Genomic DNA, 57,044 nt, shown 5'->3' with positions numbered 1-57,044 from the left:
GCCGACATCGAGGTCGTGGCCGTCAACGACCTGGGCGACACCGCGACCACGGCCCACCTGCTGAAGTACGACACCATCCTGGGTCGCCTCAAGGCCGAGGTCTCCCACACCGCGGACACCATCACCGTCGACGGCCACACCATCAAGGTGCTGTCCGAGCGCGACCCCGCCGACATCCCGTGGGGGGAGCTGGGCGTCGACGTCGTCATCGAGTCCACCGGCATCTTCACCAAGCGCGAGGACGCGGCCAAGCACCTCGCCGGCGGCGCCAAGAAGGTCCTCATCTCGGCTCCGGCCAAGGACGAGGACATCACCGTCGTCATGGGTGTCAACCAGGACGCGTACGACCCGGCGAACCACCACGTCATCTCCAACGCGTCCTGCACCACCAACTGCGTCGCCCCGATGGCCAAGGTCCTCGACGAGAACTTCGGCATCGTCCGTGGTCTGATGACCACGGTCCACGCCTACACCAACGACCAGCGCATCCTGGACTTCCCGCACAAGGACCTGCGCCGCGCCCGCGCCGCCGCGGAGAACATCATCCCGACCACGACCGGTGCCGCCAAGGCCACCGCCCTGGTCCTCCCGCAGCTCAAGGGCAAGCTGGACGGCATCGCCATGCGCGTCCCCGTCCCCACCGGCTCCGCCACCGACCTGGTCGTCACCCTCGACCGCGAGGTCACCCGGGACGAGATCAACGCGGCGTTCAAGAAGGCCGCCGAGGACGGCCCGCTCAAGGGCGTCCTCTTCTACACCGAGGACCCGATCGTCTCCTCGGACATCGTCAGCGACCCGGCGTCCTGCACCTTCGACGCCTCCCTGACCATGGTCCAGGAGGGCAACAACGTCAAGGTCCTCGGCTGGTACGACAACGAGTGGGGCTACTCCAACCGTCTCGTCGACCTCACCACCTTCGTCGGCGGACGGCTCTGAGGTACTAGGGTTCAGCAGGGCAGGCTTTCGATGTGAGCAGGGCTCGGGCAGCGCGACGGAGCGCTGCGCGGGCCCTGTCTCGTGTGCTCCACCGCGTACCAAGGAGTCAGTGAACAGATGAAGACGATCGACGAGCTTCTCGGCGAGGGCGTCGAGGGCAAGCGGGTGTTCGTCCGCGCCGATCTCAACGTGCCGCTCGACGGCACCACCATCACCGACGACGGCCGCATCCGCGCCGTCGTCCCCACGGTCAAGGCGCTCGCCGACGCGGGCGCCCGGGTCGTGGTCGCCTCCCACCTGGGCCGCCCCAAGGGCGCCCCGGACCCGGCGTTCTCCCTCGCCCCGGCCGCCGCGCGGCTCGGCGAACTGCTCGGCACCGAGGTGGCCTTCGCCACCGACACCGTCGGCGAGTCCGCGCGGGCGACCGTCGCGGGCCTCGCCGACGGCGGCGTGGCCGTCATCGAGAACCTGCGCTTCAACGCCGGCGAGACCTCGAAGGACGACGCCGAGCGCGAGGCCTTCGCGGAGCAGCTGGCCGCCCTCGCCGACCTCTACGTCGGCGACGGCTTCGGCGCCGTCCACCGCAAGCACGCCTCGGTCTACGACCTGCCGGGCAAGCTCCCGCACGCCGCCGGCTACCTCATCGCCACCGAGGTCGGCGTCCTCAAGAAGCTGACGGAGGACGTCCGGCGGCCGTACGCGGTCGTCCTCGGCGGCGCCAAGGTCTCCGACAAGCTCGGCGTGATCGACCACCTCCTGGAGAAGGCCGACCGCATCCTCGTCGGCGGCGGCATGGCCTACACCTTCCTCAAGGCCCAGGGCCACGAGGTCGGCATCTCCCTCCTCCAGGAGGACCAGATCCCGGCCGTCCAGGAGTACCTGAAGCGCGCCAAGGACCGCGGCGTGGAGTTCGTCCTCCCCGTCGACGTCCTGGTCTCCCCGGAGTTCCCGGACCTCAGGACCAAGGCCCCGGCCAATCCCACCGCCGTCGCCGCGGACGCCATCCCGGCCGACCAGGAGGGCCTGGACATCGGTCCGGAGACCCGCAAGCTGTACGCCTCGAAGCTCGCCGACGCGGCCACCGTCTTCTGGAACGGTCCGATGGGCGTCTTCGAGCACCCCGACTACGCCGAGGGCACCAGGGCCGTCGCCCAGGCGCTCGTCGACTCCCCGGCCTTCACCGTGGTCGGCGGCGGCGACTCCGCCGCGGCCGTCCGGCTGCTGGGCTTCGACGAGAACGCTTTCGGCCACATCTCGACCGGTGGCGGTGCCTCCCTCGAATACCTCGAGGGCAAGCAGCTCCCCGGCCTCGTCGCACTGGAGGACTGATCCCCTGATGAGCACCCGCACCCCGCTGATGGCGGGCAACTGGAAGATGAACCTCAACCACCTGGAGGCCATCGCCCACGTCCAGAAGCTCGCCTTCACCCTCACCGACAAGGACTACGACGCCGTCGAGGTCGCCGTCCTCGTCCCCTTCACCGACCTGCGCTCCGTGCAGACCCTGATCGAGGGCGACAAGCTCAAGATCAAGTACGGCGCCCAGGACCTGTCGGCCCACGAGTCCGGCGCGTACACCGGTGAGATCTCCGGCGCCATGCTCGCCAAGCTGAACACCGGCTTCGTCGCCGTCGGCCACTCCGAGCGCCGCCAGTACCACGCCGAGACCGACGAGCTCTGCAACGCCAAGGTGAAGGCCGCCTTCGCCCACGGCATCACCCCGATCCTCTGCGTCGGCGAGGAACTGGACGTGCGCGAGGCCGGCAACGCCGTCCCGCACACCCTCGCCCAGGTCGAGGGCGGCCTGAAGGACGTCCCGGCCGAGCAGGCCGAGACGATCGTGATCGCGTACGAGCCGGTCTGGGCCATCGGCACCGGCAAGGTCTGCGGCGCCGGCGACGCCCAGGAGGTCTGCGGGGCGATCCGCGGCAAGCTCGCCGAGCTGTACTCGCAGGACGTCGCCGACAAGATCCGCATCCAGTACGGTGGCTCCGTCAAGAGCGGCAACGTCGCCGAGATCATGGCGCAGCCCGACATCGACGGCGCCCTGGTCGGCGGCGCCTCGCTGGACGCGGACGAGTTCGTCAAGATCGTGCGCTTCCGCGACCAGTGACGATGTAGAGCGGCGGAGGGATCCGTCGTACCCTTGCGGGGGTCGGGCAGGCGCCCGGCCCCCGTCCCTTATCAAGCTCCGAGGAAGTTGGTCCAGCCGTGGTTATGGGGTTCTCGATCGCCCTGATCGTCTTCAGCGCGCTGCTGATGCTGCTGGTGCTGATGCACAAGGGCAAGGGCGGCGGTCTCTCCGACATGTTCGGTGGCGGCATGCAGTCCTCCGTCGGCGGCTCCTCGGTCGCCGAGCGCAACCTGGACCGGATCACCGTCGTGGTCGGCCTGCTGTGGTTCGCGTGCATTGTCGTACTTGGTCTGCTCATGAAGCTGGACGGGTAACTCCGCACACTGGACGCGCGTTGGGCCTTCCGTAGACTGGGGCATCTTCGAGCACCATCACGCAGGGAGTTACGACCGTGGCAAGTGGCAACGCGATCCGGGGAAGCCGGGTCGGAGCGGGGCCGATGGGGGAGGCCGAGCGAGGCGAGTCGGCGCCGCGCCTCCGCATCTCCTTCTGGTGCTCGAACGGGCACGAGACCCAGCCGAGTTTCGCGAGCGACGCGCAGGTCCCGGACACCTGGGACTGCCCCCGCTGCGGATTCCCGGCCGGACAGGACCGGGACAACCCGCCGGACCCGCCGCGCACCGAGCCGTACAAGACGCACCTCGCCTATGTGCGCGAGCGCCGCAGCGACGCCGACGGCGAGGCGATCCTCGCCGAGGCGCTCGCCAAGCTCCGGGGCGAGATCTGAACAGCCGCTGAACGCCCGACGAAGGGCCTTGCCCGCGAACCCGGTTCGCGGGCAAGGCCCTTCGTCGTGTTCGGCTCCGGTGGCGCGGATCGTCCCGCCCGATCAATTAGGTTTGAGGGGCAGCGGGGCAGAAACGTACGAGAAGAAGTGGGCGATGTCCGAAATGACCACTGAAGGACGCATCAGGCTCAACCGGCTGCCCGAGTGGGCCGCTCTCGGCAAGCACCAGGAGCAGCTGTCCGGCACCCATCTGCGCGAGCTGTTCGCGGCCGACCCGGAGCGCGGCACCCGCTACACCCTGCGGGTCGGCGACCTCCACCTGGACTACTCCAAGCAGCTCGTCACCGACGAGACCCTGACGCTGCTGCGCGAGCTGGCCGCCGCCACCGACGTGGCCGGGCTGCGCGACGCCATGTTCCGCGGCGAGAAGATCAACACCACCGAGGACCGGGCCGTCCTCCACACCGCGCTGCGCGCCCCCCGCGGGGCCGTGATCGAGGTCGACGGCGAGAACGTCGTCCCCAAGGTCCACGCCGTCCTCGACAAGATGGCCGGCTTCGCCGACCGGATCCGCTCCGGCGAGTGGACCGGCCACACCGGCAAGCCCGTCAAGAACATCGTCAACATCGGCATCGGCGGCTCCGACCTCGGCCCCGCCATGGCCTACGAGGTCCTGCGCTCCTACACCCGGCGCGACCTGACGTTCCGTTTCGTCTCCAACGTCGACGGCGCCGACCTCCACGAGGCCGTCCGCGACCTCGACCCGGCCGAGACCCTCTTCATCGTCGCCTCGAAGACCTTCACCACCATCGAGACGGTCACCAACGCGACCTCCGCCCGCGACTGGCTCCTCGGCGGCCTCGGTACCGGCCAGGAGGCCGTCGCCAAGCACTTCGTGGCGCTCTCCACCAACGCCGAGCGGGTCGAGGAGTTCGGCATCGACACCGCCAACATGTTCGAGTTCTGGGACTGGGTCGGCGGCCGCTACTCGTACGACTCCGCCATCGGCCTCTCCCTGATGATCGCCATCGGCCCGGACCGCTTCCGCGAGATGCTCGACGGCTTCCACCTCGTCGACGAGCACTTCCGCACCGCCCCGCCGGAGGAGAACGCGCCGCTGCTCCTCGGCCTCCTCGGCGTCTGGTACGGCGGCTTCTTCGACGCCCAGTCGCACGCCGTCCTGCCGTACTCCCACTACCTGTCCAAGTTCACCGCCTACCTCCAGCAGCTCGACATGGAGTCCAACGGCAAGTCCGTGGACCGCCAGGGCGAGCCGGTCGACTGGCAGACGGGACCGGTCGTCTGGGGCACCCCCGGCACCAACGGGCAGCACGCCTACTACCAGTTGATCCACCAGGGCACCAAGCTCATCCCCGCCGACTTCATCGGCTTCGCCCGCCCGGTCGACGACCTGCCGCCCGGCCTGGTCGCCCAGCACGACCTCCTGATGGCCAACTTCTTCGCCCAGACCCAGGCCCTCGCCTTCGGCAAGACGCCCGAGGAGGTACGGGCCGAGGGCGTGCCGGAGGAGCTCGTCCCGCACAAGACCTTCCGGGGCAACCACCCCACCACCACCGTCCTCGCCGACGCCCTCACCCCCTCGGTCCTCGGCCAGCTGGTGGCGCTCTACGAGCACAAGGTCTTCGTCCAGGGCGCCGTCTGGAACATCGACTCCTTCGACCAGTGGGGCGTCGAGCTCGGCAAGGTCCTCGCCAAGAAGATCGAGCCCGTCCTCACCGGTGACGGGGCCGCCGAGGGCCTCGACAGCTCCACCGCGGCCCTCGTCTCCGCCTACCGCGCCCTGCGCGGCCGGAGCTGAGCGATGGCGGGGGAGACCGCGGTACGGCTCCGGCCGCCGAGGAACGCCGTGGACCGCCGGGCGGTCGGCTGGTGGCGCACCCAGTGCCTCCTCGCCGGAGCCGTCCCGGTCGCCGTCCTCGCCGTGCTCGGCGCCCTGATCGACCCGGCCAGGACCTGGCTGCTCACCGCCGCCGCCGTCCTGGCCGCGCTCGCCCTGGCCGGCGCCGCGTTCTTCCCCGCCTGGTGGTTCCGGGTGCACCGCTGGGAGGTCACCGACGAGGCCGTGTACGTGCGCACGGGCGCCCTGTGGCAGGAGTGGCGGATCGCCCCCATGTCCCGGATCCAGACCGTGGACACCGTACGCGGCCCGCTGGAGCAGCTTTTCGGGCTCGCCACCGTCACCGTCACCACCGCCTCCGCCAAGGGCGCGCTCCGCGTCGAGGGGCTCGACCACGAGCTCGCCGCGGAGCTCGCCGAACGGCTCACCGCGATCACCCGGGCGACCCCCGGGGACGCCACGTGAGCCCCGGCGGCGAGAGCGAGAACGAGGGGGAGTGGCGGCGGCTCGACCGGCGCACCCCCCTCGTCACCGCCGCCGTCCTCTGCGGCATCGCCACCGGCGCCGGGCTGCCGATCGCCGCCGGACTCGCCGGCTCCCGGCCCCTCTGGCAGGCCGTCGCCTGGGTCCTCGCCGGCGCCGCCCTCCTCGTCGGCGGCGGCACCACCGCCGACATCGTGCGCCGACGCCGCACCCGCTACCGGATCGGCCCCGACCGGGTGGCCCTCCACACCGGGCTGCTCCTCCTCAAGCGCCGCTCCCTGGCCCGCGACCGGATCCGCAGCGTCGACCTCACCGCCAACCCGCTCCAGCGCGTCCTCGGCCTCGTCAAGGTCCGCATCGGCACCGGCGAGTCCACCGGCGGCGGCGAGTCCACCCTCGAACTCGAACTCGTCACCCGGGCCGAGGGCGAACGGCTCCGCCGCGTCCTCCTCACCCGCCCCGCCGCCCCCGGTGCCGGCCCCGCCCACGACGGCACCCTCGCCGTCCTCGACCTCCGCTGGCTCCGCTACGCCCCCGTCTCCTTCGTCGCCCCCGCCCTCGGCGGCGCCGCGGCCGGGGCGGTCATGCAGGTCAGCGAGTGGTTCGGTGCCCAGGCCGAGGTCATCGACTGGATAGGGGACCGCTTCGAGTCCGTCTCGCTGCCCTGGATGATCGTCGACCTGGTCCTCCTCGCCACCCTCGCCGGAGCCGTCGGCGCCCTCGGCCTCTGGGTCGAGATGTGGTGGAACTTCCGGCTCGAACGCGAACCCGGCGGCACCCTCCGGGTCCGCCGCGGCCTGTTCACCGCCCGCTCGGTCACCCTGGAGGAGCGGAGGCTGCGCGGTGTCGAACTCGTCGAGCCCCTCGGCGTCCGGCTCTTCGGCGCCGCCCGCGTCGACGCCGTCGCCACCGGCCTCACCGAGGACGACGACAAGCACACCGAGCTCAAGTCCCTGCTGCCGGCCGCGCCCCGGGCCGTCGCCGACCGGGTCGCCGCCCAGGTGCTGCGCGAGCCGGCACCGCCCACCGCCGTCCCGCTCGCCGCCCACCCCCGCGCCGCCCGCACCCGCAGGCTGCGCTGGGCCCTCGGCGCCGTCCTGCTGCCCGCCGCCGTCCTCGCCCTCCTCGGGGCGCTGCTCACCCCGGTGCTGCTGTACGTGGCGGCCGGCTGGACCGTGGTGCTCGCGCCGCTCGCCGTGCTCCTGGCCCGGGACGCGTACCGCTCCCTCGGACACACCGTCAGCGGCGGCTATCTGGTGACCCGTTCGGGCACGGTACGCCGGGCCACCGTCGCCCTCCAGCGGAGCGGGATCATCGGCTGGACGGTCAAGCAGTCGTACGTCCAGCGCCGGGCCGGGATCCTCACCCTCACCGCCACCACGGCCGCCGGAGAGGGCGCCTACGACGTCCTGGACGCGGGGGAGTCCCAGGGCCTCGCCCTCGCCGACCAGGCCGTACCGGGGCTGCTCGCGCCCTTCCTCGTACCCGCGGAAACGCCGGAGGCCCGGTCCGCCGAGGGGTGAACCGGGCCTCCTGGGGCCGTGCGTGAGGCTCCGTCAGTACAGGCCCCGCGGCAGCTCCGAGGCCGCCGCCGTGTCCATCAGCCACAGCGTGCGCTCGCGGCCGTAGGCACCGGCCGCCGGGGTCCGCACCTCGTCCGCGTCGCCGGAGAGCGCGAGGGCCGCGGCCTTCGCCTTGTCCTCGCCGGCCGCCAGCAGCCAGACCTCCTCGGCCGCCCGGATCGCCGGGAGCGTCAGGGAGATCCGGGTCGGCGGCGGCTTGGGCGCGTCGTACACCCCCACCACCGTCCGCCCGGTCTCGCGGACCGCCGGGAGCTCCGGGAAGAGCGAGGCCACGTGGGTGTCCGGGCCGACGCCGAGCATCAGCACGTCGAAGGCCGGCACCCGGCCGCCGGGGCCCGCCGCGGCGGCCAGTTCGGCCGCGTAGGCCGCCGCGGCGGCGTCGGCGTCGTCCCCGTGCGGGCCGTCCGAGGCCGGCATGGCGTGCACCCGGGCGGGGTCCAGCGGGACCCGGTCGAGCAGCGCCTCGCGGGCCTGGGTGACGTTCCGCTCCGGGTCGCCCTCGGGCAGGAACCGCTCGTCGCCCCACCACAGGTCGAGCCGCGACCAGTCGACCGCGTCCCGGGCGGGCGCCGCCGCGAGCGCGGCGAGCAGCCCGTTGCCGTTGCGGCCGCCGGTCAGCACGACCGAGGCGGTGCCCCGGGCGGACTGGGCGTCCACGATCCGCGTGATCAGCCGGGCCGCGGCGGCCTCGGCCATCAGCTCCTTGTCCCGGTGGACCACCAGCTGGGGAGTGCTCACTTCGCCGCCGCCTTCTTCGCCGGGGTCTTCTTGACGGGGGCCTTCTTCACCGGCTCGGCGGCCACCGGCTCCGCCGTGACGTCCACCGGCTCCTCGGGCGCGGGGGCGGTGACGGCCGCCTCCTCGTCGAGCCGCTCCAGGCCGTACTTCAGGGCCGCCGCGTAGGTGTCGTCCGGGTCGAGCCGGCGCAGCTCCTCCGCGATCAGCTCGGCCGTCTCGCGCCGCTTGAGCGCCACCGCGCGGTCCGGCTGGCCGTCTATGGAGAGGGTGGCGAGCGAACCGTCGGGCCGGTCGAGCACGATCGGGCCCGCGCTGGTCTGCAGCCGTACGGAGGTGAGGCCGGGGCCCGTCGACTTCGAGCGCCGCACCGGCACCTTCAGCCGCTCGGCCAGCCACATCGCGAGCAGTTCCACGCTCGGGTTGAACTCCTCGCCCTCCACGTCGGCCGAGGTCACCTCGCAGCGGACCTGGTCGAGCGCGGCGGCCAGCATCGAACGCCACGGCGTGATCCGGGTCCACGACAGGTCGGTGTCGCCGGGGGTGTAGGCGTCCGCGCGCGCGGTCAGCTCCTCGATGGGCTGCTCGGCGGCGTACGTGTCGGTCACCCGCCGCTGGGCGAGGGCGCCCAGCGGGTCGTTCGCCGGGTCGGTCGGCGCGCTCACCGGCCACCAGACGACGACGGGGGCGTCCGGGAGGAGCAGCGGCAGCACCACCGACTGGGCGTGGTCGGTGACCTCGCCGTACAGCCGGAGGATCACCGTCTCCCCGGAACCGGCGTCGGCGCCGAGGCGGACCTCGGCGTCGAGCCGGGTCTTGGCCCGGTCCCGCGGCGTGCGCGAGACCCGCTTGATCACCACGAGGGTCCGCGAGGGGTGCTCGCGGGACGCCTCGTTGGCCGCCTTCAGCGCGTCGTAGGCGTTCTCCTCGTCGGTGACGATCACGAGGGTGAGCACCATGCCGACGGCCGGGGTGCCGATCGCCCGCCGCCCGAGCACCAGCGCCTTGTTGATCTTGGAGGACGTGGTGTCCGTCAGGTCGGTCTTCATGGCCGCCGCCAGCTCCTGCCGTCTCGTGCGAGCATCTCGTCCGCCTCGACCGGACCCCAGGTCCCGGACTCGTACTGGGCGGGCTTGCCGTGCGTGTCCCAGTACTTCTCGATCGGGTCGAGGATCTTCCAGGACAGCTCGACCTCCTCCACGCGCGGGAAGAGGTTGGAGTCGCCGAGCAGGACGTCGAGGATGAGCCGCTCGTACGCCTCGGGGCTGGACTCGGTGAAGGACTCGCCGTAGGCGAAGTCCATCGACACGTCCCGGATCTCCATCTGGGTGCCCGGCACCTTGGAGCCGAAGCGGACGGTGACGCCCTCGTCCGGCTGGACCCGGATGACGATGGCGTTGCGGCCCAGCTCCTCCGTCGCCGTGTGGTCGAAGGGGGAGTGCGGGGCGCGCTGGAAGACCACCGCGATCTCGGTGACCCGGCGGCCGAGCCGCTTGCCGGTGCGCAGGTAGAAGGGGACGCCCGCCCAGCGGCGGTTGTCGATCCCCAGCTTGATCGCCGCGTAGGTGTCGGTCTTCGACTGGGGGTCGATGCCCTCTTCCTGGAGGTAGCCGACGGCCTTCGCGCCACCCTGCCAGCCGGCCGCGTACTGTCCGCGGACGGTGGAGGTCGCCAGGTCCTTGGGCAGCCGGACGGCGCCGAGGACCTTGGTCTTCTCCGCGGCGAGCGCGTCGGCGTCGAAGGAGGCGGGCTCCTCCATCGCGGTCAGCGCGAGCAACTGGAGCAGGTGGTTCTGGATGACGTCACGGGCGGCGCCGATGCCGTCGTAGTAGCCGGCGCGGCCGCCGATGCCGATGTCCTCGGCCATGGTGATCTGCACGTGGTCGACGTACGACCGGTTCCAGATCGGCTCGAAGAGGGTGTTGGCGAAGCGGAGCGCCAGGATGTTCTGGACGGTCTCCTTGCCGAGGTAGTGGTCGATGCGGAAGACCGCCTCGGGCGGGAAGACCTCGTGGACGACCTCGTTGAGCTCCTTGGCGGAGGCCAGGTCGTGGCCGAAGGGCTTCTCGATGACGGCGCGGCGCCAGGAGCCGTTCTTCTGGTCGGCCAGGCCGTGCTTCTTCAGCTGCCGGACGACGAGCGGGAAGAACTTCGGCGGCACGGACAGGTAGAAGGCGAAGTTGCCCCCGGTGCCCTGCGCCTTGTCCAGCTCCTCGATGGTGTCCTTGAGCTGCTCGAAGGCCTCGTCGCTGTCGAAGTCGCCCTGGACGAAGCGCATGCCCTGGATCAGCTGCTGCCAGACCTCCTCGCGGAAGGGGGTGCGGGCGTGCTGCTTGACGGCGTCGTGGACCTCCTGCGCGAAGTCCTCGTCCTGCCACTCGCGGCGGGCGAAGCCGATGAGCGAGAAGCCCGGCGGCAGCAGGCCGCGGTTGGCCAGGTCGTAGACGGCGGGCATCAGCTTCTTACGGGACAAATCGCCCGTGACGCCGAAGATGACCAGGCCCGACGGCCCCGCGATGCGCGGGAGCCGTCGGTCTGCGGCGTCACGGAGCGGGTTGGCTCCGTGGACGGTGCTCACTGTGGTCAGCCCTCCGAAGGGGCGAGGCGCTTGAGCTCCGCCTCGGTCGAGCCGAGCAGGTCGTTCCAGGACGCCTCGAACTTCTCGACGCCCTCGTCCTCCAGGAGCTGGACCACGTCGTCGTAGCTGATGCCCAGCTTGGCGACGGCCTCCAGGACCTCGCGGGAGGCGTCGTACGTGCCGCGCACGGTGTCGCCGGCGACCTCGCCGTGGTCGGCGGTGGCCTCCAGGGTCGCCTCCGGCATGGTGTTGACCGTGCCCGGGGCGACCAGGTCCACCACGTACAGCGTGTCCTTGTACGCCGGGTCCTTCACGCCGGTCGAGGCCCACAGCGGACGCTGCTTGTTGGCCTGCGCCTTGTCCAGGGCCGCCCAGCGCTCCGAGGAGTCCGAGAAGACCTCCTCGTACGCCTCGTAGGCCAGGCGCGCGTTGGCCAGGGCCGCCTTGCCCTTGAGCGCCTTGGCCTCGTCGGTGCCGATGCCGTCCAGGCGCTTGTCGATCTCCGTGTCCACGCGGGAGACGAAGAAGGACGCCACCGAGTGGATCTTCGACAGGTCGAGGCCGCGCTCGCGGGCCTTCTCCAGGCCCGCCAGGTAGGCGTCCATGACCGCGCGGTAGCGCTCCAGGGAGAAGATCAGCGTCACGTTCACGCTGATGCCGAGACCGATGACCTCGGTGATCGCCGGCAGACCCGCCTGGGTGGCCGGGATCTTGATGAGCGTGTTCGGGCGGTCCACCAGCCACGCCAGCTGCTTCGCCTCGGCGATCGTGGCGGCCGTCTCGTGGGCGAGGCGCGGGTCGACCTCGATGGAGACCCGGCCGTCCTGGCCGTCCGTCGAGTCGAAGACCGGGCGCAGGATGTCGGCGGCGTCACGGACGTCCGCCGTCGTGATCATGCGGATGGCCTCGTCCACGGTGACCTTGCGGGAGGCGAGGTCGGCCAGCTGCTGGTCGTAGCCGTGCCCCTCGGAGATCGCCTTCTGGAAGATCGACGGGTTGGTCGTCACGCCGACCACGTGGGACTGGTCGATGAGCTCGGCCAGGTTGCCGGACGTGATCCGCTGACGCGAGAGGTCGTCCAGCCAGATCGCGACGCCTTCGTCGGAGAGGCGCTTGAGAGCGTCTGTCATGAGAGTTGCATCTCCAATAAGTCGTACGTATCCGCGTCAGCGCGCGGCGGCGTCGATCGATTCCCGGGCGGCGGCCACGACGGCCTCCGGCGTGAAACCGAACTCACGGAAGAGGACCTTGGCGTCGGCCGAGGCGCCGAAGTGCTCCAGGGAGACGATCCGGCCCGCGTCACCGACGTACTTGTGCCACGTCAGACCGACACCGGCCTCGACCGCCACCCGCGCCTTCACCGAGGCCGGCAGGACGGAGTCCTTGTACGCCTGGTCCTGCTCCTCGAACCACTCCACCGACGGCATCGAGACCACCCGGGTCGGGACGCCGGACGCCTGGAGCCGCTCGCGGGCCTCGACGGCCAGGTGCACCTCGGAACCGGTCGCGATGAGGACGACCTCGGGCGTGCCGCCCTCGGCCTCGAACATCACGTAGCCGCCCTTGGCCGCGTCCTCGTTCGGCGCGTAGGTCGGCACACCCTGGCGGGTGAGCGCCAGACCGTGCGGCGCGCCCTTCAGGTACTCGCGCGTGTGCCGCTTCATGATCTCGCGCCAGGCGATCGCCGTCTCGTTGGCGTCGGCCGGGCGGACCACGTTCAGGCCCGGGATCGCGCGCAGCGAGGCCAGGTGCTCCACCGGCTGGTGGGTCGGGCCGTCCTCGCCGAGACCGATCGAGTCGTGCGTCCACACGTAGGTCACCGGCAGGTGCATCAGGGCCGACAGGCGCACCGCGTTGCGCATGTAGTCCGAGAAGACCAGGAAGGTGCCGCCGTAGATCCGGGTGTTGCCGTGCAGCGCGATGCCGTTCATCTCCGCGGCCATGGCGTGCTCGCGGATGCCGAAGTGGATCGTGCGGCCGTACGGGTCGGCCTCCGGCAGCGGGTTGCCCTCGGGGAGGAAGGAGGACGTCTTGTCGATCGTCGTGTTGTTCGAGCCCGCGAGGTCGGCCGAGCCGCCCCACAGCTCGGGGACGACCTCGCCGAGCGCCTGGAGGACCTTGCCCGAGGCGGCGCGGGTGGCGACGCTCTTGCCCGCCTCGAAGACCGGGAGCTTCTCCTCCCAGCCGGCCGGCAGCTCGTTGGCCTGGATCCGGTCGAACTCGGCGGCCCGCTCCGGGTTGGCCGTACGCCACTCGGAGAGCTGCTTCTCCCACGCGGCGCGGGCCTCGCGGCCCCGGTCGCCGAGGGCGCGGGTGTGGGCGATGACCTCGTCGGAGACCTCGAAGCTCTGCTCCGGGTCGAAGCCCAGGACGCGCTTGGTGGCCGCGACCTCCTCGTCGCCGAGCGCCGAGCCGTGCGCGGCCTCGGTGTTCTGCGCGCTCGGCGCCGGCCAGGCGATGATCGAGCGCATCGCGATGAACGACGGACGCTCGGTCTCGGCCTCGGCCGCCCGGATCGCCGCGTACAGCGCGGCCGGGTCCAGGTCGCCGTTCTGCTGCGGCTCCACGCGCTGCACGTGCCAGCCGTACGCCTCGTACCGCTTCATCGTGTCCTCGGACACGGCGGTCTCGGTGTCGCCCTCGATCGAGATGTGGTTGTCGTCCCACAGCAGGATCAGGTTGCCCAGCTTCTGGTGGCCCGCGAGCGAGGACGCCTCGGCGGAGATGCCCTCCTGGAGGCAGCCGTCACCGGCGATCACGTACACGCGGTGGTCGAAGGGGGAGGTGCCGGGGGCCGCCTCCGGGTCGAACAGGCCGCGCTCGTAACGGGCGGCCATCGCCATGCCCACGGCGTTCGCGACACCCTGGCCCAGCGGACCCGTGGTGGTCTCGACACCGGCCGTGTGGCCGTACTCGGGGTGGCCCGGGGTCTTCGAACCCCAGGTGCGGAACGCCTTGAGGTCGTCGAGCTCCAGACCGAAGCCGCCCAGGTACAGCTGGGTGTACAGGGTCAGGGAGGAGTGGCCAGCGGAGAGCACGAACCGGTCGCGGCCGACCCACTCGGGGTCGGACGGGTCGTGGCGCATCACCTTCTGGAAGAGGGTGTACGCGGCCGGCGCGAGGCTCATCGCCGTACCGGGATGGCCGTTGCCGACCTTCTGTACGGCGTCCGCGGCCAGGATGCGGGCGGTGTCGACGGCCCGCTGGTCCAATTCGGTCCACTGGAGGTCTGTGGTGGTCGGCTTAGTGCTCACCCTGGGTCAGGGCTCCTCTCCACATGTCTGTAGCCGGTGACTGAGGGTGTACCGGCGGTGTCGAGCCTACCCCCGAAAAAGCCCCCTCTTTTCGTGTCCATGCCCCTCAAATGAGCGGCACACGGCAAGAGTGCCGGTGGCCGCCGCGCTTCGCCTCCCGAACGGCGCGCCGAAGGGTGTCCACCCCTTGATACGAGGCCGGACGCCCGTCGGCATGAGGCCGGACGCCCGCCCCCGGGTGACCCCCGCCAACACGACCCCACCCCCGCGAAGACCGGCCTATGGGCAACGTCTACAGTGGCGTGGTACGCGCAAGTTTCACCCCGCCTTTATTCCGGGGGGCTTGCTGGGATTTCTCTGTCAGGGGTGTGCGTGACGGCCGTCGAGTCCCGACCCGCAGGGGTCGTCTTGACTCCCAGCCCGGGGGGCCATCGGCCGTTCGGGGCCCGCGTCAAGGCATTCGTGGCGCTGACCAAGCCGCGGATCATCGAACTGCTGCTCATCACCACCGTCCCGGTGATGTTCCTCGCCGAACAGGGGATCCCCGACCTCTGGCTGGTGCTCGCCACCTGCTTCGGCGGCTACCTGTCGGCCGGCGGCGCCAACGCGCTCAACATGTACATCGACCGCGACATCGACGCGCTGATGGACCGCACCTCGCAGCGCCCGCTGGTCACCGGCATGGTCTCGCCGCGCGAGGGCCTGGTCTTCGGCCTCACCCTCGCGGTGGTCTCCACGCTCTGGTTCGGCCTGCTCGTCAACTGGCTCTCCGCGTGGCTGTCGCTGGGCGCGCTCCTCTTCTACGTGGTCGTCTACACGATGATCCTGAAGCGGCGCACCGCGCAGAACATCGTCTGGGGCGGCATCGCCGGCTGCATGCCTGTCCTCATCGGCTGGTCCTCGGTCACGAACTCGATGTCCTGGGCCGCCGTCGTCCTCTTCATGGTCATCTTCTTCTGGACGCCGCCGCACTACTGGCCGCTGTCGATGAAGGTGAAGGAGGACTACGCGCGCGTGGGCGTGCCCATGCTGCCGGTCCTCGCCTCCAACAAGGTCGTCGCCCGGCAGATCGTCCTCTACAGCTGGGTCATGGTCGCGGTCTCGCTGCTGCTCACCCCGCTGGGCTACACCGGCTGGTTCTACACCGCCGTCGCCCTGGTCACCGGCGGCTGGTGGCTCTGGGAGGCGCACGCGCTCCTCAACCGCGCCAAGGCGGAGGTCACCGGCGCGAAGCTCAAGGAGATGCGCCTCTTCCACTGGTCCATCACCTATGTGTCGCTGCTCTTCGTGGCGGTCGCGGTGGACCCCTTCCTGCGGTAGACACCGTCCTTCCCGGCGACGGCCGGGCCGTGTGGGGTGTCCCACGCGGCCCGGCCGTCGTCAGTCGATCTACCGCTCGGTAGCATCCTTGTCATGGCAGACACCAAGGAAGACACCACGGCCGTCTCCCCGCGCGCCGAGCGCAAGGCGGCCAAGCTGGCCAAGGAGATCCGGGCCTTCGCCAAGGAGCACGGCGGCGCCGAGGGCCAGCTCGCCCACATCGGCCAGGCCGGCACCCGGATCGTCCTCGTCGGCGAGGACGGCGGCTGGGGCGACCTGGTGGCCCCCACCCACGAGATCGCCCGGCAGGCCGCCGAGAAGGCCGGGCTGACCCTGCACGACGAGTTCGACGGCGAGTTCGCCGCCAAGGTCGTCACCGGCCCGTACGAGTGGACCCGCATGGCCGGCATCCAGCTCGGCGGCCCCTCCAACAGCTGAACCGCCCACCGGGACCGGCGCCAGGCAACAACCTCGCACGGGGCTCACCCGTTAGGACGTGTGGAGACACGCCCACGCAGGGAGCCCCCGAGATGATCGACACGCCGCGCCTGGTGGACCAGTACTGCCACGGGGTGCTCCGGACGGAGCTGGGCCTCGGCACCTTCGAGGCCCACCTCGGTCCGGCCGCCGTCCTGCCGGCCTCCGGCACCACCTTCTTCGACACCCAGACGGGTTTCGCGGTACGCCGCTGGTGCCCGCCGCTCCTCGGGCTCGAACCGCACTGCCCGCCCGTCCGCTACCTCGCCCGCCGCCGCGAGCTCGGCGTCGCCGAGACCGGCCGCCGGCTGCTGCGGGGCGCCGGCATCGCCACGTACCTCGTGGACACCGGCCTGCCCGGGGACCTCACCGGGCCCGCCGAGCTGGCCGCCGCCGGCGGGGCCCGCGCCCACGAGATCGTCCGCCTCGAACCCCTCGCCGAGCAGGTCGCCGACACCTCGGGGACCGTCGACGGCTTCCTCGCCAACCTCACCGAGGCCGTCCAGGACGCCGCCGTGCGCTCCGTGGCCTTCTCCTCGGTCTCCGCCCCGCGCTGCGGCCTCGGCGCCGCCGCGGAGCCCCCCGGGCGCGGCGAGGCCCGCCGGGCCGCCGGACGCTGGCTCGCGGACCGGCCCGCCGGAGGCCCCCTGGACTCGCCGGTGCTCCTGCGCCACCTGCTGTGGACCGCGGTGGGCGCGGGCCGGCCGCTCCAGCTGCACACCGCGGACCGGGACCCGGCGGGGCTCGCCGGTTTCGCCGCCGCCACGACCGGGCTCGGCGCCGACCTCGTCCTGCTGCACGGCTCCCCGCACCACCGGACGGCCGCCCGGCTGGCCGGGGCCTTCCCGCACGTCTACGCGGATCTGGGCGCCGCCCTCGCGCACACCGGGGCACGGGCGGCGGACGTCCTCGCCGAGGTCCTGGAGCTGGCCCCCTTCGGCAAGCTGCTCTACTCCAGCGGCGCCCGCGGCCTGCCCGAACTCCACGTGGTCGCCGCCAGCGCCTTCCGCACCGCCCTCGGCCGCGTGCTCGGCGCCTGGGTGGCGGACGGCGCCTGGTCCCGTACGGACGCGCAGCGGGTCGCCTCGATGATCGCCGCGGACAACGCGACGCGGGTCTACCGGCTGGGCTGAGGCTGCCGATGGACCCGCGCCGACGCTCTCAGGCCTTCGCGAGCTCCGGGTCGGGCTGGGCCGGGATCTCCGGAGTGGCGATCGGGCGCTCGCGCAGGCTCAGGGCCAGGCGCAGCACCGCGATCCACATCAGGGACGAGCCGAGCATGTGGGCGGCTACCAGGAGCTCCGGGACACCGGTGAAGTACTGGACGTAACCGATGCCGCCCTGGAGCAGCAGCACGATCAGCAGGTCGCGGGCGCGGGCCCGGGTGTCGTCCGGGGCGTCGACCACGCGCAGGACCAGCCACATCGCGAGGGCGAGGGCGCAGACGGCCCAGGCGGAGACCGCGTGGAGGTGGGCGGCGTTCGTCCAGTCCCACGGCATGCGGGGCACGTCGCTGCTGTCGCCCGCGTGCTTGCCGGCGCCGGTCACCGTCGTGCCGAGCGCGATCAGCAGGGCCGACACGATCGTGATCGCCCAGGACAGCTTCCGTACCGGCTTCGGCACGCGCGGGCGTGCGGGCGTGTCGCCCTCGCCGGCCCGGTGCCAGGTGATCACGGCGACGGTGAGCAGCGCGTTGGCGGCGAGGAAGTGGCCCGCCACCGTCCACGGGTTGAGGCCCATCCACACCGTGATGCCGCCGAGGACGGCGTTGCTCATCACGATCCAGAACTGCGCCCAGCCCCAGCGGCTCAGGTTCCGCCGCCGCGGCTTGGCGGAGCGGGCGGCGATGATCGCCCAGCCGACGGCCGCCGACAGGACGTAGGTCAGCATGCGGTTGCCGAACTCGACGTAGCCGTGGAAGCCCTGCTCGGCGGTGACGATGAGGCTGTCGTCCGTGCACTTGGGCCAGGTGTCGCAGCCGAGACCGGAGCCGGTCAGCCGGACCGCGCCGCCGGTCACGATGATCAGCACGCTCATCACGACGGCGGAGAGCGCGGCGCGCCGGAGCGTCCGGGGGGACGGGGTCCAGCGCTGGGCGATGAAGGCGAGGGGGGTCTGCACGGGCCCTATCGTAGGGGCGGGCTTGTGCACGCTTTCACTAGGGGTGGCTTGTCAGGACACGTCACCCTCTGGGGCGTTCCCGCTACTCCCAGCGGAAGAACTTCGCCGCCGCGCCGAGCCCCAGGACGGCCCAGACCGCGAGGACCCCGGCGTTCGCCCACGGCATGCCCGCCCCGTCCTGGAGGACGTCCCTGAGGCCGTCGGAGAGGACGGCGATCGGCAGCAGCGCCAGGACCTCACCGGCCGCGCCGAACTTCTCCAGCGGGACGATCACCCCGCCGCCGACCAGGAGCAGCAGGAAGACCAGGTTGGCGGCGGCGAGGGTGGCCTCCGCCTTCAGCGTGCCCGCCATGAGCAGCCCCAGCCCGGAGAAGGCGGCGGTGCCGAGGACCAGGAGGAGCAGGACGGCGAGCGGGTTGCCGTGCGGGGACCAGCCGAGGGCGAACGCGAGGACGGTCAGGAGCACGACCTGGAGGACCTCGGTGACCAGGACGGAGAGCGTCTTGGCGGTCATCAGGGCCCAGCGCGGCAGCGGGGACGCGCCGAGCCGCTTGAGGACGCCGTAGCGGCGCTCGAAGCCGGTCGCGATGGCCTGGCCGGTGAAGGCGGTGGACATCACGGCGAGCGCGAGGACACCGGGGGCGAGGAAGTCCACGGCCTTCCCGTCGCCCGTGTCGACGATGTCGACGGTCGAGAACAGCACGAGCAGGAGCGACGGGATGATCACCGTGAGGAGGAGCTGCTCGCCGTTGCGGAGCAGCATCCGCGTCTCCAGGGCGGTCTGCGCCGCGATCATCCGCCCGACGGGGGCGGCCCCCGGCTTCGGGGAGTAGGTGCCTGCGCTCACGACCTCAGCTCCTTGCCGGTCAGCTCCAGAAAGACGTCTTCGAGGGTGTGGCGCTCGACCGAGATGCCGTCGGGCATGACGCCGTGCTGGGCGCACCAGGTGGTGACGGTGGCGAGCAGCTGGGGGTCGACGGTGCCGGTGATCCGGTACGTGCCGGGCAGCGGCTCGGCGGCCTGGGTGCCGTCCGGGAGCGCCTTGAGCAGCGAGCCGAGGTCGAGGCCGGGGCGGCCGGTGAAGCGGAGGGTGTTCTCGGCGCCGCCGCGGCAGAGCTGCTCGGGGCTGCCCTGGGCGGCGACCCGGCCGGCGTCGACGATGGCGACGTCGTCGGCGAGCTCCTCCGCCTCCTGCATGAAGTGGGTGGTGAGGACGGTGGTGACGCCGTCGGCGCGCAGCTCGCGGACGAGCTCCCAGGTGGCGCGGCGGGCCTGCGGGTCGAGGCCGGCGGTGGGCTCGTCGAGGAAGACCAGTTCGGGGCGGCCGACGACGGCCATGGCGAGGGCGAGCCGCTGCTGCTGGCCGCCGGAGAGCCGCCGGTAGGCCGTACGGCCGCAGGAGCCGAGGCCGAGGCGTTCGATCAGGGCGTCGACGTCGAGGGGGTGGGCGTGCAGCTTCGCCATGTGGCGCAGCATCTCCTCGGCGCGGGCGCCGGAGTAGACGCCGCCGGACTGGAGCATCACGCCGATGCGGGGGCGCAGGGCGGCGGCGTCGGCGACCGGGTCGAGGCCGAGGACGCGGACGGTCCCGGCGTCGGGGCGGCGGTAGCCCTCGCAGGTCTCGATCGTGGTGGTCTTGCCGGCGCCGTTGGGGCCGAGGACGGCGGTGACCGTGCCGGTGCGCACGTCGAGGTCGAGGCCGTCGACGGCGGTCTTGGTGCCGTACCGCTTGACCAGGCCGCGGACGCGGACGGCGGTGTCGGCCCTGTCGGCGGACTCGTTTCGCATGCGGGGAAGTCTAAGGACCCGCCGGTACGGGCCGGGCCGCGGCCCCGGCGGAGGGACCGGGCGCGTGCGGGGCGGGGCCCGTGTGCGGGTCCTCCTGCCGACGCCCGGGCGGATGGTCCGGGCGTACGCGGGGCAGGGGCCTGGCATGACGGTCTTCGTCGGAACCTCGGGGTGGCAGTACCGGGACTGGCGGGGCACGTTCTACCCCGAGGGCGTGCCGCAGCGGCTCTGGCTGGAGGAGTACGCGCGCCGGTTCGCCACCGTGGAGAACAACAGCGCCTTCTACGGGCTGCCCGCGCGGGAGACCTTCGCCGCCTGGCGGAAGCGGACGCCCGAGGGCTTCGTCATGGCGGTCAAGGCGAACCGCCGGCTGACGCACGTCGAGCGGCTGCGGGAGCCGGAGGAGCAGGTGGCGCAGCTGATGGGGCGGGCGGAGGCGCTAGGGGACCGGCTCGGGCCGGTCCTGCTCCAGTTCCCTCCGTCGCTGCGGGCCGACGCCGGGCTGCTCGACGCGGTGCTCGCCTGTTTCCCGGCGGGGGTGCGGGTGGCGGTCGAGCCGCGGCACGCCTCCTGGTGGACGGACCGGACCGAGGCGGTGCTGGTGGAGCGGGGCGCGGCGCTGTGCTGGGCGGACCGGCGGTCGCGGCCGGTGACCCCGCTGTGGCGGACGGCGGACTGGGCCTATCTGCGGCTGCACGAGGGCCGGGCCCGGCCCTGGCCGGCGTACGGCCGCCGGGCGCTGGAGGGGTGGGTGGAGCGGCTCGCCGGGGGTTGGCCGGAGAGGTTCGACGCGTACGTCTATTTCAACAACGATCCGGGGGTCGAGGCGGTCCGTGACGCGGCCGTCTTCCGGGGGCTGATGAGCGCCGCCGGGCGGCCGGTGGCCCTGCCTGCGGAGCCGGTGAACGACCGGGAAACGGCTGGTCAGAGTGGGCGCGATTCATCCTACGAATGATCGTTTCCGCAGGTCAGGTAAGCCTTACCTGAGTGATGCACGCCATCGTCACCGCTCAGGGCGCGGCTTGTCACTGCCTGATTAATTACGCAACAATGGCGTTGTGAAAAACCTTGGCGCGGCTCCGTCGGAGGAACTCGCGACCCGTGAGCGATCCACGCGCAACCGGGTCGCGCGCTCCATCCTGGACCACGGGCCGTCCACCGTCGCCGACCTCGCGGAGCGGCTCGGCCTCACCCAGGCCGCCGTCCGCCGGCACCTCGACGCGCTCGTCGCCGAGCAGGTCGTCGAGGCCCGCGAGAAGCGCGTCTACGGAGCCCGTACCCGCGGCCGCCCCGCGAAGGTCTTCGCCCTCACCGACTGCGGCCGGGACGCCTTCGACCAGTCGTACGACTCCCTCGCCGTCGAGGCGCTCCGCTGGATCGAGCGCAACGCCGGGGGAGAGGCCGCCGTCGCCGCCTTCGCCCGCGACCGCATCGAGGCCCAGGCCGCGGCCTACCGGGAGGCCGTCGAGTCGGTCGAGCCCGAGCGGCGGGCCGAGGCGCTGGCCAGGGCCCTGACGGCGGACGGGTACGCTGCCACTGCGCGCAACGCGCCGGTCGGCGAGCAGCTCTGCCAGCACCACTGCCCGGTCGCCCACGTCGCCGAGCAGTATCCGCAGCTGTGCGAGGCGGAGACGGAGATCTTCTCCCGCCTCCTCGGGACCCACGTCCAGCGCCTGGCCACCATCGCCCATGGTGACGGCGTCTGCACGACCTTCATCCCGCACGGCGCCCCACAGACCACTGAGACAGCATCCGCAAGCACGGCCGGGAGGAAGCCCGCATGACCACCGAGATCAGCCACCCCGAGCTCGAGGGCCTGGGTCGGTACGAGTACGGCTGGGCCGACTCCGACGTAGCAGGCGCGACCGCCCAGCGAGGCCTCGACGAGGCCGTCGTCCGCGACATCTCCGCGAAGAAGAACGAGCCCGAGTGGATGCTGAAGCTCCGTCTCAAGGGCCTGAAGCTCTTCGACAAGAAGCCCATGCCGACCTGGGGCTCCGACCTCACCGGCATCGACTTCGACAACATCAAGTACTTCGTGCGGTCCACCGAGAAGCAGGCCGAGTCCTGGGAGGACCTGCCGGAGGACATCAAGAACACGTACGACAAGCTCGGCATCCCGGAGGCGGAGAAGCAGCGCCTCGTCGCCGGTGTCGCCGCCCAGTACGAGTCCGAGGTCGTCTACCACCAGATCCGCGAGGACCTGGAGGAGCAGGGCGTCATCTTCGTCGACACCGACACCGCGCTGAAGGAGCACGAGGAGCTCTTCAAGGAGTACTTCGGCACCGTCATCCCGGTCGGCGACAACAAGTTCGCCTCCCTGAACACCGCCGTGTGGTCCGGCGGCTCGTTCATCTACGTGCCGAAGGGCGTGCACGTCGAGATCCCGCTCCAGGCCTACTTCCGCATCAACACGGAGAACATGGGCCAGTTCGAGCGGACGCTGATCATCGTCGACGAGGACGCCTACGTCCACTACGTCGAGGGCTGCACCGCCCCGATCTACTCCTCCGACTCGCTGCACTCCGCGGTCGTCGAGATCATCGTGAAGAAGGGCGGCCGCTGCCGCTACACGACGATCCAGAACTGGTCGAACAACGTCTACAACCTGGTGACCAAGCGCGCCGTCGCCTACGAGGGCGCCACCATGGAGTGGGTCGACGGCAACATCGGCTCCAAGGTCACCATGAAGTACCCGGCCGTCTACCTCATGGGCGAGCACGCCAAGGGCGAGACGCTCTCCATCGCCTTCGCGGGCGAGGGCCAGCACCAGGACGCCGGCGCCAAGATGGTCCACATGGCGCCGAACACCTCGTCGTCCATCGTCTCCAAGTCGGTGGCGCGCGGCGGCGGCCGCACCTCCTACCGCGGCCTCATCGAGATCGGCGAGGGCGCCCCCGGCGCCAAGTCGAACGTGCTCTGCGACGCCCTGCTCGTCGACACCATCTCCCGCTCCGACACCTATCCCTACGTGGACGTGCGCGAGGACGACGTGACCATGGGCCACGAGGCCACCGTCTCCAAGGTCTCCGAGGACCAGCTCTTCTACCTGATGCAGCGCGGCCTGACCGAGCAGGAGGCCATGGCGATGATCGTCCGCGGCTTCGTCGAGCCGATCGCCAAGGAGCTGCCGATGGAGTACGCGCTGGAGCTGAACCGGCTGATCGAGCTGCAGATGGAGGGCGCGGTCGGCTAAGCCACCGCCCCCGCAGCGACCGACTCACACGTACGCAGGAAGAGAGCAAGACGACAGCCATGGCTGAGGCTCAGAACTCCCCCAAGCCCTCGAACAAGCTCGGGCAGGGGGCGCCCCCACCGGTGGGCTCCACCACCGCCGGCTCGATCGCGGTGGCCGCCGAGTCCACCGTCGCCACGCGCATGAGCGCCCCGCCGTCCTACGACGTCGCGGACTTCCCGATCCCGCACGGCCGCGAGGAGGAGTGGCGCTTCACCCCGCTCGCCCGCCTGCGCGGTCTGCACGACGGCACCGCCGTCGCCACCGGCGAGGGCGTCCGCGTCGAGGTCGAGGCCCCCGAGGGCGTCACCGTGGAGACCGTCGGCCGCGAGGACGGGCGCCTGCGCAAGGCCGGCAAGCCGGTCGACCGCGTCGCCGCCCAGGCGTACTCCTCCTTCGAGAAGGCCTCGGTCGTCACCGTCGCCAAGGAGGCCGTCCTCACCGAGCCGATCCGGATCGCCGTGCACGGTCAGGGCGGGGTCGCCTTCGGTCACCAGGTGGTCGAGCTCGGCGCCTTCGCCGAGGCCGTCGTCGTCATCGACCACACCGGTGACGCGGTGCTCGCCGCCAACGTCGACTTCGTCCTCGGCGACGGCGCCAAGCTCACCGTCGTCTCCGTCCAGGACTGGGAGAAGGACGCCGTCCACGTCGCCCAGCACAACGCGCTGCTCGGCCGGGACGCCTCCTTCAAGTCGGTCGTCGTCACCTTCGGCGGTGACCTCGTCCGCCTCCACCCGCGCGTCAGCTACTCCGCCCCCGGCGGCTCCGCCGAGCTCTTCGGCCTGTACTTCACCGACGCCGGCCAGCACCAGGAGCACCGCCTCCTCGTCGACCACAACACCCCGCACTGCACCTCCAACGTGGCCTACAAGGGCGCGCTGCAGGGCCAGGACGCGCACGCGGTGTGGATCGGCGACGTCCTCATCCAGGCCGCGGCCGAGGGCACCGACACCTACGAGCTCAACCGGAACCTCGTCCTCACCGACGGTGCCCGGGTCGACTCCGTGCCGAACCTGGAGATCGAGACCGGCGAGATCGCCGGCGCGGGACACGCCTCCGCCACCGGCCGCTTCGACGACGAGCAGCTCTTCTACCTGATGGCCCGCGGCATCCCGGAGACCGAGGCCCGCCGCCTCGTCGTCCGCGGCTTCTTCGCCGAGCTGGTCCAGCAGATCGGCCTCCCGGACGTCGAGGAGCGCCTGATCGCCAAGGTCGAGGCCGAGCTGGAGGCGTCCGTCTGATGGCTTTCGTCCGAGTCTGCGCGCTGAGCGAGCTGGAGGCCGACACCCCGAAGCGGGTCGAGGTCGACGGCACGCCGGTGTCGGTCGTGCACACCGAGGGCGAGGTGTTCGCGATCAACGACATCTGCTCGCACGCCAACGTCTCCCTCTCGGAGGGCGAGGTCGAGGACTGCGCCATCGAGTGCTGGCTGCACGGTTCCAGCTTCGACCTCCGCACCGGCAAGCCGTCCGGCCTTCCCGCGACGCGCCCCGTCCCCGTGTACCCCGTAAAGATCGAAGGGGACGATGTGCTCGTCTCCGTCACCCAGGAGTCCTGAGTCACCCATGGCAACGCTCGAAATCCACGACCTGCACGTCTCCGTCGAGGCGGAGAACGGCCCCCGCGAGATCCTCAAGGGCGTCGACCTGACCATCAAGCAGGGTGAGACCCACGCGGTCATGGGCCCCAACGGCTCCGGCAAGTCGACCCTGGCGTACTCCCTGGCGGGTCACCCCAAGTACACGGTCACCGGCGGCACCGTCACCCTCGACGGCGAGGACGTCCTGGAGATGTCCGTCGACGAGCGCGCCCGCGCCGGCGTCTTCCTCGCCATGCAGTACCCGGTCGAGGTCCCCGGCGTCTCGGTCTCCAACTTCCTGCGCACCTCCGCCACCGCCGTCCGCGGCGAGGCCCCCAAGCTCCGCACCTGGGTGAAGGAGGTCAAGGAGGCCATGGAGAAGCTCCAGATGGACCCGGCCTTCGCCGAGCGCAACGTCAACGAGGGCTTCTCCGGCGGTGAGAAGAAGCGCCACGAGATCCTCCAGCTCGAACTCCTCAAGCCGCGCATCGCGATCCTCGACGAGACCGACTCCGGCCTCGACGTCGACGCCCTGCGCATCGTCTCCGAGGGCGTCAACCGCGTCCGCGAGACGGGCGAGGTCGGCACCCTCCTCATCACCCACTACACGCGCATCCTGCGCTACATCAAGCCCGACTTCGTGCACGTGTTCGCGAACGGCCGCATCGTCGAGTCCGGCGGCGCCGAGCTCGCCGACCAGCTGGAGAACGAGGGCTACGACAAGTACGTGAAGGGTGGCGCATCCGCGTGACTTCCGCCCATCAGGGGCTGACCGGCCTCCTCGACACCGAGGCGATCCGCAAGGACTTCCCGCTCCTGGATCGCACGGTCCACGACGGCAAGAAGATCGTGTACCTGGACTCCGCGGCCACCTCGCAGAAGCCGCGGCAGGTCCTCGACGCGCTCAACGCCTACTACGAGCGGCACAACGCCAACGTCCACCGCGGCGTCTACACGGTCGCCGAGGAGGCCACCGCGCTGTACGAGGGCGCCCGCGACAAGGTCGCCGCCTTCGTCAACGCGCCGAGCCGCAATGAGGTGATCTTCACCAAGAACGCCTCGGAGTCGCTCAACCTCGTGGCCAACATGCTCGGCTGGGCAGAGGACCCCTACCGGGTCGACCACGAGACCGAGATCGCCATCACGGAGATGGAGCACCACTCCAACATCGTCCCGTGGCAGCTGCTCTCGCAGCGCACCGGCGCGAAGCTGAAGTGGTTCGGCCTCACCGACGACGGCCGCCTCGACCTGTCGAACATCGAAGAGGTCATCACGGAGAAGACGAAGATCGTCTCCTTCACGCTGGTCTCCAACCTGCTCGGCACCCAGAACCCGGTCGAGACCATCGTCCGGCGCGCCCAGGAGGTCGGTGCCCTCGTCTGCATCGACGCCTCCCAGGCCGCCCCGCACATGGTGCTCGACGTGCAGGCGCTCCAGGCCGACTTCGTGGCCTTCACCGGCCACAAGATGTGCGGCCCGACCGGCATCGGCGTGCTGTGGGGACGGCAGGAGCTCCTGGAGGACCTTCCGCCCTTCCTCGGCGGCGGCGAGATGATCGAGACCGTCTCGATGCACTCCTCCACCTACGCGCCGGCCCCGCACAAGTTCGAGGCGGGTACGCCCCCGATCGCCCAGGCCGTCGGTCTCGGCGCGGCCGTGGACTACCTGTCGGCGATCGGCATGGAGAACATCGCGCGCCACGAGCACGCGATCACCGAGTACGCCGTCCGTCGCCTCCAGGAGGTCCCGGACCTGCGGATCATCGGCCCCACCACGGCCGAGGACCGCGGCGCGGCGATCTCCTTCACGCTCGGCGACATCCACCCGCACGACGTGGGGCAGGTGCTCGACGAGCAGGGCATCGCGGTCCGGGTCGGCCACCACTGCGCGCGGCCGGTCTGCCTGCGGTACGGAATTCCTGCGACCACGCGGGCGTCGTTCTACCTGTACTCCACTCCGGCCGAGGTCGACGCCCTGGTCGAGGGGCTGGAGCACGTCCGTAACTTCTTCGGATAGGGCGGCTGAGCGCTGTGAAGCTGGATTCGATGTACCAGGACGTCATCCTGGACCACTACAAGCACCCGCACGGGCGGGGCTTGCGGGACGGCGACGCCGAGGTGCACCACGTCAACCCGACGTGCGGTGACGAGATCACGCTCCGCGTGAAGTACGACGGCGACCGCGTCGAGGACGTCTCGTACGAGGGCCAGGGCTGCTCCATCAGCCAGGCGTCGGCCTCCGTCCTCAACGAGCTCCTCGTCGGCAAGGAGCTGGCCGAGGCGCAGAAGATCCAGGAGACCTTCCTGGAGCTGATGCAGTCCAAGGGCCAGGTCGAGCCGGACGACGCCATGGAGGAGGTGCTGGAGGACGCGGTCGCGTTCGCCGGCGTCTCCAAGTACCCGGCCCGGGTGAAGTGTGCGCTGCTCAGCTGGATGGCGTGGAAGGACGCGACCGCCCAGGCACTGGGCGGAGACGACCAGAAGTCTGTGAGGAAGTCGGCATGACCGAGAACGTGACCGAGAACGCGACCGAGCAGGCCGAGACGGCCACGGTGAAGCCGGCCTCCGAGGAGGAGATCCGCGAGGCGCTGTACGACGTCGTCGACCCCGAGCTGGGCATCGACGTCGTCAACCTCGGCCTGATCTACGGCATCCACATCGACGACTCCAACATCGCGACGCTGGACATGACGCTGACCTCGGCGGCCTGTCCGCTGACGGACGTCATCGAGGACCAGGCCCGCGCCGCCACCGACGGCATCGTCAACGAGCTGCGGATCAACTGGGTCTGGATGCCCCCGTGGGGCCCGGACAAGATCACCGACGACGGCCGCGAGCAGCTCCGCGCGCTGGGCTTCAACGTCTGAGCGGTGACCGCACGAGAAGAGGCCCCCGGCAGTGTGCCGGGGGCCTCTTCGTGTCCGCTCAGGCGGGCGGCAGGCCCGCCGCCTGGGCCAGGACCGGGGCCAGGTTCTCCCGGCGGATGCGCTGGTCGACGTAGAGGAGGCCGGAGATCAGCGGCTGGAGCGGGGCGATGAGCGCCTGGGTGAGGAGCTGGAGGAGGCCGAGCACGAGGGTCAGGCCGCCGAGCTCCGCGAGCACCGTGCGCGGGGTGGCGTCGGGGCCGACGTCGACGGTGACCATCGACGCCTGGCCCGCCAGGGAGAGGACCGTCTGGACCACGAACGCGGCCCCGCCGGCGATCAGCATCATCACCAGCATGCAGCCGAAGACCCGCCACCAGGAGCCGCGGACCAGCTCCGAGGAGCGGCGCAGGGAGGCCAGCGGACCGGCCGACTCGATGACCGCGGCCGTCGGGGCGAGGCTGAACTTCACCCAGATCCACAGGGCGAAGGGCACCGTCCCGAGGGCGAGGAGGAAGAGCAGCAGAGCGGTGAGGGCCAGCCCGGCGCCCTCGTCGGTGGCGTTCCGGCCGGCGGCGACGTTCGTGAAGATCCCGCCGAGCAGGAAGAAGAAGCCGATCAGGAAGCCCAGCATCGGGACGAGGGGGGCCAGGGCCGGCAGTACGATCGCGCCGAGCACCGCGCCAAGGCGCGACCAGGCCCGCCGCCACACGGTCAGGAAACCGGCCGGACGGCCGAGGACCGCCTCCTGGACCACGGCCGCGACGGCGCCGTGCAGCAGGCCGGTCGCCAGCAGGAAGCCGATCATCCCGGCCAGCCACACACCGCCGAGGGCGAGGAAGAACGGCATCAGGTCGGACGGCTCGGGGGCCTGCGAGGAGGGCGTGTTCACCAGCTGCTCGAAGCGGTCGGCGAGGGTGGCCCAGCCGAGCAGCGCCACCCCGGCGACCAGCGCGGCGGTCAGCGCGTAGGCGGCCACGGTGACGCCGAGGAGCGCCTTCCAGTAGCGGCCGTACGTGCCGAAGGCGCCCGACAGGAGGTCGCCGAGGCCGAGCGGGGCCAGGGGTATCACGCCGGGCTTGGGCGGAGGCGGTACCGGCGGGTAGCCGTACCCGTACGGTCCAGGGGTATATGTCATGCGCATAAGGTAACCGCAGCCGTTGTGTACGCCCGTACGCAATGCTGTGTACCCTCGTACGCATGGGTTACGGACTCCTCGCCGGGGCCATCGCGGCCGAGATCATCGCCACCACCTCCATGAAGTACAGCGACGGCTTCTCCCGGCTCTGGCCCTCGCTCGTCACCGGCGCCGGGTACCTCGTCGCCTTCGCGCTGCTCGCCCAGGCGCTCAAGACCCTCCAGGTCGGCACCGCCTACGCGATCTGGTCCGGGGTCGGGACCGCGGCCGTGGCCGGCATCGGCGTCCTCTTCCTCGGCGAGACCCTGAGCTTCGCCAAGCTCGCCGGGATCGTCCTCATCGTCGCCGGCGTCGCCGTGCTCAACCTGGGCGGCGCGCACTGATGGCGCGGGCCCGGCGGTACGACCCCGAGCGGCGGGAGCGGATCGTGGACGCCGCCCTGCGGGTGGTGCGGCGGGCGGGGATCGGCGGGCTGACCCACCGCACGGTCGCCGCCGAGGCCGACGTGCCGCTCGGCTCCACCACGTACCACTTCGCCTCCCTCGACGAACTCCTCGTCGGAGCCCTCCGGAAGGCCAACGCCGGCTTCGCCGAGGAGCTGGGGCGCAGGGCCGTCCTCGACGGCGACGAGCTCGCGGGACCGCTCGCCCGGCTCCTCGGGGAGTGGCTCGGCGGGGACAGGACCGGCGTGGAGCTGGAGTACGAGCTCTACCTCGCCGCCCTGCGCCGGTCCGCGCTGCGCCCCGTCGCCGCCGAGTGGACCGAGTCGGTCGTCACCGCCCTCGCCCCCCGCACCGGACGGGCCACCGCCCGCGCCGTGGTCGCCCTCCTCGACGGCATCGGCCTCCAGGTGCTGCTCACCGGCGCGTCGTACGACGAGGCGTACGCCCGCGAGATGCTGGCCCGGATCCTGAACGAAGGCCCGAAAGAGCAGGCCGGCGGCTTGTCGGAAGCTCCGGCGGGGCCGACCGGCACCTGAGACCGGTTGGCCCGCGCGCCGCCTCGCCCGTTAGGTTTTCCGTCATGACCACCACTGCTCCTCGCACCACCGGCGCCGTCGCCGCCGGCCTCGCCACCATCGCCGGTGACGGCACCGTTCTCGACACCTGGTTCCCCGCCCCCGAGCTCACCGACGAGCCCGGCCCGGCCGGCACCACGCGGCTCACCCCGGACGAGGCGGTGAACGCCCTCGGCGAGGGCGCCGCCAAGGCCCTCGGCGTGGACGCCCGCCGCGGCGTCGAGGTGGTCGCCGTCCGCACCGTCATCGCCTCCCTCGACGAGAAGCCGACCGACGCCCACGACGCCTACCTCCGCCTCCACCTGCTGAGCCACCGCCTGGTGAAGCCGCACGGCCAGAGCCTGGACGGCGTCTTCGGCCTGCTCGCCAACGTCGCCTGGACCTCGCTCGGCCCGGTCGCCGTCGACGACGTCGAGAAGGTGCGCCTCAACGCCCGCGCCGAGGGCCTGCACCTCCAGGTGACCTCCATCGACAAGTTCCCCCGCATGACCGACTACGTCGTGCCCGCCGGCGTCCGCATCGCCGACGCCGACCGCGTCCGCCTCGGTGCCCACCTCGCCGCCGGCACCACCGTCATGCACGAGGGCTTCGTCAACTTCAACGCCGGCACCCTCGGCACCTCCATGGTCGAGGGCCGCATCTCCGCCGGTGTCGTCGTCGGCGACGGCTCCGACATCGGCGGCGGCGCCTCCACCATGGGCACCCTCTCCGGCGGCGGCAACGTCGTCATCTCCATCGGCGAGCGCTGCCTGATCGGCGCCGAGGCGGGCGTCGGCATCGCGCTCGGCGACGAGTGCGTCGTCGAGGCCGGTCTGTACGTCACCGCCGGCACCCGGGTCACCCTGCCCGACGGCCAGATCGTCAAGGCCCGCGAGCTGTCCGGGCAGTCGAACATCCTCTTCCGCCGCAACTCGGTCACCGGCGCCGTCGAGGCCCGCCCGAACAACGCGGTCTGGGGCGGTCTCAACGACATCCTGCACAGCCACAACTGACGGCCTCACCCCGCCAGTTCCGCCAGGAGGGCGCGCAGCCCGTCGGCCGTCTCCCGGTCGGCGGGCCGCAGTGGTTCGCGCAGCGGGCCGCCGAGGAGGGCCTTCACGGTGACCGTGCCCGGCAGGCCCGCCGCCATCATCCGCTGGACGAGCGGGAGCGTCCGGGCGTGCAGCCGGGCGGCCAGGGCGGTGTCGCCGGAGTCGTACGCGTCGAGGACGGCGGCGAACGGGCGCGGCGCCACGTTGGCGACCGTGCTCACGTAGCCGGCGCCGCCGACCGCGTAGAGCGGCAGGTTCAGCTCCTCGCTGCCGGAGTAGTACGCGAGCGGGGTCTCCGCGATGAGCCGGGCCGAGGCCAGCAGGTCGTACGAACAGTCCTTCACGGCCGTGATCCGCGGGTGCCCGGCGAGCCGGCGCATGGTGTCGGGCTCGACGCGGGTCCCGGTGCGGCCGGGGATGTCGTAGACCATCAGCGGGAGTCCCGTGCCGTCCGCGACCTTCAGGAAGTGGGCGGCGACCGCGTCCTGCGGCGGGCGGCTGTAGTACGGCGTGACCACGAGCAGCCCGTCCGCCCCGGCCGCCTCCGCCCCGCGCGCCAGCTCCACGGTGTGCCGGGTGTCGGCCGTGCCCACGCCCGCGACGAGCGAAGGGCCGGGGCCGATCGCGGCCCGGACGGCCCGGATCAGTTCGCTCTTCTCGGCGTCCGAGGTGGTCGGGGACTCGCCGGTGGTCCCGTTGACGACGAGACCGTCGCACCCCTCCGCGACCAGGTGCGCGGCCAGTTCACCGGCCCGGTCGAGGTCGAGCGCGCCGGAGTCGGTGAAGGGGGTGATCATCGCGCAGAGCGCGCGGCCGAAAGGGCGGTGAGTGCTCATGCGGGAAGTCTGGCCGCGGCCGACCGTGAAGGTCCACTTAGATCTGCTTGGTCGGAATGTTCAGTTGAAGTGAAGAAAGTGCCTATGAGAGGGCGAGCTTGAAGCCCTCGTGGCTTGGGACGTACCCCAGCGAGGCGTAGAAGCGGTGGGCGTCGGCGCGCGCCTTGTCGCTGGTCAGCTGGACGAGGGCGCAGCCGCGGTCCCGGGCCCGGTCCGCCGCCAGCTCCATCAGCCGGCGGCCCAGACCCGCGCCCCGCAGGTCCGGCCGGATCCGGACGGCCTCGATCAGCGCCCGTTCGGCGCCGCCCTTGCCGAGCCCCGGGATGTAGGTGGCCTGGAGGCAGCCGAGGACCGGGCTCCCGGCGTCGGTCAGCACCAGCATCTCGTTGCGCGGATCGGCCTCGATGGCCGCGAAGGCGCGCTCGTACGCCTCGGTGACCCGGATCGAGGCCGGGTCGACGACCCGCTCCTCGTCGGCCAGGAGGGCGAGGACGGCGGGGAGTTCGGCGCGGGTGGCGGGGCGGAGGGAGAGCGACGGCATGGCCGGAAGTCTCGCATGTCCGCCCCGCACGGGCAGGGGGCCCGGCCACCGGGCCCCCTGCCCGCCGGATCACGGGCGGAAGCGCAGGACCTGCGGGTCGTGGTCGCTGTTCTGGTCCGCGAACTCGGCGTTGATGTGCACGCTGTCGTACTCGAAGTGGCGCACGCCGGGGCTGGTCAGGATCTGGTCGAGGACCTGGCTGTTGCCCTGGTAGACGTACGAGTACCGCTCGGAGGCCGGCAGCGACAGCATGGCCGGGCGGAGGACGTCCCCGTCGGTCAGCGCCTCGGTGGTCGCCGAGAACTCGAAGTCGTTGATGTCGCCGACGACCAGGACGTCCGCCTGCTTGTCGAGCGCCACGATGTCCTTCACGAAGGCGTTGACGGCCTGCGCCTGGAGGAGGCGCTTGGCCTCGGAGGAACGGTTCGGCGGCTGGTGGTGGGAGACGAGGGACTCGTCGCCGCCCTTCGAGCCGAAGTGGTTGGCGATGACGAAGACCGTGCGGCCGCGGAAGAGGAACTCGCCCGCCAGCGGCTTGCGGCTGTCCTCCCAGGCGGCGTTCGCCGGGTCGATCCGGCCGGGGGAGAAGGTGAGCGCCGCGCGGCCCTTCGTGCCCGTGACACCGGTCGGGGTGGTGGCGTCGCCGCCCGGGCGGTCCACGAAGGAGACCCGCTCGGGGTTGAAGAGGAAGACCTGACGGATGTTGCCGCCGGGCTGGCCGCCGTCCTGGTTGTTCTCCGGGTCGACCGAGCGCCACTCGTACGCCGGGCCTCCGGCCGCGACGATCGCGTCCGTGAACTTCTTCAGCGTCTGGCCGGCCGAGACCGTGCCGTCGTTCTTGGCGCCGTTGTCGTCCTGGATCTCCTCCAGGGCGACGATGTCCGGCGCGGCCAGGTTCTCGACGACCGCCTTCGCGAGCGCGTCGAACTTCTCCTGCGGGTCGGTCGGGTCGAGGTTCTCCACGTTGTACGTGGCCACGGCCAGCTCGTTCTTGTGCTGCTTCTCGGTGACCTCGCGCTCCAGGCCGCCGTCCTCGACGGTGCCGAGGGTGCGGGCGGTCAGCGTGTAGCCGCCGAACTGGTTGAAGTCGAGCGGGCCCTCGGTCGAACCGGTCAGCCAGTCACCGACGTTCGCCTTCGGGAAGGGCTGCTGGGCGAGCGGGATCAGCGACTGGATCTTGAGCCGGCCGGTGTTCTGGGCCGTGTACGAGCCGTAGACCGTGCCGCCGCGCTCGTTGTCGTTCTCCCACGGCTTCACCGTGACCCACAGCTCCGCGTAGGGGTTGGAGGCGCCGACCACCCGGGAGGAGCCGACGCGGACGTTGGTGCCCTCCAGCGACTCGTAGTAGTCCAGGGCGTACGTGTCGGGCTTCAGCGTCAGGCCGTTGATCGAGCCGCCGTTCGCCGGGTCGCCCTCGGGGGCGTACGCGTCCGGCACCGACCAGGGGGCGATGGTCACCGGGGCGGGCAGCTCGTTGCCCTTCGAGACGACGGTGATCTGCGGGCGGGACAGCTGGGTCAGCGACTGGTTGCCGGAGTTCAGGCCGCCGGGCACGTACTCGGTGACCGTGCCGTTCACGCTGACCGCGTCGCCGACCGCGACCATCGGGCTGGAGCTCGTGAAGACGAACAGGCCCTCGCTGGTGGCCGGGTCGTCGTCGCCCTGCGGGTCCTGCATCCAGAAGCCGCGCGAGGAACCGTACGCGCGGACGCCGGTGACGATGCCCGTCACCCCGGTGACCTGCTTGCCGACCAGCGGCGAGATCCGGGTCGTGCCCTGGACGTCGTGGATGCGGACGGCGGCCTCGCTCTCGGCCGCGGCGCTCTGCGAACCGGCGAGCAGTCCGGCCGCGAGGGCGGCCGCGACCACGGCGGAGACGGCGGCGGATCTCGGTATGGAGGAAGACATCAAGGAGCTCCGAGGGTGCTTGGAGGAACAGCAGAGGTATCTACGCGCGTCAATCTGTTGGCTGAGCGCCCCACTTGTCAAGGGTCGACGGGTGTACGAAGGCTGACAGCTCCGTGAACCGCCGGGCGGGCCCCCGGATGCGTCTACGCTGAGGGGCCGTCCCCACACCGGCCGGCACCGGTCCGCACCGGCATCCGGCACCGGTTCACACGCCGATCCACACCGATCCACGCACGCGTCGAGGAGATTCCCCACATGGCTGCGGAGCACCCCACCCTTCCCCCCGTTCGGCTGCCCTCGGACGCGGAGCTGGCTCGGGAAGCCCTGGCCGCCCCCCTCCTCGCCCACGCCGTCCGGCTCGCCCGCTGGGCCGGGCCCGACACCCGGGTCGGCGCCGGCGGCGAACTCGTCGACGAGCAGCTGCCGGAGGCCGCCGGCCTCCTCGGCCTCGGCGACGACGAGGACGCCGAGTACTGGGCGGGCGACGCCTGGCGGCTCGCCGTCGACACCGGCCTCGTCGACGTCGAGGACGGCGCCGACGACGACACCCCCGGCACCGCGGCCCCCGGCGAGAACCTCGCCGTCGTCACCGGCGGCGCGCCGCAGGACGTCCTCGCGCTCTGGCTCGACGCCTTCGAGGCCGTCTTCGCCGACGCCGTCGCCCCCGTCCTGGACGACCTGGAGCCCCTCCTCGACGAGGACGGCGGCCTCGACCTCGACGCCCTCGACTGGGACCCCGAGGCGGAGGCCGACTTCCTGGAGGGCGTCCTCGGCAACCTCTACCTGCTGACCGTCAGCGAGGGCGGCCCCGGCGAGGGCCCCGTGCCGCTGCCCGCGCTCGCCGCCTCCATGGTCGTCCCCGACGACATGGGCGAACCCACCGACGACGTCCTGGAGCAGGTCTCCGACGCGATGATGCGGCTCGACGAGCAGTTCCGGCTCCTGGAGCCCATCGGCCTCGTCGAGTACCAGCCCGTCGACGAGGCCCTGATGGCCGAGGAGGGCGAGGAGCCCGCGCCGCCCGTCGACGACGAGGACGTCAGCCGCTACGGCATGGTCCGGCTCACCCCGCTCGGCCTCTACGGCGTCCGCGCCCGCATGCTGGAGGCCGGGGTCGAGGCCCCCGCCGTCGGCGACCTCGCGGAGAAGAACGCCGACGCCCTCCTCGACGCCCTCGCCGGCTATCCCGGGGCCGCCGCCCGCGCCGAGACCGAGGCATGGCTCGCCGGGCGCGAGCCGGTGCCCGCCGCCGCCGAACTCCTCGCCGCCGCCCGCGGCTCGGAGCCGGAGTCCCCGCTCCGCCGCCTCCACTGCCAGCAGGCCCTCGCCCTCGTCGGGCCGGAGGCCGAGCCGGTGGTCCGCGCCGTCCTCGACGACCCCGAGCTCGGCGGCCTCGCCCGCGTCTGGCTCGCCGAGCGCGGCGCCTCGGACATCCCCCCGCCGCCGGAGTCCATGATCTTCTGGCTCGCCGTGGACACCATCGCCGCCCAGCTCGACGCCGCCGGCGACCTGGCGGAGCTCCAGGAGCTCATCGAGGGCCTGACCAGCCGTCACACCGGCTTCCTGGAGAGCGCCTGGCGCGTCGAGCACCCCGCCACCGCCGACGTCCTCGACGCGATGGGCCGGCTCCACCCGGACCGGGCGGCGGCCAAGGAGGCCCGCAAGGCCGCCTTCAAGGCCCGCTCGCGCGCCGGCTCGGCCTGACGGACCCTTTCACGGAGCGCCTTTCCCGGGGTCGGGGCAGGCGCTCCGCGGCCGTTCCCGCGGTGTTAAGGCCCCGTTCCCGCGGGCGCGCCATGGTGTGCGCGACATCAGGCCAGCAGCAGGGAGAGACCGCACACCATGGCCCTCAACCGCAGAGAGTTCACCCAGAAGTCCGCCGCCGCCGGCTTCGCCCTCACCGGCGCCGTCGGCGTCCTCGCCACCGCCCCCGAGGCCCTCGCGAGCGACGAGCGCGCCCACGGCGGCCCCGGCCGCGAGGGCGAGGACCACGGGCACCACGGCCACGGCCACGACCGCCTCGGCTACGGCCCGCTCGTCGCCGACCCCGACGGCCTCCTCGCCCTGCCCGAGGGCTTCACCTACCGCGTGATCACCCGCACCGGCGTCACCCGCCTGGAGAGCGGCGAGTTCACCCCCGCCAAGCACGACGGCGCCGCCACCTTCGCAGGCCCGCGCGGCACCACGTACATCGTGTACAACCACGAGCTCAAGGGCGCCCGTTCCCGGTGGGAGCACCCCGTCCCGCTCACCGAGGGCCTGGTCTACGACCCCGCCGCGGCCGGCGGCTGCACCGTCGTCGAGGTCCACCGCGACGGCACCGTCGCCGAGTGGGTCGGCATCGCCGGCACCTCCACCAACTGCGCCGGCGGCCGCACCGCCTGGGGCACCTGGCTGACCTGCGAGGAGAACTCCGACCTCGCCGGCACCAACGGCATGACCAAGGACCACGGGTACGTCTTCGAGGTCGACCCCCGCGACCGGCGGGCCAACCTCGACCCCAAGCCCCTCAAGTTCTTCGGCCGCTACGACCACGAGGCCGTCGTCATCGATCCCAGGCGCGGCCACGCCTACCTCACCGAGGACGCCTCCAAGCCCAACGGCCTCCTCTTCCGCTGGGTGCCGCCGCAGGGCTTCGAGCACGGCCGCGGCAGGCTGCGCGCCCTCGCCGACGACGCCGGCGTCCTCCAGGCCTTCAAGTGCATCGACTCCGCGGGCCGGTTCGTCGACGACCTCTCCCGCGCCACCCGCATCGGCACCGTCTACGGCGTCGACTGGGTGGACGTCCCCGACCGCGACGCCCGCACCACGCCCGTCCGCAAGCAGTTCGCCGACGGCCAGGTCACCCGCGGCCGGAAGCTGGAGGGCATGTGGTGGGGCGACGGCGGCGCCTACATCGTCTCCTCGTACGCCCGCGAGGAGAGCCCCGGCGCGGCCCACGACGGCCAGGTCTGGTTCTACGACCCCAAGCGCCGCACCCTCACCCTGAAGGTGCTGCTCGGCGTGAACACCGCGCCGGAGCAGGACGGCGCCTTCGACGGCCCGGACAACATCACGGTCTCCCCGTACGGCGGGCTCGTCATCGCCGAGGACGGCGACGGCGTCTCGCACCTCTTCGGCGCCACCGACTCGGGCCGCACCTACCCGATCGCGCGCAACGACCTCAACGACAGCGAGTTCGCCGGCGTCGTCTTCTCGCCCGACGGCGACACCCTGTACGCCAGCATCCAGACGCCGGGCATCATGGTCGCGATCACCGGCCCCTGGCGGCGCCAGCCCCGCCGCTGACGCCCCGTCGGCCACCGGAGCGTCCGGCCGGCGGGGGAGTCGTGAGGATTCGCGTGGGGTTCCCGACGGGTTCGCGTCGGGTTCCCGATGGGTTCCCGCCAGGTTCGCGGATCTCCTGTCGACCTCCGTGGACTGACATCTAACCTGTCAGTCCATGGACGACGCTCTGCGGCCCGTGGGCCGGACCCTGTTGCGCGACCGGGCCTACGAATCGCTGCGCGAGGCGATCGTACGCGGCGACCTCGCCCCCGGCGCCCTCCTCAAGGACGCCGACCTCGCCGACCGGCTCGGCCTCTCCCGCGCGCCCGTCCGCGACGCCCTCGCCCGGCTCACCGTCGAGGGCCTCGTCGAGACCAAGCCGCAGAGCTACACCCGGGTCACCCGCCCGGTCACCCGGATCGTCCGCGACGCCGCCTCCGTGGTGCGGGTGATGCACGAACTCGCCGCCCGCACCGCCGTGCCGCTGCTCGGCCCCGAGGCCATCCGCACCATGCGCGAGGCCAACGAGCGCTTCGCCGCCGCCGTCCTCGCCTCCGACGTCGAGGCCGCCCTCGCCGCCGACGACGAGCTGCACCAGGTCCTCGTCGGCGCCAGCGGCAACCACGCGGCCGCCGCCACCATCGACCGCTACACCCCGCTGATCCGCCGCGTCGAGCGCCGTCTTTTCGGGGACGCCGGCAGCTGCGGCTCCGCCGAGCTCCACGCCCGTCTCATCGACGCCTGCGCCGCCGGGGACGCGGAGGAGGCCGCCCGGATCACCAGCGAGATCTGGGCCGCGCTCGAACAGCTCGCCGACGACACCACCGAGGTCGCCGAGGTCACGGGCATCCCCGCGCCCTCGGAGCCGTGATCCCGGAGCCGTGATCCCGGAGTCGTCATCCGTCCGCCCCACCCCCAGGGAGAGCCCGCCCGTGCCGATCGACGACTTCGAGCGCTACCCGCTCCTCTTCGGGCCCTCGCCGGTCCATCCCCTCGAACGGCTCGGGCACCACCTCGGCGGCGCGGCCCTGTGGGCCAAGCGCGAGGACTGCAACTCCGGTGTCGCGTACGGCGGGAACAAGACCCGCAAGCTGGAGTACCTGGTCGCCGACGCCCTCGCCCAGGGCTGCGACACCCTCGTCTCCATCGGCGGCGTGCAGTCCAACCACACCCGTCAGGTCGCCGCCGTCGCCGCCCGCGCCGGGCTCCGCTGCGTCCTGGTGCAGGAGAGCTGGGTCGAGTGGCCCGACCCCGGCTACGACAGGGTCGGCAACATCCTCGTCAGCCGGCTCGTCGGCGCCGACGTGCGCCTGGTGCGGGCCGGTTTCGGGATCGGCTTCAAGGAGAGCTGGGGGCAGGCGCTGCGCGAGGTCGAGGAGGGCGGCGGGAAGCCGTACGCGATCCCCGCGGGGGCCTCCGATCACCCGCTCGGCGGCCTCGGCTTCGCGAACTGGGCCTACGAGGTGGCCGAGCAGGAGCGGGAGCTCGGCGTCTTCTTCGACACGGTCGTGGTCTGCTCGGTGACCGGCTCCACCCAGGCCGGCATGGTCGCAGGCTTCGCCGCGCTCGCCGAGGAGGGCGGCCGGCCGCGCCGGATCATCGGGATCGACGCCTCCGCGAAGCCCGCCGAGACCCACGCCCAGATCACCCGGATCGCCCGGTCCACCGCCGCCCTCGTCGGCGTCGAGCGCGAACTCACCGGCGCCGACGTGGAGCTGGACGAGCGCTACCACGCCGGCGTCTACGGCGTTCCGGACGAGGCCACCCTCGACGCGATGCGGCTCGCCGCCCGCACCGAGGGCATGGTCACCGACCCCGTCTACGAGGGGAAGTCGATGGCCGGCCTCGTCGACCTGGTGGACCGGGGCGAGATCGCCCGGGACGCGACCGTCCTCTACGCCCACCTGGGCGGCCAGCCGGCCCTCAACGCCTACAGCGAGCTGTTCTGACGCTTCAGAGCGCCTGGGCGGCCGGCTTCACCATGCCCCGGACCGTCCGGGACTTCACGAACTCGCCCATCGCCGTCATCTCCCACTCGCCGGAGAACTGCTTGATGAGCTTGGCCATCATCACGCCGGTCTGCGGCTCGGCGGAGGTCAGGTCGAAGCGGACCAGCTCCTCGCCGGTCGCCGCGTCGAGCAGCCGGCAGTACGCCTTGGCGACCTCGGTGAACTTCTGTCCCGAGAAGGAGTTCACGGTGAAGACCAGGCCGGTGGCGTCGGCCGGCAGCCGGCCGAGGTCGACGGTGATGACCTCGTCGTCGCCCGCGCCCTCGCCCGTCAGGTTGTCGCCCGAGTGCCGGATCGCCCCGCCGAGGATGGTCAGCTTGCCGAAGTAGCAGCTGTCCAGGTGGTTGCGCTGGGGGCCGTACGCGATGACCGAGGCGTCCAGGTCGATGTCCCTGCCCCGGTACGCGGGCTCCCAGCCGAGGCCCATCTTCACCTGGGAGAGCAGCGGGCGGCCGCCCTTGACCAGCGACACCGTCTGGTTCTTCTGGAGGCTGACCCGCCCCTTGTCGAGGTTGATCTTGCCCGTGCCGGCGGGAGCGGCGGCGGCCGGAGCGGGGGCCGGGGTCGGGGGGGCCGGCGGCATCGGCGGGGGAGTGAAGGAGGGCGGGGTGACGTGTGCGGGGGCGGTGGGTGCCGCGGCGGCCGGGGCGGCGGGCTCCTCGTCCACGGAGACGCCGAAGTCGGTCGCGATGCCGGCCAGGCCGTTCGCGTACCCCTGGCCGACGGCGCGGACCTTCCAGGCGCCGTTGCGCAGATAGATCTCGACGACCACCAGGGCCGTCTCGGTGGCCAGCTGCGGCGGGGTGAAGGTGGCGATGACCGCGCCGCTGCCGGCGTCGCGGACGGTCGCGGTGGGCTCGATGCCCTGGAAGGTCTGGCCGGCGGCGTCCGGGCTGGCCGTGACCACGATCCTCTCGATGCCGGCGGGCAGGGCGCCGGTGTCCACCAGGATCGCGTCGGGTGCGGTGCCGCCGCCGGACCGGTAGGTGACGCCGGGGCCCGCGGGCTGGTTGTAGAAGATGAAATCGTCGTCCGAGCGCACCTTGCCGTTGGCGCCGAGCAGCAGGCCCGAGACGTCGAGCCGCACGGGGGCGGCGACGTCCACCGCCACGCGGGCGGCGGTGAGCGGAAGGTTCGAGCCGGGGGTCATTGCGGTCATGCCCCTCCCAACGATCCGGGCACCCGCCCCGTTCCCTCAGCTGCGCAGGGTTCGGCCACCTTGGTTACGCGGATGGTTCCGCGCCCGCCGCTCGTTGCCGAAACGGTACGCCCCGGTCCAGCGGGCCATCACCAGCTGGGCGTCCCCGGACTCCGCCTCGGCGAGGAACTTCGCGGCCCGGGCGCCGCGCAGCACCCCGGCGGCCCGTCCGCGGTGGGTGAGGACGACGGAGCCGTCCCGGCGCTCTTCGTACGAGAATCCCTGAGGTCGTGCCATGGGAGGCATCCTGCCGCTCCCGGACGAGCCGGTCATATGAATTATCTTTTCGCCTCGTGGGTGCTGTGGGTGGGAGCTCTTTTACGACCGGGGACGTCGACGAGGCGCGCGAGGAGATCGAGGCGCGCTACTACGCGAGCCGGATGGACGTCGTCGACCCGCACCGGACCTTCGCGGCCCGCTTCGACATCGTCGAGCTCGGGCCGCTGGTCATCGGCGACCTGAGCTGCGGGGCCGACGTCCGGATGAGCTTCGGCGAGCTGGGCGCGTACCACCTCAACGCCCCGCTCAGCGGCACCATGGAGATGCGCCAGGGCCGCGGCCCCACCGTGTACGCCTCCGCCCGCGAGGCGCTGCTCCTCGACCCCGCGGGGGACACCTTCCTCGACCGCTGGAGCGGCGACGGGCGGATCCTCTCCGTGAAGGTCGGTGCCACCGAGCTGCGCGACCGCCTGGAGAGCCTCCTGGGCCGCCCGCCGCACGGCGGCCTCGCCTTCCGGCCCCGCCTCGACATCACCGGCGGTCCCGGCCTCAGCTGGGTGCGGTTCGCCCGCCGGGTCGCCGCCGAGGCGCTGGCCGGCGAGGGCCTCGCCCACCACGAACTGGTCGCCCGCCCCTTGCAGGAGGCGCTCCTCAACGGCCTGCTGCTTGCCGCCGAGCACCCCTGGCGGGACGAGCTCGCCCACCCGGGCGGGCCGCGCCGCCCGGCGCCGGTCAAGCGGGCCATGGACGCGGTGCGGGAGCGCCCGGAGCACCCCTTCACCACCACCGAACTCGCCGCCCACGCGCGCGTGAGCGTCCGCCGGCTCCAGGAGTCCTTCCGCGAGTACGTCGGCATGTCGCCGATGGCGTACGTCCGGGAGGTCCGGCTCGACCGGGTGCGGGAGGAGCTGCGGGCGGCCGAGCCGGACGAGGTGAGCGTGAGCGAGGTCGCCTGGCGCTGGGGCTTCGCCCACCAGGGCCGCTTCGCCGCCCGCTACCGCGAGAAGTTCGGCGAGTCCCCGTCCCGGACGCTGCGGACGGCGCCCTGATCCCGCTCGCGGGAGCGGCGGGGGCCGCGCGCCCCCTCGCGCCGCTCCGTGCTCCCGTCGGCCGCGTATTCCGGACAGAGTCCGCGTTCCGCGGCTCGCGGTGATCTTGGCGGCCGCCTACGGTGGTCGCGTCCGGCGCTGCCAGCGCGCGCCGTCGAACCGGGCCCGGCCGGCATCCCCCGTATCACCGGCCGGGCCCGAGGACGTCCCCGGCTTCAGGACGTCGGGGGCTGCCAGCGGGGGGCGTCGGCGGTGAAGGCACCGCCCAGGTACAGGACGTCGGGGGAGCCCTCCGGGGGCATGCCCTGCTCGGCGATCAGCTTCTCGGCGTACACCTCCGCGTCGTCCTGCGGTTCGTAGCCGAGTGCGCGGGCGGACGAAAGGTCCCAGCACGCGCGCGTGTTGGCGGAGGAGCCGTACACCACGGTGTGGCCGACGCCCTCGGCGGTGAGCGCGGCGTGCACCAGACGGGCGCAGTCGGCGGGGCTGAGCCAGAGGGAGAGCGCCCGGACCGAGTCCGGCTCGGGGAGGAAGGAGCCGATGCGGACCGAGACGGTCTCGACGCCGTGCCGGTCCCAGTAGAGCTGCGCCAGGTCCTCGCCGAAGCACTTGGAGAGGCCGTAGAAGGTGTCGGGCCGGTGCGGGGCGGTGACGGGGATCGGCGGTTCGCCGGCGGCCGGACGGCGGGTGAAGCCGACCGCGTGGTTGCTGGAGGCGAAGACGACCCGGCCGACGCCCTCCTCGCGGACCGCCTCGTAGAGGTGGTGGAGGCCGGTGACGTTGGCGGCGACGATCGCGTCGAAGTCCGCCTCCAGGGCGATGCCGGCCAGGTGCACGACCGCGTCCACCCCGCGCACCGCCTCGCGCAGGGCCGCGCGGTCGGCGAGGTCGGCGAGGTCGGCGACGATCGCGTCCGGGGCGCCGGGCACCGGCGCGGCGTCGAGGAGGCGGAGCTCGTAGCCGTACGCCGGGAGCAGTTCCCGCATGAGGGTGCCGACGCCGCCGGCGGCGCCGGTGAGGAGGAGGGTGCGGGGTGCGGGCATCGGGTGGTTCTCCTCGGGCGGTGAGCGGGGCCGGCCATTCACGGACGTGGACACGCTAGGGAGACGTCCGAGGGGCCGTCAAGGCGCTTGCCCACGGGCCGTATCGGCCTTGACCGGGGTGCGCGGGAGGGCTAGCGTGCGAGCATCGTTCATGCATGTGAACGATTTCGGACTTGTGCGGCACGTACTCCCGGGAGCGCTCGTGACCACCCCCGCCCGTCCCCGAACGGGAGCCTTCCTCTACCCCTGGGACGTCGACGGCGACCCCGCCGCCCCCGCGCTCCTCGCCGGACTCGGCCTCCGGCAGGTCACCCTCGCCGCCGCCTACCACTCCACCCGGGCGCTCAGCCCCCGCCACCCGGACCACCGGGTCGTCACCGCCGAGCACGCCGCCGTGCTCTACCCGCCGGACCCGGCCCGCTGGGAGGGTCGCCGGCTCGCCCCGTACCCGGCGGGCGACTGGGCCCCCGGCGACGCCTGGGCGAGGGCCGCCGAAGCCCTCGAAGGGACCGGCCTCGCCGTGCACAGCTGGGTCGTCCTCGCCCACAACTCCCGGCTCGGCGCCGAGCATCCGGACACCTCCGTGGTCGACGCGTACGGCGACCGCTACCCCTGGGCCCCCTGCATCGCCCACCCCGAGGTCCGCGCACTGCTCGTGGACCTCGCCGCCGAGGCCGCCGTACGGCCAGGCGCCGCCGGCACCGAACTGGAGTCCTGCGGCTGGTACGGCTACGCCCATCTGCACGCCCACGACAAGACCGGCGGCATCCCCCTCGACGACCGCGCCCAGCTGCTGCTCTCGCTCTGCTTCTGCCCCCACTGCCGCCAGGGGTACGCGGACACCGGCGCCGACCCCGAGGCGCTGGCCGCCGCCGTCCGCGCCGCCCTCGCGCCCGTCTGGGCCGGCACCGGACCCGCCGGGGACCTCGGCGACCTGGAGGCGCCCGCCCTCGCCTGGCGCGCCCGGACCGCCCGCTCCTTCCAGGAGGCCGCGGTCGCCGCCGTACGGGCCGCCGCCCCGCCCGGCTTCCGGATCCTGCTGCACGCCGACCCGGACCCGTACCGCTGCGGCGCCGACGCGGGCACCGACCCCGCGCACGTCCTCGGCCTCGCCGACGGCGTGGTGGCCCGCCCCGGCCGTCTCGCCGCCTTCGCCGCGCACCTGCCGCCCGGCGCCGCCCTCGCCGCCAACCTCTCCGTCGTCACCGGCATGGGCGGCGCCCCCGGCCGTCTCGCCGAGGACGCCCGGAAGGCCCTCGCCGACGGCGCCACCGAACTCCGGCTCTACCACGCGGGGCTGGCCTCCGAGGCCGATCTCGCGGCGGTCCGCACCGCCCTGGCGGAACTGGGCTAGATCAGGCCGAACCGCTCAGACGAGGCGGCCGCCCCTGGCCACCACCCGGCCCGCCCGGACCACCAGGTCCCGGGGCGGCCGGTCCACCACGACCTGCGGCAGGCACTCGCCCTCGACCAGCATGAAGTCGGCAGGGGAGCCCGGGCGCAGATCGGCGGCGGGCAGGCCCATCAGCGCGGCGCCGCCCTCGGCGGCGAGCGCGAAGCAGGCTTCGAGCTCCTCGTCGAGCCGGGCGTCCAGGGCCCAGCCGGCCAGCCAGGCGCGGTGCAGCATGTCGCCGTCGCCGTACGGGCTCCAGCTGTCGCGGACGCCGTCCGAGCCGAGGCCGACCGTCACCCCGCGCTCGGCGAGCCGCCGGAACGGCAGGATCGTCGTCTCGCCCAGGGCGACCGTCGTCAGCGCCACCCCGGCCTCCGCGAGCAGATCGGCCATGTCGTCCAGTCGGCGGCCGGTCAGCCCGGCGACCGCGAAGGCGTGCGCCACCGCCACCCGGCCGCCGAGACCGGTGGCGCGGGTGCGGGCGGCGATGTCCCGGAGCACCGCGAGCCCCGGCTCGCCCCGGTCGTGCAGATGGATGTCGAGCCCCAGGCCGTGCCGCTCGGCGAGGCCGAAGACCAGGCCCAGCTGGTCGCCCTCCCGGCCGCCGGAGGCGTCGAAACCGGTCGGGTCGATGCCGCCGAGATGGCTGACCAGACCGCTCGCCGCCGCCTCCGCGAGCAGCTCCGCCGTGCCCGGCGCGCGGACCACGCCGTGCTGCGGGAAGGCGACGAGCTCGACGTCGACGACCCCGGCCAGCTTCGCGGCGGCCTCCGCGACGCCCTCGACGGCGGCCAGGCCGTAGGCCGGGGCCACGTCCGCGTGGGCCCGCATCGCGCGCGTGCCCCGCGCCGCCGCGTGGGACATCAGGCGCAGCGCCCGCTCGCCCACCGGGGTGGGCAGCGCGCGGGCGAGCTCCACGTCCCCGGCCACGTACTCGGCGATGCCCGCGGCGGGGCGGCGGTGGTGCCAGGGCTCGCCCCAGGAGGTCTTGTCCGGGTGGATGTGGGCGTCGACCAGGGTCGGCAGGGCGAGCCGCCCGCCGCCGTCGACCCGCTCGACCACCGCGCCCTCGGGGAGCTCGGGGACCAGCACCCCGTCGACGGCGGCCAGGTCGCGGGCCGGGCCGCCGAAGGGCCGTACGTCGTGGAAGAGGATCGCGGCGCGGGGCGTGGGGCTCATGGGGTCTCCTTCGGGCGCTGACGGCATCCTTTTGGTATACCATCTGGCGTCCGGCGGTCCAGCCGCCCCTCACCAAGCCAGCTTCTCCAGCGCGTCCAGGTCCAGGGGCGCCGCCGGCGCCGGACCCGGGGCGGCGGGGGCCCCGCCGTCCGGGCCCACCCGCAGCTCCGCCCAGATCGTCTTCCCCCGCCGCCCGTACCGGGTGCCCCACCGCTCCGCGAACCGCGCCACCAGGTACAGGCCCCGCCCGCCCTCGTCCGTCTCCGCCGCGTGCCGCAGATGCGGCGAGGTGCTGCTGCCGTCCGACACCTCGCACACCAGCGTCCGGTCGTACAGCAGCCGCACCCGCACCGGCTCCGCCCCGTACCGCACCGCGTTGGTGACCAGCTCGCTCAGGATCAGCTCCACCGCGAAGACCGTCTCCTCAAGGCCCCACTCGGCGAGCTTGGCCGCCGCCGCGTTCCGTACCGGCGACACCGCCGCCGGGTCCCGCGCCACCTCCCACTCGGCGATCCGGTCCGCCGGGAGCCGCCGGGTCCGCGCCACGAGCAGCGCGATGTCGTCCCGGGGCGCCGGCGACAGCAGGTTCGCGAGCACGTCCGCGCAGATCTGCTCGGGGCTCCGCTCCGGCCGCTCCAGGGAGCTCCGCAGCAGCCGCAGCCCCGTCCCCAGGTCCCGCCCGTGGTCCTCCAGGAGCCCGTCCGTGAAGAGCACCAGTGTGCTGCCCTCCGCGAGCCGCAGCTCCGTCGACTCGAACGGCACGTCCCCGAGCCCCAGCCCCAGTGGCAGCCCCGGCGCCAGCGGCGGGAACTCCACCCGCCCGTCCGGGCCGACCACCGCGGGGCCCGGATGCCCCGCGCTCGCCACCGTGCACACCCCGGACGCCGGATCGTAGATCGCGTACAGGCAGGTCGCGCCGGTGATGCTCTCCTCCGGCCGCCCCCGGCCGCCGTCGCCCGCCGCGGCCGCCGGCTCCGCCTCCTCCTCGATCCGCCCCGTCAGCTCGTCCAGATGCCCCAGGATCTCGTCCGGCGGCACGTCGAGCGTCGAGAAGTTGTGCACCGCCGTCCGCAGCCGCCCCATCGTCGCCGCCGCGTGCAGCCCGTGCCCCACCACGTCGCCCACCACCAGCGCCACCCGCGCCCCCGGCAGCGGGATCACGTCGAACCAGTCGCCGCCCACCCCCGCCTTCGCCGGCAGATAGCGGTACGACACCTCCACCGCGCTCTGCTCGGGCAGCACCCGCGGCAGCAGGCTCCGCTGGAGCGTCACCGCCATCGTGTGCTCCCGGGTGAACCGGCGCGCGTTGTCGATCGCCACCGCCGCCCGCGCCGCCAGCTCCTCGGCGAACTCCCGGTCCTCCTCCCCGTACGACCCCTCCGTGTCCGCCCGCCAGAAGTTCGCCATCCCCAGCACCACGCCCCGGGCGAGCAGCGGCACCGTCACCAGCGAATGCATCCCGTACGCCAGCGCCCGCGCCGCCCCCTCCGGGTCCTGCGCCCGCCAGCCCTCCGCCGCCGCCAGCTCCGGCTCCACCACCGCGTGCCCGGTCGTCAGCGCCACCGCCATCGGCGTGCTCGGCACATGGAACGGGATCACCTCGCCCACCGGCTGCAGCGCCTCCTCCACCCGCACCCCGGTCAGCGCGGTCCGCCGCATCTCCGACAGCGTCGCGTCCTGCGGCGGCTCCTCGCCCCGCAGCACCGGTTCGAGGAGCTCCACGGTCGCGAAGTCCGCGAACCGCGGCACCGCCACCTCCGCCAGCTCCTCCGCCGTCCGGACCACCTCCAGGGTCGTCCCGATCCGCACCCCCGCCTCGTAGAGCAGCTGGAGCCGTCCCCGCGCCACCTCCGCCCGCCCGGACAGCGCGGCCAGCTCGGTGGTGTCCCGCATCGTCATCACGCTGCCCGAACCGGTGGCGTCCGGCACGGTGGGGCGCACGCTCACCGCGAGGAGCCGGTCGCCCGCCCGGTGCACCTCGTCCGTCGCGGTCCGCCCCGACTCCAGGAGCTCGACGGTACGGGGATCGAGCCCGAGCTCCGAGACCGGCCGCCGCTCGGCGTCCGCCGGCAGGCCGAGCAGCCGCCGCGCCTCGTCGTTGGCGAGCAGCAGCCGCTTGTCCGCCCCGACGATCAGCACCCCTTCGCGGACCGCGTGCAGCACCGCCTCGTGGTGCTCCTTCATCCGGGTCATCTCGGTCGGCCCGAGCCCGTGCGTCTGCCGCCGCAGCCGCCGCGACACCAGCGCCGCCCCGCCCACCGCGAGGAGCAGGGCGCCCCCGCCCGCGGCCAGCAGCACCACGAGGCGCCCCTGCACCGCGTCGCTGATCGACTCCACCTCGATGCCGCTGGTCACCATGCCGACGATCCGGCCGTCGTCGTCCACCACCGGCACCACGGCCCGTACCGCGTCGTTGGGCTCCCCCCGGAAGGTCTCCGTGAACGACTCGCCGTCCACCGTCGCCCGTGACAGGTCCCCGGTCGCCTTCTCGCCGATCAGCGCGGGCACCGCGTCCGTGTACCGCACCCCGTCCGGGCCGAGCACCGCGACGAAGTCCACCCCGGTCGCCAGCCGGACCTGCTCCGCCCGCTCCTGGAGCGCCGCCGTCGGATCGGGGGACTTCAGCGCCATGTCCACGCCGGGCGCCTTCGCGAAGGCCTCCGCCACCGCCAGCGACCGCGTCCGGGCGTCGCCGAGCACGTCCTGCCGGGCCTGCTGGAAGGTGACGAGCACCGCCGCCACGACCAGCAGCAGCGCGATCACCGCCTCCAGGGCGAGGACCTGCCCGGCGAGGCTCCGCAGCCCCGAACCGTTACCCGAGGGGCGCGGGCCCCGGCGCGCCCTCATGCCGTGCTCCGGGCGATGAGCAGCGCCACGTCGTCCGGGGCCCCCGGCCTGCGCAGGTCCCGCAGCAGCCGGTCGCAGCTCTCCTCCAGGGACAGGTCCCGGGTGGCGTCGACGAGGGAGACGAGCAGCGCGAGCCGTTCGTCGATGGAGGTGTCCCGGGTCTCGATCAGCCCGTCCGTGTACAGCACGAGCCGGTCACCGGGCAGGAACGGCACCCGGGCGGTGCGGGAGGCGCCCTCGCCGACGCCGAGCGGCACCCCCGGGGACAGGCCGACCAGCTCGGCCGGGCCGTCCGCCGGAAGCCGCACCGGCGGCAGGTGCCCGGCGTTCGCGATCCGGCAGCGGCCCCGCCGGGGATCGTGCACCGCGAACAGGCAGGTGGCGATGAAGTGCTCCAGGCCGACCGTGATCCGGTCCAGGTGCCGCAGCACCTGGGTGGGGGAGAGGTCCAGGTCGGCGAAGGCCCGGGTGGCCGTCCGCAGCCGGCCCATGGTCGCCGCCGCGTCGATCCCGCTGCCCATCACGTCCCCCACCACCAGGGCCGTCTTGTCGTCGGGCAGCGCGATCACGTCGTACCAGTCGCCGCCGACCTCGCTGGACTCCTGGGCCGGCTGGTAGCGGGCCGCCACCTCCAGGCCGGGCCGGGCGGGCGGATCGCCGGGCAGCAGACTGCGCTGGAGGGTCACGGCCGAGTTGCGCATGCTCTGGTACCAGCGGGCGTTGTCGATGCCGACCGCCGCCCGGGCGGCCAGCTCCACGGCGAGCAGCACGTCGTCCTCGTCGAACGGCAGCGGGTTGTGCCGGTCCCGCTTCAGGTCGAGCGCCCCGAGCACCTCGCCGCGCGCGATCAGCGGCACCGCCAGGTACGAGTGGACCCCGGCCCGCGCCAGCTGCCGCGCCGCCTCGGGGCTGCGCGCGATCCGCGGCAGCTCCTCCGGCCCCACCCGGGCCACCAGGACCGGCCGCGCGGTGCGCACGCACCGGGTGACCAGCCGGTCCGCCCCGTACATCGCGACCGCGCCGGGCGGGTCGGCGGCGGGCAGCGCCTCCGTCTCGTGCCCGGCCTTCACCGCGAGCGCCCGGAACAGCGCCGGGCCCTCCCCCTCCTCGGGGGCGCCCGGCCGGCGCAGCGAGAGCACCGAGTCGAGGACGTCGACGGCCGCCACGTCGGCGAGCGAGGGCACCACCACCGACGCCAGCTCGTCCGCGGTCCGCTCCACCTCCAGGGTGGTGCCCACCCGCGCCGAGGCGTCCGCGAGCAGCGCGAGGCGCCGCCGGGACCGGTCCGCCGCCGCGTCCGCCCGGTGCCGCTCGGTCACGTCGATCACCCAGGCCGCCACCCCGAGCACCCGCTCGCCCGCCTCCAGGCGGTAGAACGACACCGACCAGGCGTGCTCGCCGCCCTCCCGGTCCGCCGGGGTGGAACCCGTCACCTGGAGGTCGAGCAGCGGCGTCCCGGTCTCCAGGACCTGCCGGGCCGCCGCCTCCAGGGGCCCCGCGTCCAGGGGCGCGAGCACCTCCGAGGGCCGCCGGCCCAGGTGGCGGGAGGCCGGGATCCCGTTGAACCGCTCCAGGGCCGCGTTGACCAGCGCGTACCGCAGGTCGGTGTCGAGGACGGCGAGGCCGATGGGGGACTGGGAGACCAGCCGGTCGGAGAGGGCCAGCTCGGTCTCCACCCGGGCGACCGCGGACCGGTCGGCGGCGATGCCGAGCGCGTACAGGTCGCCCAGGTCGTCGGTGAGCCGCATGTTGCGGAACTCCACCTGCCGGGTCGAGCCGTCCTTGTGCCGTACGGGGAAGGTGCCCGCCCAGGTCGTGCCGCCGCGCAGCACCTCGCCGAAGAGCCGCACCGCCTCGTCCCGGTGCTCCTCGCCGACGATCAGCCGGGCCACGTACTGCCCGAGCGCCTCGTCGGCGGGGTAGCCGAAGAGGGTCTCCGCCTGCGGGCTCCACAGCACGATCCGCCCGGCCGAGTCCACCACGACGGCCGCCACCCCGAGGACGTCGAGCAGGCCCCGCGTGTCGAAGGCCGTCCCGGCCCCGAAGGCACTGCCACCGGCCGCGCCGCCGCCGGGCGCGCCCGCACCGCCGCCGGCAGCCCCCGCACCGCCGCCGGGCGCGCCGCCGCGCCCCTCCTCCGTCCCCGTGCCCGTCTCTGGGAAGGAACCGGCCGTCACGCTGCCCTCCTCCCGCCGAGCCCGCACACCCCGCCCATGCTCTTCCATGCTCCCCGGCCCCCCGCGGCCACGCACCACGAGCGGCGCACACGGGTTGCCGGGGCGGGACGGTCAGGACCGCCCGTCCGGTACGGCTCCGGTACGCGCGCGTGCCGGAGCCGTGGCCGCGACCGCCGCCCAGGCCAGGCCCGCCACCGCGAGCAGCGGCAGCAGCGCCGTGACGTCGACGGCCGTGACCAGGGCCGCGCCCAGCGCCAGCGCCACCGCGTTCGGCACGAAGAGGACCGTGTGCGCGGTCGCCGCGGTCCGGCCGACCGCCTCCGCCGGGGCCTCCCGCTGGACCGCCGTCATCGCCGCCACCAGCACCCACGGCAGGCCGAGCCCGATCACGGCGCTCGCCGCCAGTGCGGTCGCCTCGTACGGCAGCGCCCGTACCCCGGCCGCCGCCGCGAAGAGCGCGAGCCCGGCGGCGGCGAGCAGCCGCTCCGGCACCCGGCGCAGCAGCGGCCCCGCGGTCAGCCCCGCGAGCACCGAACCGGCGCCCTGCACCGCGTACAGCACCCCGGCGTACGCGGGCGGCCGGCCGAGCCGCTGGTCCACCACCGCGTACACCGCCGCCCCGTTCACCCCGGCGAGCAGCATGGTGAAGGCCCCGGTGGCCACCAGCGGCCGCAGCACCGGCGAGGCGGCGAGCAGCCGGACGCCCCCGGCGGTCTCCCGCCACCACGCCCCCCGCTCCCGCGCGACCGGCGCCGGGCGCCCCTCCCGGACCCGCACCGCGGCGAAGGCGCCCGCGGCGAGGACGAAGGTCGCCGCGTCCAGGAGGGCGACGGGACCGCCCCCGAAGCGGGCGAAGAGCCCCGCCGCGACCAGCGGGGCGATCAGCTTCGTCGACTCGCCGGCCGTCATCCGCCACCCGTTGACCGAGCCGAGCCGCTCCTTGTCGAAGCCGGTCGCGAGCAGCGCCTGCTCGGCCGCGTCGTGGACGGCGCCCTGGGCCCCGTACAGCACGAGCACGGCGAAGAGCAGCCACACCCGGTCGGCCGAGGTCACCCAGAGCAGCAGCGGCAGCACGGCGGCCATCGCGAGGTCGAGGACGACCAGCAGCGGACGGCGGCGCACCCGGTCGGCGAGCGTGCCGAGCAGCGGCCCGAGGAGGGCGGGGGCCCACAGGGCGAAGGCGGTCAGGGCCGCGAGACCGTCCGAACCCGTCAGCGACTTGACCCAGATCCCGGAGACCAGCCACATCGCCGTCGTCCCGAACCCGGACACGACCACACCCGTCAGATACCAGCGCATGGCCGAAGAGTGAGCTCTGAGGCGGCCCCGGCGGATCGGTCACCTGCCCTGTTCCGGCTGCGCGGCCCTCCCCGGCCGCACGGACCGCTTCTCCTCGTGCCACAGCGCCGCCCCCGTCACCACGGCGCCCAGCCCCTCCCACAGCCCCACCCCGAGGAAGCCGGCGGGGGCGCGCCCGGTGACGACCGCGAGGGTGAAGACGGCGCAGGTGAGGAGCCGGAAGGGGACCGTCCAGCGGAAGAACGCCTTCCAGTCGGCGAGCGCGGCGAGCACGTAGTAGACGCCCATGTTGAGCGCGGCCATGGAGGAGGCGGTGAGGAAGACCGGCGTGTGGTCGCCCTCCGCCCGCCCGCCGTCGGGCACCGGCTCGAACCCCATCACGGTGAGCAGGGCGTCCGGGGCGACCAGGCCCACCACCCCCAGGGCGGCGGCCAGGAGACCGAAGACCGCCATGGTCCAGCCGGACAGCGAACGGGGCAGGCGACGCACGACGGTCCTCCGCGGGACGAGCAGGATCGGAAGTTCGAGAAGCGCGCTCCGCGTTCGAGCGCGCTCCTGCATACCGCGCGGAGGCCCGCCGGGGCCAGCCCGGGCCCCGCGTACGTCACTTCGGCCCGGCGTACGCCACTTCGACCACGGGGGACGTCACTTCAGGCCCCGTAGGTCACCTCGACTACGGGGGACGTCACTTCAGGCCCCGTAGGTCACCTCGACTACGGGGGACGTCACTTCAGGCCCCGTAGGTCACCTCGGCCCCGGGAGGCGTCACTTCAGGGCCGCCGCCATCATCTTCTGCGCCACCGGCGCCGCCAGGCCGTTGCCGCTGACCTCGGAGCGGGCCGCGCCCGAGTCCTCGATCAGGACGGCCACCGCCACCTGCTTCCCGGTCGACGGGTCCTTCGCGTAGGACGTGAACCAGGCGTACGGCGTCTTGCTGTTGTTCTCGCCGTGCTGCGCCGTGCCCGTCTTGCCGCCGACCTCGGCCCCGGCCACCGCCGCGTTGGTGCCCGTGCCCTCCTCCACCACCGTCACCATCGCGCTGCGCAGCTGCTCGGCGGTGGCGGAGGAGACGATCCGGGTGGTGTCGCCGTCGGCGAAGGACTCCAGCGCGTCGCCGTCGGAGTCGACGACCTCGGAGACCATGTGCGGGGCGGCGAGCCTCCCGTCGTTGGCGATCACCGCCGAGACCATCGCCATCTGGAGCGGGGTGGCGGTCACGTCGAACTGGCCGATGCCGGTGAGCGCGGTCTGGGCCGGGTCCATCCCGGACGGGTAGACGCTCGCATAGGCCCGCACCGGCACGTCCCGCTCGTCGTCGTTGAAGCCGAACTTCTCCGCCATCGCCCGCACCTTGTCCTGCCCCAGGTCGGCGGCCATCTTCGCGAAGACGTTGTTGCACGAGTACTGGAGCGCGGTGCGGATCGTGGCGTTCTCGCAGGGCGCGGCGGAGTTCTCGTTCTTCAGGACGGTCCGGGTGGTCGGCAGGGTGTACGGGTCGGGGCTCGCGGTCCGCACGTCCACGGAGGAGTACAGGCCGTCCTCCAGGGCGGCGGCCGCGACGACCAGCTTGAAGGTCGAGCCGGGCGGCAGCGGCTGCCGCAGCGCCCGGTTGACCAGCGGCTTGTCCGGGTCCTCCGTCAGCTGCTTCCAGGCGTCGCCGTCCGTCGTCCCGGCGATCCGCGACGGGTCGTAGGAGGGGGTGGACACCATGGCCAGGATCCGGCCGCTGACCGGGTCGATCGCGACCGCCGCGCCCTTCTTGCCGCCGAGCGCCCGGTAGCCGGCCTTCTGGACCTCCGGGTCGATCGTGGTGAGGACCGTGCCGGGCTCCCGCCGCTTGCGGGTGACCGCGTCCAGGGGGTTCTTCAGCCGGTCGTCGGTGCCGTCGAGGACCCCGGACCAGATGCCCTCCAGCTGGGTGGCGCCGTACGCCTGCGAGCTGTAGCCGGTGACCGCCGCGTACAGCTCGCCGTCCGTGTACGTGCGTTCGTACGCCAGGTCCCCGCTCCCGGTGCGCTTCGAGCCGGTGACCGGCGTCCCGGCCACGACGATGTTCCCGAGCGGCTGCGCGTACTGCGCGATGGTCTTCCGCCGGTTCTTGCTGTCGTTCGCGAGCGCCTTCCCCTCGTACGCCTGCACCCAGGTGGCCCGGCCGAGGAGGGCGAGCACGAGGAGCAGGGCGAAGACCGAGGTGCGCCTGATCGTCTTGTTCATGGCACCAGAGGGGACGAACGGGGCGGCGGGACGCGTTCCGGATCCGCCCGGATTCTCAGGAAACGTTCATGCGGGTCCCCGGTGTCCCCGGTGCCCCCGTCAGAGCCGCCGGGTCGCCAGGGCCAGCCGGTCGCGCGCGTCGAAGAGGGCGTCCTTGATCAGCTGCTCGTGGGCGGGGGTCAGCCGGGCGGCCGGCACCGAGCAGCTGAGCGCGTCGCGGGCCGGGCTGCGGTAGGGGATCGCCACCGCGAAGCAGCGCAGCCCCAGGGTGTTCTCCTCGCGGTCCACCGCGTACCCCAGCTCGCGCACGGTCCGCAGCTCCTCGATCAGCCGCTCCCGGTCGGTGATCGTGCGCTCGGTCACGGCCGGCAGCTCCTCCGGGAGCAGCCGCCGCACCTGCTCGTCGTCGTGGGTGGCGAGCAGCGCCTTGCCGAGCGCGGTGGAGTGGGCGGGGAGCCGGCGGCCGACCCGGGTGAAGGGCCGCAGGTGGTGCTGGGACTGGCGGGTGGCCAGATAGACCACGCTGGTGCCGTCGAGCCGGGCGAGGTGCACGGTCTCGGTGGTGTCGTCCGAGAGCCGGTCCAGGGTGACCCGGGAGGCGGCCACGACCTCGTCGCCGTCGATGTACGAGGTCCCCACGAGCAGGGCCCGCACCCCGATGCCGTACCGGGTGCCGGTGGCGTCGGTCTCCACCCAGCCCAGCTCGACCAGGGTCCGCAGCAGCATGTACAGGCTCGACTTGGGGTAGCCGACGGCCTCCTGCACGGCGGCCAGGGTGTGCATCCCGGGCCGCCCGGCGAAGAACTCAAGGAGTTCCACCGTCCGCACCGCGGACTTCACCTGCGCCCCACCCGCGTCGGCACCCGCCATGACCCCGCCTCTCCCTGACTCCCCGGCAACCTTGTGGACCTTGTGGGAACACCCGTGGCGTCAATAGAGTCCACCACGAGAGTTCATGCACAAGAACGTCGTTCATCATAGTGAACGCGAGCGAGCGAGGGGTGTGGCGGTGTCGGCAGCAGCAGTGTGGAGTGTGGACCCCCGGACGGGGAAGCGGCGCGAGCAGGCCGCGACGGAGGCCACGGCCGCCGACGTCGACCGCGCGGTCCGCGCCGCGCACGCCACCCGGGAGTCCCTCGCCGACCGCGCGGTCCGGGCCGCCTTCCTGCGGACCGCGGCCGACCTCCTCGACGCCTCCGCCGACGAGGTCGTGACCGCCGCCGACGCCGAGACCGCCCTCGGCTCCCCCCGCCTCACCGGCGAACTCGCCCGCACCACCGCCCAGCTGAGGGCCTTCGCCGAGGTCGTCGAGGAGGGCGCCTTCCTCGACGTACGCATCGACCTGCCCGACCCGTCGGCCGTACCGCCCCGCCCCGACCTGCGCCGCTGGAAGATCCCGCTCGGCGTCGTGGCGGTCTACGCGGCCAGCAACTTCCCGCTCGCCTTCTCCGTCCCCGGCGGTGACACCGCCAGTGCGCTCGCCGCCGGCTGCCCCGTCGTCGTCAAGGCCCACCCCGACCACCCGGCCACCTCCGAACTGGCCGCCGGGCTGCTCCGCAGGGCCGCCGCCAAGTGCGGGCTCCCCGAGGACGTCGTCGTCCTGCTGCACGGCTTCGAGGCGGGCGTCGAGCTGGTCCGCCACCCGCTGGTCGCGGCGGCCGGCTTCACCGGTTCCGTACGCGGCGGCCGGGCGCTCTTCGACGCCGCCGCCGCCCGCCCCGTACCGATCCCCTTCCACGGCGAGCTCGGCTCCCTCAATCCGGTCGTCCTCACCCCCGGCGCGGTCGCCGAGCGGGCCGGGGAGCTCGGCGCGGGCCTGGCCGGCTCCATGACCCTGGGCGCGGGCCAGTTCTGCACCAAGCCCGGCTTCGTCCTCGCCCCGGCCGGAGACGACGGCGACCGCTTCCTCACCGCCCTCGCCGAGGGCGTCGGCGAGGCCGCCCCCGCCGTCCTCCTCGACCACCGGATGCGCGCCGCCTTCGTCGACGGCGTCACCGAGCGCGCCGCCCTCGACGGCGTCGAGACCCCCGTCGCCCCCGGCGCCGCCGACGAGCACGCCGTCACCGCCGGCGTCCTCACCGTCGACGCGGCCCGGCTCGCCGACGGCGGCCACGAGCTCCTCCTGGAGGAGTGCTTCGGCCCCGTCACCGTCGTCGCCCGCTACACCGACGAGACGCAGATCACCGCCGTCCTCGGCCGTCTGCCCGGCAACCTCACGGCCACCCTGCACATCGCCGAGGAGGACGAGGCCGCCGCCCCGCTGCTCGCCGTCCTCACCCCCCTCGCGGGCCGCGTCCTCGTCAACGGCTGGCCCACCGGCGTCGCCGTCGCCCCCGCCCAGCACCACGGTGGTCCCTACCCCGCCACCACCTCCACCTCCACCTCGGTCGGCGCCACCGCCATCGAACGCTGGCTCCGCCCCGTCACCTACCAGTCGACCCCTCAGCACCTCCTCCCCCCGGAGCTCCGCGACGACAACCCCCTGGGCGTGCCCCGCCGCTGACCCGTGCTCCGGCTCACACCCGGCCCGGAAACGGAATGAGATCCGCCGGGGGCGGCGTTGCGAAGAGGACAGCCCGCCCCCCGGAGAAGGAAACCCCTGCGCGTCGAGATCCGGTCGGACATCGCCTGCGCGTGAACCAGCGGAACCCCAGGTTGTTTCGGGGCCGTTGACCTGCGGGGATGAGCGCACGAAAGCCCCGCCCCCGCCCTCCCCATGGATGGCAAGTGCGGGGCTCTTGTGGGCGTGTGTCAGCCGTTCTTCACTCCGGTCAGGCGGGCGGCAGCCTTACCGCCGAACACGCCCACGCCGTCAGTCCCGGAGCGACGCTGTCGGGGATCTTGGCGATGACGGTCGGCCATGTCCTCGACCTCTCGGTCTCCACGATCCCCGACCTCGTCACCCGCGATCAGCTCCGCGTCTCCTCGCGGCGTCCCAGAGCGGTCGCATCGGGTATGACGAGCAGCTTGCCGGTGGTACGCCGAGCCTCCAGATCGCTGTGGGCCT

52 protein-coding genes (1 of these 52 running past the window's edge) are annotated in these 57,044 nt (G+C 73.0%); 30 read left to right on the top strand and 22 right to left on the bottom strand.

The genetic code is table 11. The annotated features are described in order from the left end of the window. The 8 genes from gap to QK442_RS00225 form a co-directional block, all read left to right on the top strand. Positions 1-936: the 3' portion of a type I glyceraldehyde-3-phosphate dehydrogenase gene (gene gap, locus QK442_RS00260; protein WP_282691674.1), read on the top strand. 75 nt of this gene lie to the left of the window's left edge; the window shows 936 of its 1,011 coding nt (coding positions 76-1,011); its start codon lies off the left edge, out of view; the stop codon is at positions 934-936. A gap of 117 nt (positions 937-1,053) precedes the next feature. Beyond that, positions 1,054-2,265 carry a phosphoglycerate kinase gene (locus tag QK442_RS00255; protein ID WP_282691673.1) on the top strand — a complete coding sequence of 404 codons (1,212 nt, stop codon included), beginning with the start codon at positions 1,054-1,056 and terminating at the stop codon, positions 2,263-2,265. A gap of 7 nt (positions 2,266-2,272) precedes the next feature. After that, positions 2,273-3,049, top strand: a complete 777-nt coding sequence (gene tpiA / locus QK442_RS00250) for a triose-phosphate isomerase (RefSeq protein WP_282691672.1) — start codon at positions 2,273-2,275, stop codon at positions 3,047-3,049. Between the two features lie 104 nt (positions 3,050-3,153). Next, positions 3,154-3,384, top strand: coding sequence for a preprotein translocase subunit SecG (secG, locus tag QK442_RS00245; RefSeq protein ID WP_030205174.1), 231 nt, complete (start codon positions 3,154-3,156; stop codon positions 3,382-3,384). Between the two features lie 77 nt (positions 3,385-3,461). Beyond that, positions 3,462-3,797, top strand: coding sequence for an RNA polymerase-binding protein RbpA (locus QK442_RS00240; RefSeq protein ID WP_003957010.1), 336 nt, complete (start codon positions 3,462-3,464; stop codon positions 3,795-3,797). Positions 3,798-3,960: 163 nt separating this feature from the next. Further along, on the top strand, positions 3,961-5,616 hold the full coding sequence (pgi, locus tag QK442_RS00235) for a glucose-6-phosphate isomerase (RefSeq protein ID WP_282692032.1): 1,656 nt from the start codon (positions 3,961-3,963) through the stop codon (positions 5,614-5,616). Between the two features lie 3 nt (positions 5,617-5,619). Further along, positions 5,620-6,120, top strand: a complete 501-nt coding sequence (locus tag QK442_RS00230) for a PH domain-containing protein (protein ID WP_282691671.1) — start codon at positions 5,620-5,622, stop codon at positions 6,118-6,120. Next, the gene (locus tag QK442_RS00225) at positions 6,117-7,661 is read left to right on the top strand and encodes a PH domain-containing protein (RefSeq protein WP_282691670.1); all 1,545 of its coding nucleotides are present in this window, start codon (positions 6,117-6,119) and stop codon (positions 7,659-7,661) included. Before QK442_RS00230 ends, QK442_RS00225 begins: the two co-directional genes overlap by 4 nt. Before the next feature lie 33 nt (positions 7,662-7,694). Here QK442_RS00225 and pgl read toward each other — a convergent pair whose 3' ends face one another. The 5 genes from pgl to tkt are packed head-to-tail and all read right to left on the bottom strand — an operon-like array spanning position 7,695 to position 14,288. Continuing rightward, the gene (gene pgl / locus QK442_RS00220; protein ID WP_282691669.1) at positions 7,695-8,459 is read right to left on the bottom strand and encodes a 6-phosphogluconolactonase; all 765 of its coding nucleotides are present in this window, start codon (positions 8,457-8,459) and stop codon (positions 7,695-7,697) included. Beyond that, the gene (opcA, locus tag QK442_RS00215; RefSeq protein ID WP_282691668.1) at positions 8,456-9,505 is read right to left on the bottom strand and encodes a glucose-6-phosphate dehydrogenase assembly protein OpcA; all 1,050 of its coding nucleotides are present in this window, start codon (positions 9,503-9,505) and stop codon (positions 8,456-8,458) included. The genes pgl and opcA overlap by 4 nt, the downstream gene beginning before the upstream one ends. Next, a complete protein-coding gene (gene zwf / locus QK442_RS00210; RefSeq protein ID WP_282691667.1) occupies positions 9,502-11,034 on the bottom strand; it encodes a glucose-6-phosphate dehydrogenase in 1,533 nt (510 codons plus the stop codon). Before zwf ends, opcA begins: the two co-directional genes overlap by 4 nt. A gap of 5 nt (positions 11,035-11,039) precedes the next feature. Next, positions 11,040-12,164 carry a transaldolase gene (gene tal / locus QK442_RS00205; protein ID WP_282691666.1) on the bottom strand — a complete coding sequence of 375 codons (1,125 nt, stop codon included), beginning with the start codon at positions 12,162-12,164 and terminating at the stop codon, positions 11,040-11,042. A 36-nt stretch (positions 12,165-12,200) separates the two neighbouring features. Beyond that, positions 12,201-14,288, bottom strand: a complete 2,088-nt coding sequence (gene tkt, locus QK442_RS00200) for a transketolase (RefSeq protein ID WP_282691665.1) — start codon at positions 14,286-14,288, stop codon at positions 12,201-12,203. A gap of 372 nt (positions 14,289-14,660) precedes the next feature. Here tkt and QK442_RS00195 point away from each other — a divergent pair, with 372 nt between their 5' ends. The 3 genes from QK442_RS00195 to QK442_RS00185 all read left to right on the top strand — a co-directional run bounded on the left by QK442_RS00195 (position 14,661) and on the right by QK442_RS00185 (position 17,218). After that, a complete protein-coding gene (locus QK442_RS00195; protein WP_282691664.1) occupies positions 14,661-15,608 on the top strand; it encodes a heme o synthase in 948 nt (315 codons plus the stop codon). 93 nt (positions 15,609-15,701) lie between these two features. Then, the gene (locus QK442_RS00190) at positions 15,702-16,046 is read left to right on the top strand and encodes a hypothetical protein (protein ID WP_282691663.1); all 345 of its coding nucleotides are present in this window, start codon (positions 15,702-15,704) and stop codon (positions 16,044-16,046) included. Between the two features lie 92 nt (positions 16,047-16,138). Beyond that, the gene (locus QK442_RS00185) at positions 16,139-17,218 is read left to right on the top strand and encodes an amidohydrolase family protein (protein ID WP_282691662.1); all 1,080 of its coding nucleotides are present in this window, start codon (positions 16,139-16,141) and stop codon (positions 17,216-17,218) included. Between the two features lie 28 nt (positions 17,219-17,246). Here QK442_RS00185 and QK442_RS00180 read toward each other — a convergent pair whose 3' ends face one another. From QK442_RS00180 to QK442_RS00170, 3 genes are read right to left on the bottom strand one after another with little or no spacing between them, the layout of a single operon-like run. After that, entirely contained in the window at positions 17,247-18,236 is a 990-nt protein-coding gene (locus QK442_RS00180; protein WP_282691661.1) for a COX15/CtaA family protein, read from the bottom strand. A gap of 52 nt (positions 18,237-18,288) precedes the next feature. Beyond that, a complete protein-coding gene (locus tag QK442_RS00175) occupies positions 18,289-19,053 on the bottom strand; it encodes an ABC transporter permease (RefSeq protein ID WP_282691660.1) in 765 nt (254 codons plus the stop codon). After that, complete coding sequence (locus QK442_RS00170; RefSeq protein WP_282691659.1) at positions 19,050-19,994, bottom strand: ABC transporter ATP-binding protein; 945 nt, start codon at positions 19,992-19,994, stop codon at positions 19,050-19,052. The genes QK442_RS00175 and QK442_RS00170 overlap by 4 nt, the downstream gene beginning before the upstream one ends. Positions 19,995-20,139: 145 nt before the next feature. On the opposite strand from QK442_RS00170, the gene QK442_RS00165 reads away from it, so the two are divergent. The 9 genes from QK442_RS00165 to QK442_RS00125 all read left to right on the top strand — a co-directional run bounded on the left by QK442_RS00165 (position 20,140) and on the right by QK442_RS00125 (position 27,674). Then, positions 20,140-20,949, top strand: coding sequence for a DUF72 domain-containing protein (locus QK442_RS00165; RefSeq protein ID WP_282691658.1), 810 nt, complete (start codon positions 20,140-20,142; stop codon positions 20,947-20,949). Between the two features lie 103 nt (positions 20,950-21,052). Next, the gene (locus QK442_RS00160) at positions 21,053-21,778 is read left to right on the top strand and encodes a transcriptional regulator (RefSeq protein ID WP_282691657.1); all 726 of its coding nucleotides are present in this window, start codon (positions 21,053-21,055) and stop codon (positions 21,776-21,778) included. After that, entirely contained in the window at positions 21,775-23,190 is a 1,416-nt protein-coding gene (sufB, locus tag QK442_RS00155) for a Fe-S cluster assembly protein SufB (protein ID WP_282691656.1), read from the top strand. The genes QK442_RS00160 and sufB overlap by 4 nt, the downstream gene beginning before the upstream one ends. 59 nt (positions 23,191-23,249) lie before the next feature. Then, positions 23,250-24,470: a Fe-S cluster assembly protein SufD gene (sufD, locus tag QK442_RS00150; RefSeq protein WP_282691655.1), complete on the top strand. Its 1,221-nt coding sequence runs from the start codon at positions 23,250-23,252 to the stop codon at positions 24,468-24,470. After that, positions 24,470-24,787: a bifunctional 3-phenylpropionate/cinnamic acid dioxygenase ferredoxin subunit gene (locus tag QK442_RS00145; protein ID WP_030322524.1), complete on the top strand. Its 318-nt coding sequence runs from the start codon at positions 24,470-24,472 to the stop codon at positions 24,785-24,787. Before sufD ends, QK442_RS00145 begins: the two co-directional genes overlap by 1 nt. 7 nt (positions 24,788-24,794) lie before the next feature. Next, positions 24,795-25,559 carry a Fe-S cluster assembly ATPase SufC gene (gene sufC / locus QK442_RS00140; RefSeq protein ID WP_282691654.1) on the top strand — a complete coding sequence of 255 codons (765 nt, stop codon included), beginning with the start codon at positions 24,795-24,797 and terminating at the stop codon, positions 25,557-25,559. Further along, positions 25,556-26,824: a cysteine desulfurase gene (locus QK442_RS00135; RefSeq protein ID WP_282691653.1), complete on the top strand. Its 1,269-nt coding sequence runs from the start codon at positions 25,556-25,558 to the stop codon at positions 26,822-26,824. Before sufC ends, QK442_RS00135 begins: the two co-directional genes overlap by 4 nt. A 14-nt stretch (positions 26,825-26,838) precedes the next feature. Further along, positions 26,839-27,312, top strand: coding sequence for a Fe-S cluster assembly sulfur transfer protein SufU (gene sufU / locus QK442_RS00130; RefSeq protein ID WP_282691652.1), 474 nt, complete (start codon positions 26,839-26,841; stop codon positions 27,310-27,312). Then, positions 27,309-27,674, top strand: coding sequence for a metal-sulfur cluster assembly factor (locus QK442_RS00125; protein ID WP_282691651.1), 366 nt, complete (start codon positions 27,309-27,311; stop codon positions 27,672-27,674). Before sufU ends, QK442_RS00125 begins: the two co-directional genes overlap by 4 nt. A gap of 58 nt (positions 27,675-27,732) precedes the next feature. Here QK442_RS00125 and QK442_RS00120 read toward each other — a convergent pair whose 3' ends face one another. Next, the gene (locus QK442_RS00120) at positions 27,733-28,809 is read right to left on the bottom strand and encodes an oxidoreductase (protein WP_282691650.1); all 1,077 of its coding nucleotides are present in this window, start codon (positions 28,807-28,809) and stop codon (positions 27,733-27,735) included. Between the two features lie 62 nt (positions 28,810-28,871). Between QK442_RS00120 and QK442_RS00115 the strand changes: the two genes are divergently transcribed. The 3 genes from QK442_RS00115 to dapD are packed head-to-tail and all read left to right on the top strand — an operon-like array spanning position 28,872 to position 30,819. Next, positions 28,872-29,192 (top strand): multidrug efflux SMR transporter, encoded by a 321-nt coding sequence (locus QK442_RS00115; protein ID WP_282691649.1) that lies wholly within the window; start codon positions 28,872-28,874, stop codon positions 29,190-29,192. Beyond that, positions 29,192-29,788: a TetR family transcriptional regulator gene (locus QK442_RS00110; RefSeq protein WP_282691648.1), complete on the top strand. Its 597-nt coding sequence runs from the start codon at positions 29,192-29,194 to the stop codon at positions 29,786-29,788. The genes QK442_RS00115 and QK442_RS00110 overlap by 1 nt, the downstream gene beginning before the upstream one ends. A gap of 44 nt (positions 29,789-29,832) precedes the next feature. Beyond that, on the top strand, positions 29,833-30,819 hold the full coding sequence (gene dapD, locus QK442_RS00105) for a 2,3,4,5-tetrahydropyridine-2,6-dicarboxylate N-succinyltransferase (protein WP_282691647.1): 987 nt from the start codon (positions 29,833-29,835) through the stop codon (positions 30,817-30,819). Between the two features lie 5 nt (positions 30,820-30,824). On the opposite strand, the gene dapA is transcribed toward dapD, so the two are convergent. The 3 genes from dapA to QK442_RS00090 form a co-directional block, all read right to left on the bottom strand. Then, the gene (gene dapA, locus QK442_RS00100) at positions 30,825-31,694 is read right to left on the bottom strand and encodes a 4-hydroxy-tetrahydrodipicolinate synthase (protein WP_282691646.1); all 870 of its coding nucleotides are present in this window, start codon (positions 31,692-31,694) and stop codon (positions 30,825-30,827) included. 82 nt (positions 31,695-31,776) lie between these two features. Beyond that, complete coding sequence (locus tag QK442_RS00095; protein WP_282691645.1) at positions 31,777-32,235, bottom strand: GNAT family N-acetyltransferase; 459 nt, start codon at positions 32,233-32,235, stop codon at positions 31,777-31,779. A gap of 69 nt (positions 32,236-32,304) precedes the next feature. After that, positions 32,305-34,143 carry an endonuclease/exonuclease/phosphatase family protein gene (locus QK442_RS00090; protein WP_282691644.1) on the bottom strand — a complete coding sequence of 613 codons (1,839 nt, stop codon included), beginning with the start codon at positions 34,141-34,143 and terminating at the stop codon, positions 32,305-32,307. A gap of 255 nt (positions 34,144-34,398) precedes the next feature. On the opposite strand from QK442_RS00090, the gene QK442_RS00085 reads away from it, so the two are divergent. From QK442_RS00085 to QK442_RS00070, 4 genes are all read left to right on the top strand, one after another. After that, positions 34,399-35,847 carry a hypothetical protein gene (locus QK442_RS00085; protein WP_282691643.1) on the top strand — a complete coding sequence of 483 codons (1,449 nt, stop codon included), beginning with the start codon at positions 34,399-34,401 and terminating at the stop codon, positions 35,845-35,847. A 138-nt stretch (positions 35,848-35,985) separates the two neighbouring features. Next, positions 35,986-37,431 carry an alkaline phosphatase PhoX gene (locus QK442_RS00080; RefSeq protein ID WP_282691642.1) on the top strand — a complete coding sequence of 482 codons (1,446 nt, stop codon included), beginning with the start codon at positions 35,986-35,988 and terminating at the stop codon, positions 37,429-37,431. Positions 37,432-37,585: 154 nt separating this feature from the next. Next, positions 37,586-38,281 carry a GntR family transcriptional regulator gene (locus QK442_RS00075; protein ID WP_282691641.1) on the top strand — a complete coding sequence of 232 codons (696 nt, stop codon included), beginning with the start codon at positions 37,586-37,588 and terminating at the stop codon, positions 38,279-38,281. 61 nt (positions 38,282-38,342) lie between these two features. After that, the gene (locus tag QK442_RS00070; protein WP_282691640.1) at positions 38,343-39,359 is read left to right on the top strand and encodes a 1-aminocyclopropane-1-carboxylate deaminase; all 1,017 of its coding nucleotides are present in this window, start codon (positions 38,343-38,345) and stop codon (positions 39,357-39,359) included. Positions 39,360-39,363: 4 nt separating this feature from the next. Here the strand turns inward: QK442_RS00070 and QK442_RS00065 are convergent, their stop codons facing one another. Then, entirely contained in the window at positions 39,364-40,578 is a 1,215-nt protein-coding gene (locus tag QK442_RS00065; RefSeq protein ID WP_282691639.1) for a TerD family protein, read from the bottom strand. Positions 40,579-40,614: 36 nt separating this feature from the next. Continuing rightward, complete coding sequence (locus QK442_RS00060; protein WP_282691638.1) at positions 40,615-40,854, bottom strand: hypothetical protein; 240 nt, start codon at positions 40,852-40,854, stop codon at positions 40,615-40,617. 56 nt (positions 40,855-40,910) lie between these two features. Between QK442_RS00060 and QK442_RS00055 the strand changes: the two genes are divergently transcribed. Then, positions 40,911-41,885 carry an AraC family transcriptional regulator gene (locus QK442_RS00055; RefSeq protein WP_282691637.1) on the top strand — a complete coding sequence of 325 codons (975 nt, stop codon included), beginning with the start codon at positions 40,911-40,913 and terminating at the stop codon, positions 41,883-41,885. 215 nt (positions 41,886-42,100) lie between these two features. Here the strand turns inward: QK442_RS00055 and QK442_RS00050 are convergent, their stop codons facing one another. Beyond that, entirely contained in the window at positions 42,101-42,928 is an 828-nt protein-coding gene (locus QK442_RS00050; RefSeq protein ID WP_282691636.1) for an NAD(P)-dependent oxidoreductase, read from the bottom strand. A 202-nt stretch (positions 42,929-43,130) separates the two neighbouring features. On the opposite strand from QK442_RS00050, the gene QK442_RS00045 reads away from it, so the two are divergent. Continuing rightward, positions 43,131-44,282, top strand: coding sequence for a hypothetical protein (locus QK442_RS00045; RefSeq protein WP_282691635.1), 1,152 nt, complete (start codon positions 43,131-43,133; stop codon positions 44,280-44,282). A gap of 15 nt (positions 44,283-44,297) precedes the next feature. On the opposite strand, the gene QK442_RS00040 is transcribed toward QK442_RS00045, so the two are convergent. The 7 genes from QK442_RS00040 to QK442_RS00010 form a co-directional block, all read right to left on the bottom strand. Next, positions 44,298-45,500 (bottom strand): amidohydrolase, encoded by a 1,203-nt coding sequence (locus tag QK442_RS00040; RefSeq protein WP_282691634.1) that lies wholly within the window; start codon positions 45,498-45,500, stop codon positions 44,298-44,300. 69 nt (positions 45,501-45,569) lie between these two features. Continuing rightward, positions 45,570-48,347 (bottom strand): SpoIIE family protein phosphatase, encoded by a 2,778-nt coding sequence (locus QK442_RS00035; RefSeq protein ID WP_282691633.1) that lies wholly within the window; start codon positions 48,345-48,347, stop codon positions 45,570-45,572. Next, positions 48,344-50,359 carry a SpoIIE family protein phosphatase gene (locus QK442_RS00030; RefSeq protein WP_282692031.1) on the bottom strand — a complete coding sequence of 672 codons (2,016 nt, stop codon included), beginning with the start codon at positions 50,357-50,359 and terminating at the stop codon, positions 48,344-48,346. Before QK442_RS00030 ends, QK442_RS00035 begins: the two co-directional genes overlap by 4 nt. Before the next feature lie 276 nt (positions 50,360-50,635). Next, positions 50,636-51,823, bottom strand: a complete 1,188-nt coding sequence (locus QK442_RS00025; RefSeq protein WP_282691632.1) for an MFS transporter — start codon at positions 51,821-51,823, stop codon at positions 50,636-50,638. A gap of 39 nt (positions 51,824-51,862) precedes the next feature. Beyond that, complete coding sequence (locus QK442_RS00020) at positions 51,863-52,276, bottom strand: hypothetical protein (RefSeq protein ID WP_282692030.1); 414 nt, start codon at positions 52,274-52,276, stop codon at positions 51,863-51,865. Between the two features lie 312 nt (positions 52,277-52,588). Then, a complete protein-coding gene (locus QK442_RS00015; RefSeq protein ID WP_282691631.1) occupies positions 52,589-54,037 on the bottom strand; it encodes a penicillin-binding transpeptidase domain-containing protein in 1,449 nt (482 codons plus the stop codon). A 99-nt stretch (positions 54,038-54,136) separates the two neighbouring features. Continuing rightward, positions 54,137-54,907 (bottom strand): IclR family transcriptional regulator, encoded by a 771-nt coding sequence (locus tag QK442_RS00010; RefSeq protein WP_282691630.1) that lies wholly within the window; start codon positions 54,905-54,907, stop codon positions 54,137-54,139. A 139-nt stretch (positions 54,908-55,046) separates the two neighbouring features. Between QK442_RS00010 and QK442_RS00005 the strand changes: the two genes are divergently transcribed. Then, entirely contained in the window at positions 55,047-56,540 is a 1,494-nt protein-coding gene (locus tag QK442_RS00005) for an aldehyde dehydrogenase (NADP(+)) (protein WP_282691629.1), read from the top strand. Positions 56,541-57,044: the final 504 nt, after the last annotated feature.

Origin of the sequence: Streptomyces sp. CC208A (genome assembly GCF_030010625.1) — a bacterium.
Classification (GTDB): domain Bacteria; phylum Actinomycetota; class Actinomycetes; order Streptomycetales; family Streptomycetaceae; genus Streptomyces.
The sequence above is the reverse complement of the archived record's forward strand: the minus strand, read 5'-3'. Positions and strand labels throughout refer to the sequence as shown.

Coding starts and splice junctions, on each gene's coding strand:
- QK442_RS00255 (WP_282691673.1), top strand. CDS start 1,054: ATGAAGACGATCGACGAGCTTCTCGGCGAGGGCGTCGAGGGCAAGCGG.
- tpiA (WP_282691672.1), top strand. CDS start 2,273: ATGAGCACCCGCACCCCGCTGATGGCGGGCAACTGGAAGATGAACCTC.
- secG (WP_030205174.1), top strand. CDS start 3,154: ATGGGGTTCTCGATCGCCCTGATCGTCTTCAGCGCGCTGCTGATGCTG.
- pgi (WP_282692032.1), top strand. CDS start 3,961: ATGACCACTGAAGGACGCATCAGGCTCAACCGGCTGCCCGAGTGGGCC.
- QK442_RS00230 (WP_282691671.1), top strand. CDS start 5,620: ATGGCGGGGGAGACCGCGGTACGGCTCCGGCCGCCGAGGAACGCCGTG.
- opcA (WP_282691668.1), bottom strand. CDS start 9,505: ATGAAGACCGACCTGACGGACACCACGTCCTCCAAGATCAACAAGGCG.
- tal (WP_282691666.1), bottom strand. CDS start 12,164: ATGACAGACGCTCTCAAGCGCCTCTCCGACGAAGGCGTCGCGATCTGG.
- QK442_RS00190 (WP_282691663.1), top strand. CDS start 15,702: ATGGCAGACACCAAGGAAGACACCACGGCCGTCTCCCCGCGCGCCGAG.
- QK442_RS00185 (WP_282691662.1), top strand. CDS start 16,139: ATGATCGACACGCCGCGCCTGGTGGACCAGTACTGCCACGGGGTGCTC.
- QK442_RS00170 (WP_282691659.1), bottom strand. CDS start 19,994: ATGCGAAACGAGTCCGCCGACAGGGCCGACACCGCCGTCCGCGTCCGC.
- QK442_RS00165 (WP_282691658.1), top strand. CDS start 20,140: ATGACGGTCTTCGTCGGAACCTCGGGGTGGCAGTACCGGGACTGGCGG.
- sufB (WP_282691656.1), top strand. CDS start 21,775: ATGACCACCGAGATCAGCCACCCCGAGCTCGAGGGCCTGGGTCGGTAC.
- sufD (WP_282691655.1), top strand. CDS start 23,250: ATGGCTGAGGCTCAGAACTCCCCCAAGCCCTCGAACAAGCTCGGGCAG.
- QK442_RS00145 (WP_030322524.1), top strand. CDS start 24,470: ATGGCTTTCGTCCGAGTCTGCGCGCTGAGCGAGCTGGAGGCCGACACC.
- sufC (WP_282691654.1), top strand. CDS start 24,795: ATGGCAACGCTCGAAATCCACGACCTGCACGTCTCCGTCGAGGCGGAG.
- QK442_RS00125 (WP_282691651.1), top strand. CDS start 27,309: ATGACCGAGAACGTGACCGAGAACGCGACCGAGCAGGCCGAGACGGCC.
- QK442_RS00120 (WP_282691650.1), bottom strand. CDS start 28,809: ATGACATATACCCCTGGACCGTACGGGTACGGCTACCCGCCGGTACCG.
- QK442_RS00115 (WP_282691649.1), top strand. CDS start 28,872: ATGGGTTACGGACTCCTCGCCGGGGCCATCGCGGCCGAGATCATCGCC.
- QK442_RS00110 (WP_282691648.1), top strand. CDS start 29,192: ATGGCGCGGGCCCGGCGGTACGACCCCGAGCGGCGGGAGCGGATCGTG.
- dapD (WP_282691647.1), top strand. CDS start 29,833: ATGACCACCACTGCTCCTCGCACCACCGGCGCCGTCGCCGCCGGCCTC.
- dapA (WP_282691646.1), bottom strand. CDS start 31,694: ATGAGCACTCACCGCCCTTTCGGCCGCGCGCTCTGCGCGATGATCACC.
- QK442_RS00095 (WP_282691645.1), bottom strand. CDS start 32,235: ATGCCGTCGCTCTCCCTCCGCCCCGCCACCCGCGCCGAACTCCCCGCC.
- QK442_RS00090 (WP_282691644.1), bottom strand. CDS start 34,143: ATGTCTTCCTCCATACCGAGATCCGCCGCCGTCTCCGCCGTGGTCGCG.
- QK442_RS00085 (WP_282691643.1), top strand. CDS start 34,399: ATGGCTGCGGAGCACCCCACCCTTCCCCCCGTTCGGCTGCCCTCGGAC.
- QK442_RS00080 (WP_282691642.1), top strand. CDS start 35,986: ATGGCCCTCAACCGCAGAGAGTTCACCCAGAAGTCCGCCGCCGCCGGC.
- QK442_RS00075 (WP_282691641.1), top strand. CDS start 37,586: ATGGACGACGCTCTGCGGCCCGTGGGCCGGACCCTGTTGCGCGACCGG.
- QK442_RS00065 (WP_282691639.1), bottom strand. CDS start 40,578: ATGACCGCAATGACCCCCGGCTCGAACCTTCCGCTCACCGCCGCCCGC.
- QK442_RS00060 (WP_282691638.1), bottom strand. CDS start 40,854: ATGGCACGACCTCAGGGATTCTCGTACGAAGAGCGCCGGGACGGCTCC.
- QK442_RS00050 (WP_282691636.1), bottom strand. CDS start 42,928: ATGCCCGCACCCCGCACCCTCCTCCTCACCGGCGCCGCCGGCGGCGTC.
- QK442_RS00040 (WP_282691634.1), bottom strand. CDS start 45,500: ATGAGCCCCACGCCCCGCGCCGCGATCCTCTTCCACGACGTACGGCCC.
- QK442_RS00035 (WP_282691633.1), bottom strand. CDS start 48,347: ATGAGGGCGCGCCGGGGCCCGCGCCCCTCGGGTAACGGTTCGGGGCTG.
- QK442_RS00025 (WP_282691632.1), bottom strand. CDS start 51,823: ATGCGCTGGTATCTGACGGGTGTGGTCGTGTCCGGGTTCGGGACGACG.
- QK442_RS00020 (WP_282692030.1), bottom strand. CDS start 52,276: ATGGCGGTCTTCGGTCTCCTGGCCGCCGCCCTGGGGGTGGTGGGCCTG.
- QK442_RS00015 (WP_282691631.1), bottom strand. CDS start 54,037: ATGAACAAGACGATCAGGCGCACCTCGGTCTTCGCCCTGCTCCTCGTG.
- QK442_RS00010 (WP_282691630.1), bottom strand. CDS start 54,907: ATGGCGGGTGCCGACGCGGGTGGGGCGCAGGTGAAGTCCGCGGTGCGG.